We start from the raw sequence: 56,627 nt of genomic DNA, 5'->3' as shown, positions 1-56,627 counted from the left end.
GTCACGAAGGTGGTTGTCCGTGGCCGCATCCTCCGTGACGGCGTGCGCATCGACGGACGCGGCCTCGCCGACATCCGACCGCTCGACGCCGAGGTGCAGGTCATTCCGCGCGTCCACGGCTCGGCGATCTTCCAGCGCGGCGAGACCCAGATCCTGGGTGTCACCACGTTGAACATGCTCAAGATGGAGCAGCAGATCGATTCGCTGTCGCCCGTCACCAAGAAGCGCTACCTGCACCACTACAACTTCCCGCCCTACTCGACCGGTGAGACCGGTCGCGTCGGGTCGCCGAAGCGTCGCGAGATCGGGCACGGCTTCCTCGCCGAGCGCGCCCTCGTGCCGGTGCTGCCCAGCCGCGAGGAGTTCCCCTACGCGATCCGTCAGGTGTCCGAGGCGCTCAGCTCCAACGGCTCCACCTCGATGGGCTCCGTCTGCGCCTCGACCCTGTCGCTCCTCAACGCCGGTGTGCCGCTGCGCGCCCCGGTCGCGGGCATCGCGATGGGCCTCGTCTCCGACGTCGTCGACGGTCAGACCCGCTACGCGGCGCTGACCGACATCCTGGGCGCCGAGGACGCGCTCGGCGACATGGACTTCAAGGTGGCCGGCACGTCCGAGTTCGTCACGGCGATCCAGCTCGACACGAAGCTCGACGGCATCCCGTCGTCGGTCCTCGATGCCGCGCTCAAGCAGGCCAAGGACGCCCGCACCACGATCCTCGCGGTGCTCACGGCAGCCATCGACCAGCCCGACGAGATGGCCCCGACCGCGCCCCGCGTGATCTCGGTGCAGATCCCCGTCGACAAGATCGGCGAGCTGATCGGCCCCAAGGGCAAGACGATCAACGCGATCCAGGACGAGACCGGCGCCGACATCTCCATCGAGGAGGACGGCACCGTCTACATCGGCGCCGTCGACGGACCGTCGGCCGAGGCCGCTCGCGCCCAGGTCAACGCCATCGCGAACCCGACGAACCCCGAGGTCGGCGAGCAGTTCCTCGGAACCGTCGTCAAGCTCGCGACGTTCGGCGCGTTCGTCTCGCTCCTGCCCGGCAAGGACGGACTGCTGCACATCAGCGAGGTCCGCAAGCTCGCCGGTGGCAAGCGCGTCGAGAACGTCGAGGACGTCCTCGGTGTCGGCCAGAAGCTGCTGGTCTCGATCACGAAGATCGACGACCGCGGCAAGCTCTCGCTCGCGCCCGTCGTGGCCGAGGAGGCCGAGGCCGCAGTCGAGGCCCCCGTCCAGAGCTGATCACTCCCGCACGACCGTGACGCCCGTCCCCCTCCGGTGGGGCGGCGTCCGCCGTTTCCGGGCATGGGGTACGGTGGCCGGACAGCGCCGTCGTACCGCCCCGACCGGAGGATTCCGTGACCGACCCGACGCCCCCGGCCGCAGAGCCGGAGACGCCCCCTCTCTCGCGCACCCTGGGACGGACCGGCCTCCCCGTGCATCCGCTCGCCCTCGACGGCTCCGTTTTCGGCTGGGCCGCCGGCATCGGCGACACCACGGAGGTGCTCGACGCCTTCGGACGTCTGGGGGGCACCCTGATCTCAACGGCCGACCACTACGCGACCGGTCGCAGCGAGTACATGATCGGTCGCTGGCTGGAGTCGAGCGGCCTGCGCGATCGGATGCTCATCGCGACGAAGGTGGGCCGCCATCCGGACGCGCCGGGGCTCGCACCCGAGGACGTGCGCCTCGCCGTCGAGGGCAGCCTCGAGCGGCTCGGCACCCGGATCGACCTGCTCTCGTTCGACAGCGAGGACCCGGAGATCCCGATCGGCGAGAGCCTGGCCGCCGTCGCCCCGTTCCTCGCCGACGGCTCGGTCGGCGCGGTCGGCGCCTCCCACTTCAGCGGGCCGGCGTTGGCGGCAGCACAGGAGGCCGCCACCGCGTTCGCCCTGCCTGCGTTCTCGGCGGTCGTCGCCGAGTACAGCCTGATGGAGCGCAAGGACTACGAGGTCGACGTCGCTCCCGAGGTGGTGCGTCTCGGCCTCGGTACCCTCGCGCGCCTCCCGCTCGCGAGCGGGTTCCTGACCGGCGCGCTGCGGAACCGCTCGGACGAGCCCGAGTCGGCGATGTTCGAGGCCGGTCTCGACTACATCGGACGGCACGGGACCCGGGTGCTGGGCGCGGTCGACGAGATCGCGGCGGCACTCGGCGCCGAGACGGCGACGGTGGCGCTCGCGTGGGTACTGTCGCACCAGGAGGTCTCGGCCGCGATCGTCCGTGCCCGCAGCGCAGCAGAGCTGGAGTCGCTGTTCGAGGCCGCGTCACTGCCGCTCACCCGCAGCGACATCGCCCAGCTCGATCGCGTCTCCGCCTGACGACCGGCTCCTTCCGCCGGGTCGTCGGTGAGCCGGCAGCTCCACGGAGCCGGGGGAGGCGGGGGCTCAGCGGCGCAGGATGCGCGCCTCCCACGGCCCGAGCGTCGACCCGGTGGCGCCCACGACGTTGCCGAGCACCGTCTCGGCTCCCTCCCACTCGTCGAGCAGCGGCACCTCGAGGGGGTCGCCCGAGACGTTGCCGACCACGAGCAGATCGCCGGGCCCGCTGCGGGTGAAGGCGAAGAGGGTGGGATGCTCCGGCTCCAGCAGAGAGAAGCGCCCGAGCTGCACGGTCTCGTCCTCGTGCCGGAGCGCGATGAGCGCGCGGTAGTACTCGAACACCGAGCGCTCGGCTGCGCGGTCGGCGGCCGCGTTGACCTCGGCGGCGTTAGGATTCACCGCGATCCAGGGCTCGCCCGTCGTGAATCCTGCGTGCGGGCCGTCGTCCCACTGCACCGGGGTGCGGGCGTTGTCGCGGCTCTGCGCTCGCAGTCCTGCGAGCACCGTCTCGGGATCCTCTCCCCGCCCGTCGACGGCCTCGACCCAGTAGTTCAGCGACTCGACGTCACGGAAGTCGTCGATCCCGGCGAAGGGGACGTTCGTCATCCCGATTTCGTCACCCTGATAGATGTAGGGGGTGCCGCGCTGCAGGTGCAGAAGGGTGGCCCAGAGTGTCGCCGACTCGTAGCGGTGGACGCCGTCGTCGCCGAAGCGGGACACGAGGCGGGGCTGGTCGTGGTTACCGAGGTAGAGGCTGTTCCAGCCGCGCTCCGCGAGCCCGTCCTGCCACCGCGCGAGGTTGGCCTTCAGCGCGACGAGGTCTAGCGGAACCGGGTGGAACTTGTCGACGCCGTGGTCGATCGCGACGTGCTCGAACTGGAACACCATGTCGAGCTCGCGACGCTCGGGATCGGTGACGAGCACCGCTTCGTCGAGCGTGACGCCGGGCATCTGGCCGACGGTCAGGAAGGCTCCCTCGCGCCCGGCGAACACCGCCTCGTTCATCTCGCGGAGGAACTCGTGCAGCCGCGGACCGACACCGCCGACGATTCCCGTCCCGCCCGCTGGGCCGTCGATCGCGTCGACATCCTTCGAGACCAGGTTGATCACATCCATCCGGAAGCCGTCGACGCCACGGTCGAGCCACCAGTTCATCATCGCGTGCACCGCGTGGCGCACCTCCGGGTTCTCCCAGTTGAGGTCGGGCTGCTGCACCGCGAAGAGGTGGAGGAAGTATTCGTCGGTGCCCGGATCGAGCGTCCACGCGGGCCCAGAGAAGTACGAGCGCCAGCCGTTGGGCTCGGCGACGTCGAGACGCGCCTCGTCCGCCGCCTCCGGCACCCGCCCGGACGGGGCGAGAGGGCGCCCGCGACGCCACCAGTACCAGTCGCGCTTCGGGTCCTCCGGCGAGGAGCGCGACTGCACGAACCAGGCGTGCTCGTCGCTGGTGTGGTTCACGACGAGGTCCATCAGGATGCGGATCCCGCGCTCGTGAGCCTCGGTGAGCAGGAGGTCGAACTCGGCCAGGGTGCCGAAGCGCGGGTCGATCTCCTGGTAGTCCGAGATGTCGTAGCCGTTGTCGTGCTGCGGCGAGGGGTAGATCGGCGAGAGCCAGATCACGTCGACGCCGAGGTCGGCGAGGTGGTCGAGCTTTGCGCGGACGCCGCCGAGGTCGCCGATGCCGTCGCCGTTGGAGTCGGCGAACGAACGGGGGTAGATCTGGTACACGACGGCGCTGGTCCACCAGGGGGTCGACGAGCTCGAGGAGACGGGTTCCATGGGGGCGAATCTAGCCGGGAGGACCGACACCGGCGGGCTCGTCGTACGGGTCGCAGGCGCGTTTCGCACCGTGGCGTGCCACCCGTGTAACGATCTGGTGAACCGTCCCGTCTCCGACGCATCGGCGACTCCCGCGCTCGGATACTCTCTCCCGAGGCGGGCACCCGGACCGCCTCAGGGAGAGTGGTGACGTGCCCAGGGTCAGGACCGCTGCAGCCGTGAAGGCGTCGCGTCGCGGCGGCGTCCTGTCCGCCACCGGGCCGGTCGAGACGACCGTCGTCGTCCAGACGCACCGCCGCCCGCTCGGCGACTCCCCGCACGCTCTCTTCCCCCTCGTCCTCGATGCCTCCGCCGTCGGCCACGAGGGCGGTGCGGCCCTCCTGGAGCGCTTCGCCGCCTGGGGAGGCAACGGCGTCGTCGTCACCGACGCCGCTTCGTCCGCGGTCGGCGAGCAGGAGACGGGCGGCTGGCTCACCGGACGCCGCGACCGCGACCGCTTCCTCCTCGTGGGCCGGTTCGGCGCCCCCGCAGGCGCTGCCGCGACTCCGCGTGCGCTGGTCACCCGGGTCGAGGAGGCGCTGCGGCGCCTGCGCACCGACCGCCTCGACGTGCTCGCGGTCCGCCCCGACGGCGCGGGTCGCCTCGACGAACTGCTCAGTGCCGTCGAGGTGCTCCTCGCGCGCGGACTCGTCCGCTCGGCGGTCGCCTCCGGCTTCGTCGCCGAGGAGCTCTTCGAGGCGCGCGTGCTGGCCGCCCACGGCCTCCCGCGCTTCGCCGCGGTCGAGGTCCGTTACAACCTGCTCGAGAGTCACGAGGCGGAGGGCGACCTCGGACTCGTCGCCGCGGGCCAGGGACTCTCGCTGCTCTCGACGGTCCCGCTCGCGCACGGCTTCCTCCGTGGAGTGGAGCGGACTCGCCGCGAGCTCGGACGCCTCCCGGACGGTGACCTCGCCGCCGCCCACCTCGGCCGTCGCGGTCGCCGTATGCTGACCGCCCTCGACGCGATCGGAGCCGAGCTCTCGGCCGCGCCGGCCGCAGTCGCCCTCGCCTGGCTCCTCGCCAGGCCGCGTCTGGCCGCGGCGACGGTCGCGCCGCGCTCGACGGCCGAGGTCGATGCGCTGATGCGCGCGGTCTCGCTCGACCTCGACGACGGCCACCTCGCCGCCCTCGATCGCGCCCGACGCTGACGAGCGCGCCCGCTGACCGCGTTCCGACGGTGCGCCCGCCGAGCGCGCCAGTGCTGACGGTGCCTCCGGTCCTGTGGCCTAGGGTGGGCACGATGAATCACGGTGTCCCACTCCCACTCGAACAACCGGAGACGACCATTCCAGCCGCCGGCGGATCGCTGGTCCGCCGATCCGTCCTCCCGAGCGGGGTCCGCATCCTCAGCGAGGCGGTGCCTGGCGCGCGGAGCGCGACGATCGGTTTCTGGGTGGCCGCGGGCTCGCGCGATGAGAGGGCCGGCCGCTCGGCGTCCGGCTCCGAGCCCGCCGTGCCCTCCAACGTGGGGTCGACGCACTTCCTCGAGCACCTGCTGTTCAAGGGGACGCGCACGCGCTCGGCGCTCGACATCGCCGTGGCCTTCGACTCCGTGGGCGGCGAGCACAACGCTCTGACCGCCAAGGAATACACCTGCTACTACGCCAAGATCCAGGACCGCGACCTACCGATGGCGGTCGAGGTGATCGCCGACATGGTCACCTCGAGCCTGATCGACCAGGACGAGTTCGAGACGGAGCGCGGGGTCATCCTCGAGGAGCTCGCGATGGCCGACGACGATCCCGCCGATGTCGCGGGGGAGCGGCTGTTCGAGGCCGTCTTCGGCGACCACGCCCTCGGACGGCCGATCGGAGGCACGGCCGCCACCATCGGCGAGGCACCCGCGAGGCGGTCTGGGCCCACTACCGTGCCGCCTACCGCCCGCGCGACCTCGTCGTCACCGTTGCCGGAGCCGTCGACCACGACGCTCTCGTCGGTCTGCTCACGCGCGTCCTCGCCTCGGACGGCTGGGACCTCGGCACTCCGTCGGCCCCGGTCGAGCGTCGAGTCGGGGGTACCGCCGTGTACGCCCGCGGCAGCGCGCTCTCGGTGGTCCACCGTCCGACCGAGCAGGCCAACCTCCTCCTCGGCTTCCCCGGCCTGGCTGCCGGCGACGACCGCCGCATGACCATGGGAGTCCTCAACTCCATCCTCGGCGGCGGCATGTCATCGCGTCTCTTCCAGGAGGTGCGGGAGAAGCGCGGACTCGCCTACTCCGTCTACTCCTTCGCCCCGTCCTACTCCGATGCCGGACTGTTCGGCCTCTACGCCGCCTGCACTCCCGCGAAGGCTGGCACTGTCGCCGAGCTCCTGCTGGCCGAGTTCCACCGTCTGGCCGAGCAGGGCGTGAGCGCCGACGAGCTGACCCGAGCTCGCGGCCAGCTCTCGGGAGCCGCCGCCCTCGCGCTCGAGGACTCCGATACCCGCATGTCACGCCTGGGCCGCGCCGAGCTGACGTTCGGCGAGTTCGTCGACCTCGACGAGAGCCTGCGGCGACTCGCCCTCGTCGGCGCGGAGGACGTCCAGGCACTCGCGGCAGACTTGGCCGGGGGGCCTCTGTCGATCTCGGCCGTCGGTGCGATCGACCCGTCGACCTTCGCCGGGATCACCGGGGTCGCGAGCGTCTCCGCGATCTGACCGATCGTCGCTCGCCCGCTGATCACGCACCGTCGCGCCGCACCAGGGAGGACTCCCGTGTCCCATTACATCTACCTCGTCCGCCACGGCGAGCAGCAGGACGCCGAACACGGCCTGCCCGACGGGCCGCTGTCGGCGCGCGGCGAGCGTCAGGCTCGGCTCATCGCCGAGCGTCTGGGCGGCGTCCCGTTCACGGGCGCGTGGCACTCGCCGCTGCGTCGGGCGGAGGAGACGGCCGCTCGGTTCCAGGCGCTGCTCCCGAGTCTTCCGCTGCAGCCCTCCTCGCTGCTGTTCGACTGCATCCCGTCGGGCCCGACTCCGGACATGCCGAAAGCGTTCGAGCCGTTCTTCGGCAGTGTCACCTCGGCCGAGATCGAAGCGGGTCACGCGCAGATGCAGGACGCGGTCGCGGAGTTCCTTGCCCCCTCCCGTGATGACCGGCACGACCTCCTGATCACCCACAACTTCGTCATCGGCTGGTTCGTGCGCCATGTCTTCGACGCTCCGGACTGGCGCTGGCTGGGAGTGAACCAGGCCAATTGCGGCCTGACGATCATCCGCGTCCGCTCGCGCAAGCCACCGGTGCTCGTGGTGCACAACGATCTCTCGCACCTCCCCGTCGAGCTGCGCACCGGGCTGCCGGAGGCGCAGCCGTATTGAGCGGCGATGCGGGAGCACCGGGCTGAACATGAGTACTCGGCTCAGGACGGGCGGGCGCGCCGAGCGTGCGGCCTGCGTCGACCTGTGGTGCACCGCCCTCGACGCCCGTGACGGCCATCCTCCTGCAGCGGGAACCGCTCAGCGCGCGTGGACGATGCTGAGCGCAGATCCCCTCGCCTTCGTCGTCGCCGAGGACGACGGGCTGCTCCAGGGCTTCGCGCTCGTCCTCCCCCCGGGGAGCGGATTCGCGACCGACCCGCCGGAGGCGGCCCACCTCGCCCTCCTCGCTGTGCATCCGCGGGCGCAGGGCAGAGGACTGGCTCGACTCCTGCTGTCGGGAGCGGAGGAGGCGTCCGCCGCTCGTGCCTCCTCGGCCGTGCTCCACGTTCTCACGGCCAATCCGGGCGCCGTCTCCCTGTACACCTCGGCGGGCTGGCAGCCGGAGGGGCCGCCGGTGCCGCATCCGCTCTCGGGCGCCCCGATGCTCACTCTGGTGCGGAGCTGGGGTCGTGCCGCCACGCCCTGACGGGTGCCGCGTTGTTACGCTGAGGCGGTGACTACCTCCGTCGCCGTGGTCGGCGCGTCCGGCCGACTCGGCTCGTTCACCTGCTCCCTCATCGAGGCGTCGAGCGAGTTCACGCTCGTCGCCCGGCTCGGGTCGCGCGACGATCCCCGTGCGATGCTCGCCGCCGACGTCGTGGTCGACATGACCGTGCCGGCCGTCAGCCAGCAGATCGTCGATCTCGCCGTGGCGCACGGCAAGAAGGTCCTGGTCGGGACCTCGGGGTGGACCGGGGACCGTATTACGGCGCTGCGCCGCACCGTCGAGGAGCAGCCGCTCGCGGGCGTCGTGATCATCCCGAACTTCTCGCTCGGCTCCGTCCTCGCCACGGCTCTCTCGACCGTCGCTGCCCGCTTCTTCGATGCCGCCGAGATCATCGAGACCCACGGAGCACGCAAGGTCGACTCGCCGTCCGGCACCGCGGTGCGCACGGCGGAACTCCTGCTCCGAGCCCGTGCCGAGCTCGGACCGGTGCAGGCTCCGCACACCGATCAGCGAGCCCGGGGCCAGCAGGTCGCCAGCGTGCCGGTGCACAGCCTCCGACTGCCCGGGGTGGAGGCGCGCCAGGAGGTCGTGTTCGGCGGCACCGGCGAGACCGTCACCATTCGCCACGACACCACGTCGCAGGCTCGTACGAGCAGGGCGTGCTTCGGGCGCTCGATGTGGTCCGCACGGCCACCGGAGTGGTGGTCGGCCTCGACGCGCTGATCGATCTGCGCGCCGCCTTCGATGCAGCCCCGCTGGCCGAGCGCCCGCTCGAGGAGCCGCCGCTCGCCGATGAGGCGCCGTCGGGCCAGGCCGCGGCGGCGACGAGGGCGCCGTGAGGACCCGCGTCGGAGTCGTCCTGATGGCGGTCCTGCTCGCCCTCTACCTCGTCGTCTGCCTCCAGTACTCCGTCGTCGCCTTCGCCGCGGCGACGGTACCCGGCGTCGTCATGGGCGCAGGCCTGCTCATCCTGGGTGGAGTCGGCGTGTGGGGTCTCGTGCGCGAACTGCTCTTCGGAGTCCGGGCCGAGCGCCTGGCCCGCCGCCTCGAGGGCGAGGACGGCCTTCCGCAGGAGGTGCTCGACTCCCGGGCCAGCGGCCGTCCGCTGCGCGAGGAGGCGGACGCCCTGTTCCCGAGCTACGCCGATGCGGTGGACGCGCAGCCCAGGAGCTGGCGCGCCTGGTACCGGCTGGGTCTCGCCTACGATGCGAGCGGCGACCGCAAGCGGGCCCGCGGAGCGATCCGACGTGCGATCGCGCTGGAGCACGACGCTCCGGCCTGAGAGGCGAACGCGCGGTGCTCCGGCCGGTACCGGGTGCTCAGGCGAGCACCCAGTCGAGCGCCTCGGCGACGGTGCGGTGCCGGAACTCGAAGCCGTCGTCGAGCAGCCGCTGTGGGACGAGCCGCTGGTTCGAGAGCAGCAGCTCGTGGCCGGCGTCCCGCAGGGCCAGCTCGATGACCTTCTCCGGCACCGGGAGAGCGAACGGGCGGTGCAGCAGCTCGGCGAGGGTGCGCATGACGTCGTTCGCCGTCGCGGGCACGGGACCGGCCAGGTTCACCGGGCCCGAGAGGGACGACGTCAGCAGGTGGCGGATCGCGGCAGCCTCGTCGTAGAGGCTGATCCAGGGCCACGACTGCCGTCCGCCGCCGAGCGGGCCGCTGAGTCCGAGCCGGGTGAGGGGGAGGAGCGGCTTCAGCGCGCCTCCGTCGCCGAGCACCAGGCCGGTGCGCACGGTCGCGACGCGGGTCGACTCCGGTGCGAGGTGGGCCGCCTGCTCCCAGCGCTCGACGACATCGGCGAGGAACCCCTCCCCGCGCGGCGACTGCTCGGTCAGCTCTTCGCCGGGCCGGTCACCGTAGTAGCCGACGGCGGAGGCGTTGATCAGGGTTGCGGGAGGAGCGGATGACATCCGCATGGCATCCGTGATGGTCTGCGTCGCCTGGACGCGTGAATCCAGAATCTTCCGCTGGTAGGAGGCGGTCCAGGGCAGTCGGCTGATCGAGGCGCCCGAGAGGTTGACCACCGCGTCGACCCGCTCCAGCACGCTGAAGTCGAGCATGTGCGAGGTCGGCGCCCAATGGAATTCGTCCGGCCCGGTCGGCGCGTGACGCACCAACCTGAGGATCTCGTGCCCGTCGGCGCGCAGCTGGCGTGTGAGCTCGGAGCCGATCATCCCGCTCGCTCCCGAGATCAAGACCCTGAGCCGAGGTGCCGGAGCATCCGACTCCGGCGAGGGCTGCGGTGCCGACACGTGCTCCGACGCCGATCGCGCGGCCCGGCGGGGCGATCCGGCCGACGGTCCCGTCCCGTCCTGGTCGGAGTGCCGTGCGGTTGCGTCGCTCATGGTGCCTCCCGAGGCCGGTCGCGGGCCGCCCGCGAGGGATCCAGCCTAGAGCCTCATGCCCGGGAGCCGGCCGAGCGCCCGAGCAGGCCGGCCCGTGCGAGCACGAGGTAGAGCTCGCAGCCCAGGCACAGCCCGAAGGCGGCGTTGAGGAATGCGGCGAGGAACGCGACGGATGCGGCGACCGGCACGGCCGAGGAGACGCCCGCCACATGCAGCAGCACGCCGACCCCGGTCACGACCAGCCCGATCAGCTGCGCGAATCGCGGCGGCCGGGCGTCCTCCCACTCCTGGGGCGGAGCGAGGCGCGGCCGGATCAGTCGGCGGAAGAGCGCCGACCACGGTCCCGAGCCGACTCCACGCGCCGCCGACCAGGCGAAGAGCAGTGCGAGGATGACGAGGAGGAGGAAGCCGGGCTGCAGCGCACGTTCTGCCGGGCCCGCGCCGCTCGGGGCCGCGAGGCCGAGTGCGACCGTGGCGAGCAGGAGGACGGCGGTGAGGGAGGCGGCGAAGCGCGGGCCGCGAGGGTCGACGGTGCCGGACGGGGGAGGGATGGTCATTGCGTCTCCTGGAGTCGGTCGAGCTCGGCGGTCACGACGGCGCGGGCGGGCGGGCCGCCGATGCGGCTGCGCGGGATGCCCGCCGCATCGAGCACGAGCAGGGTCGGGGTCTGCCGGATGCGGAACCGCTCGGCGAGGTCGGCCCGATGCGTCAGGTCGACGTCGAGGTGCGCGACTCCGGGCCGCTCCCGCGCGACGTCGGCGAGCATCCGCCGCACCGCGGGGCAGCGGGAGCAGAACTCGGTCGAGAACTGCAGCACGGTGGCGCTCGAGCCCAGCAGCGCACCCGGGACGAGCTCGCCCGGATCGATCGGCGCCTCGCCGGTAGGCGAGCGAGTGGAGACGCGTCCGGCCGCATGGCGGTGCAGGAGGCCGAGCGCCGTGCCGAGAATGACGAGCGCCACGAGGGAGGCTGCGATCGGCACCGGTTCCATGGAGGAAGGCTAGGCGCGCAGACAGGCGCGCACCCGATCGTGACGTCGGGAGTCGCCGCGCAGGTGCCCTAGGGTCGAAGCCGTGACCGACCAGAGCACCCCCAGCACCGATCAGAACGCCCCCGTCTTCCGCTCCGACGTCGTCGTCGAGCTGGTCCGCTCGAGCGCCCACGACTCCGATGTCCTCTTCGCCGCCCGCGTCTCGACGCAGGGCGAGAAGACGCTCACCGAGGCCCTCGACGGCGAGGAGGGGGACGCCGAGAAGCAGAGCAAGCGCGACCGCGGCCTGATCAACTACCTGATGCGCGACCGGCACGGCTCGCCCTTCGAGCACAACTCGATGACCTTCTACGTGCAGGCCCCGATCTTCGTCTTCCGCGAGTTCATGCGACACCGCATCGCCTCCTACAACGAGGAGTCGGGCCGGTACCGCGAGCTGCGCCCCGTCTTCTACGTGCCCGGCCCTCAGCGCAATCTCGTGCAGGTCGGCAAGCCCGGCGCGTACTCGTTCGAGCCGGGCACTCCGGAGCAGACCGAGCTCGTCGTCGCCGAGACCCGCCGCGCGAGCACCCAGGCGTTCGAGGCCTACCAGAGGATGCTCAGCGAGGGCGTCGCACGTGAGGTCGCCCGCATCGTGCTGCCGCTGAACATCTACTCGTCGATGTACGTGACGCTCAACGCCCGCTCGCTGATGAACTTCCTCTCGTTGCGCACCAAGCGCGAGGACTCGACGTTCCCCTCTTTCCCGCAGCGCGAGATAGAGATGGCCGCTGAGCAGATGGAGCAGCGCTTCGAGGAGCTCATGCCCCTGACCTACGCCGCTTTCAACGCCAACGGCCGCGTCGCTCCGTAGGCCGACCGGCGGTGCCGGCCCGACCGGCTCCCTCGGGGCGGGGAATCCCCTCCGCGACGACGAGCGAGCGGCGGAGAGCGCTCACCCGCACCCATCGCCTGTCGATCGCACGCCGTCCGGCGGATCGCACCCGCTCCTGCAGATCGCACCTCTCCCACCCGCGGCGCGGACGCCGCCGCCGACCCTTCCCGGGGTCGACGCAGCGACCCGCTACCCTGGCAGCGTGTCAACTCCGGAGAATCCTTTCGGCCAGGTCCTGGTAGCGCTGGTCACCCCGTTCACCGCCGACGGCGAGGTCGACTGGCCCGGAGTCGAGAAGCACATCGACGACTGCATCGCCGCCGGAGCCGACGGCATCGTGGTGACCGGCACCACCGGCGAGACGAGCACTCTCACCGACCCCGAGAAGATCCGCCTCGTCGAGGTCGGTCGCTCCGTCGCTGCCGGCCGGGCGAAAATCATCACCGGAGGCGGATCGAACGAGACCGCGCACGCCATGCAGCTCGCCCGCCAGAGCGAGAAGGCGGGCGCCGACGGCAACATGATCGTGACGCCCTACTACAACAAGCCCACGCAGGCCGGCATTCTGACCCACTTCCGGATGATCGCCGACGCGACCGACCTGCCGGTCGTTCTCTACGACATCCCGGGGCGCACTGGCGTCCCGATCCGCTACGAGACGATCCTCCGTGCGGCGAAGCACCCGAACATCCTGGCGGTCAAGGATGCGAAGGGCGATCTCGCCGAGGTCAGCCGTGTGCTGAACCAGACCGACCTGATGTACTTCTGCGGAGACGACGCCAACGTGCTCCCCGAGCTCGCCATCGGGGCCACCGGTCTCATCGGCGTGACCGCGAACATCGCCGCCTCGCCCTACCGCACGATCGTCGACGCCGTGAACGCCGGAGACCTGCACGCGGCGACCCGCGCACACCAGCAGCTCGAGCCCCTCGTGCGGGCCGTGATGACGCATGTCCCGGGCACCGTCGCCGCGAAGTACATCCTCCACGGTCTCGGCCGGATCTCGTCCCCCCGCGTCAGACTCCCGCTCGTCGGGCCCGAGGAGTCCGAGGCCGCCCTCATCGAGGATGAGCTCGGCCTGGTCCGCGACATCCCGGGCGTCGACTTCCGCAACTTCCGCCCCGACCGCAACGCCGCGGCGGGCGGCGCGCTCCCGAAGGTCGCGGGCACCACCCGCTGACGCCGCTCGGTCGGCACGTCCGACGATCCCCGAGAAGGGGAGGGCGCATGCCCAGTGCCGAGATCGCCCCGCCTTGCGCCCGGCAGCCTCCGCATCATCCCCCTCGGCGGCGTGGGCGAGATCGGTCGCAACAGGACGATCTTCGAGATCGACGGCAAGATCCTGGTGGTCGACCGAGGCCTGAGCGGTAGGCCTCCCTCCACAGGCGCCCGTCTGGGCCAGGCTGTGCCGCCTCCGGCGCGGGTCACCGGTCTCGACCGGGGCGGCGGGTACGGTGGCAGCATGGCGACCAGTACCAAGACCACCTCGCGCGGGCGCAGCAGTAGCGCTCCACGCTCCGGCGCGCCGCGATCCAGCCGCGGCTCGGGCAAGGCGGCCGCCTCGACGAACACCGTCGCCTTCGAGGCGGCGCCCCGCACGAACCTCGCGGTCCGCGTCTGGATGAGCCTCGCCCATCTCGCCGGAGGCGCGGCGCGCGCTCTCGGCCCCGAGCGGCTCGCCAAGGAGGAGCGCCGCGACGGCGTTCCCTTCCTCCTCCTTCTGCTCGCGATCTCAGGGGCCGTGGTCGAGTGGTTCCTCGCGACGCATCCTGTCGCACTCGTGCTCGACGCCTGGACCTTCGGCGGGGTCTTCGGGCGTGTCGCCTATGTGCTGCCGGTGGTGCTGCTCCTCTTCTCCCTCTGGCTGTTCCGCCATCCGCGCTCGGTCGACGACAACGGCCGGATCGGCGTCGGCCTGACGGCCCTCTTGGTCGCCTCGGCGGGCCTCTGTCACGCGCATCTCGGTCAGCCGCAGCCCGGTCAGGGCATCGAGACGATGGCCGCGGCCGGAGGCGTCCTCGGCTGGCTGGTCGGCGCACCGCTCGCGGCGATCGCGACCGTCCCGGGCGCCACCGTGGTGCTCTCGCTCGTCATCCTGCTCTCGCTGTTCATCATCACGAAGACTCCGCCGAACCGCGTCGGCGCACGCTCGCGCGAGCTCTACGGCTACCTCTTCGGCGCCCCCGTGCTCGACGACGAGGAGAGGGCCCGCCTGAAGGCTGAGCGGGCGGCGGCGAAGGCCGCGGCCAAGGCGGAGGCGGAGCAGGAGGCGCAGGCGCAGCAGGACGGCGGCGATCTGCCCTGGTGGCGGCGGACCGAATCCGGTCGCGAGGACGAGCCGACAGCGCAGACCGAGCTCCCCATCGAGTCCTTCACCGAGGTGATCGAGGGCTCCAAGCGACCGGGCGGTCGAGCGAAGGGCTTCGACACCACCCTGGAGGAGCGTGACGCGCCGGCCGATCCGCCCACCCGGCCCACCGCGACCGAGGTGCTCGTCGATGCCGAGACCGCGCTCGCGCGCCGCGGTCCGAGCGTGGCGGCCGGCGGTCTCACCGGGGTGGTCGATGACGACGCGACCGACGTCATCCGCCTCGACGACCTGGACGTCGCGCCCGCCGTGCCGGTCCCACCCGTCATCGGGACGGGCCCCATAGCGCCTCTCGTCGAGGTCGACCCGACGGCCGACTTCGACTCGTCGTTCGAGGACGACGCGCCCTATCGTCTGCCCTCGGCAGCGGCCCTCTCGACCGGTACTCCATCGAAGGCGCGCTCCGCCGCCAACGACGAGATGGTCCGCGCCATCACGGAGGTTCTGCAGCAGTTCAACGTCGACGCCACGGTCACGGGCTTCTCGCGCGGCCCGACAGTGACCCGCTACGAGATCGAGCTCGGCCCGGGCGTGAAGGTCGAGCGCGTCACGGCGCTCAGCAAGAACCTCTCCTATGCCGTTGCCAGTAACGAGGTGCGCATCCTCTCGCCGATCCCGGGCAAGAGCGCCATCGGTGTCGAGATCCCCAACACCGACCGCGAGATCGTCTCGCTCGGCGACGTCCTGCGCTCGCCGGCCTCGACCACCTCGACCCATCCGATGACGATCGGTGTCGGGAAAGACGTCGAGGGCGGTTACGTCGTGGCGAACCTCGCCAAGATGCCCCACCTCCTGGTCGCCGGGTCCACCGGCTCCGGCAAGTCGAGCTTCGTCAACTCCATGATCACGAGCCTCCTGATGCGGGCCCGCCCGCAGGACGTGCGCATGGTGCTGATCGACCCCAAGCGCGTCGAACTGACCATCTACGGCGGCGTGCCGCACCTCATCACTCCGATCATCACGAACCCCAAGAAGGCCGCCGAAGCGCTGCAGTGGGTCGTGAAGGAGATGGACATGCGCTACGACGACCTCGCGTCGTTCGGTTTCCGTCACATCGACGACTTCAACGCGGCGGTGCGCGGCGACGAGATCACGCTGCCGGCCGGCAGCAACCGCGTGCTCAAGCCCTACCCCTACCTCCTCGTCGTCGTGGACGAGCTGGCCGATCTGATGATGGTCGCGCCACGCGACGTCGAGGACTCGATCGTCCGCATCACCCAGTTGGCACGAGCCTCCGGCATCCATCTGGTGCTCGCGACGCAACGCCCGAGTGTCGATGTCGTGACCGGTCTGATCAAGGCCAACGTGCCGAGCCGTCTGGCTTTCGCCGTGACGAGCGTCACCGACTCGAGGGTCATCCTCGACCAGCCCGGCGCCGACAAGCTGATCGGCCAGGGAGACGGTCTGTTCCTCCCGATGGGCACCAACAAGCCGATGCGGGTGCAGGGCGCCTGGGTCCGCGAGGACGAGATCGCCAAGGTCGTCGAGCACGTGACCCGGCAGGCGCAGCCGGAGTACCGCCAGGACATCACCGTCCAGGCGCAGCGCAAGGAGATCGATTCGGACATCGGCGACGACCTCGAGCTGCTCATGGCGGCGGCCGAACTCGTCGTCAGCACGCAGTTCGGGTCCACCTCCATGCTGCAGCGCAAGCTCCGTGTCGCTTCGCCAAAGCCGGTCGCCTGATGGACCTGCTCGAGTCGCGAGAGGTCGTCGGTCCCTCCGAGGGATCGAAGGCTCGCGACGTGCTGGTCACGGCCGAGCAGCTCCCGGGGGTGCTGGCACGGATGCGCGGCGAGGAGCCCGGCGAGGCGGCCTCGGCCCCGTCCGCCGTCGCGCCCGATCCCTACGCAGACCCCCTGGCAGAGCCTCGGGGCCCGTCGCCACCGACTACCACGACGACGAAGGCTCGGGCGAGGACGCCTGGGGCCTGACCGGACGCGAGTGACCGCCCCGGCTGCTCCCGACACGACCACGAACGGCGGAGCACGATGAGCACCCCCACGGCACCCTCCTCGGCCCGCTCGGGCAACTGGAACCTGCCCAACGCGATCACGGTGGTGCGCATCCTGCTCGCTCCGATCTTCTTCTGGCTTCTCCTGGCCGACAACGGAGAAGACGGCGGTCTGCGCATCGCAGCGGCGCTGCTGTTCATCGTGGCGATCGCGACAGACGGGATCGACGGCCACATCGCGCGCAGCCGCGGCCTCGTCACCGACCTCGGCAAGCTTCTCGATCCGATCGCCGACAAGGTCCTGACCGGCGCCGCACTCGTCGGACTCTCCCTCCTCGCCGAGCTGCCGTGGTGGGTCACTCTGCTGATCCTGGTGCGCGAGATCGGCATCACGGTGTTCCGGATGGCCGTGCTCTCCGACCGGGTGATCCCTGCCTCCCGAGGCGGCAAGCTCAAGACGATCGTGCAGTCGGTGGCGATCTCGCTCGCGCTTCTGCCGCTGTGGGTCGTCCTCGGCGAGTGGGTGCACTGGCTGAACGGCATCACGATGACGGCCGCTGTCGTGCTCACCATCGCGACGGGGATCGACTACCTGGCCGATGCTGCTCGGCAGAGCCGCGCTGCACGCGCGCGGCCGTGACGCCCCCGGAGCTGATCGCCGAGCTCCGTCGGCGCGGTGTCGGCCTCGCGGTCGCGGAATCCCTGACCGGTGGCGCGCTCAGTTCGGCCCTCGTGGAAGTGCCGGGCGCCTCCGCGGTCTTCCGAGGGGGAGTGGTGAGCTACGCGACCGAGCTCAAGCACCGCCTCCTCGGGGTCGACTCCGATCTTCTCGCTGCGGAGGGTCCGGTGCACCCGATCGTGGCCGTCCAGATGGCGCGGGGCGCCGCGTCCCGTCTCGCCGCCGAAGGACAACCGACGCTCGGCCTCGCCACGACGGGCGTTGCGGGTCCGGATCCGCAGGGGGACGCGGTCGTCGGCACCGTGTTCGTCGCCGCGGTCTTGGGGAACGAGGAGCTCGTGCGCGAACACAGGTTCGCCGGCGATCGAGCCGACGTCCGATCGGCGGCGGTCGTCGCAGTCCTCGCCCTGGCCCGCGAAGCGCTCGCTCCGACCGCGTGAGGCGGATCCTCAGGCGCGCGCGGCCTCTGCGCGGAATGCGCTGCGTTGCGGCCCGGTTACAACTGGTGTCGCTCACACGCAAAGTCCAGTCATCCGGTATTAGAGTCGACGCAAGACGAACCGGGTAGTGAACAGCTATCCGGTTCTCTCGTCCCAGCCCCCCGATCACCTCTCCCGTCCTCCCTGGCCGGGCGTGTGCTCACGGAGCAGGTGCGCGACAAGCGGTTGACGTGGAGAAGGAGGGTCCAGTGGTTCTAGTTCGTCAGGAGATCGGCGATGTCCTCAGGGACTTTCGCCTGCAGAAAGGTCGTACACTCCGTCAGGTGGCGAGCAAGGCGAGCGTTGCGCTCGGCTACCTGAGCGAGGTCGAACGTGGTCAGAAGGAGGCCTCCTCGGAGATCCTCGCATCTGTCGCCGACGCCCTCGACACCCCCATCTCGGTGATCATGCGCGAGGTCGGCGATCGTCTCGCCGTCATCGAGGGCATCGACACCATTCCCGACACCATCCCGGCCGACATGGTCGCCGGCTTCGACGCGGACCTCGTCACGCAGTAGCCGCCCGTTCCCTCCACTCACCGCACCCCGTTCCCCCCCGAAGGGCGCCCAGGCTTAGGCCGGGCGCCCTTCGTCGTCTTCGGAGCAGAGCACGGGCGAGCGGCTACCGTGGGGGCATGCGGCTGAGCGAGTTCCGGCAACTGGTCGATGACGAGTTCGGCGGAGCGTACGCCCGCGTCCTCGTGTCGGACCTCGTCCTCACCGAACTCGGCGGGCGCACCGCCGAGCGCGCACTCAGCGACGGCACGGAGCCGCGCGAGGTCTGGCTCGCCCTCTGCCGCGCGAGCGATGTTCCTCAGTCGCGCTGGCACGGGGTGGATCCCAGGAAGCGGCACCGCTGAGTTCGGTCCCGAAGTCGCGTTCGACACGCCGAGCGGCCGTGTTCGAATCCGTGTTCGAACGGGTCTAGGCTCCTCCACAGAAGCAGGATCGGCTCCGTCTCCACGGAGTCGCTCTCGCACGGCCCCGATGTCGGTGGTCGGTCGTACCGTCGGAGACACCTGAACGGATCTGCTTCACCGTCTTGTCGCAGCCGGCCGGCACTGTCACTCCGACAGCCACCGGCATGTCGCGACAGCCTGTAGGCGGCACCACCACGAACACGAGAGCGAGACGGCCATGCCCAGTTCCTCCGACCGCGAGAAGTCCCTCGAGACTGCACTCGCCCAGATCGACCGCCAGTTCGGCAAGGGCGCTGTCATGCGCCTCGGCAGCGATGAGCGCGCCCCCGTCGAGGTGATCCCGACCGGTTCCATCGCGCTCGACGTAGCACTCGGCATCGGTGGGCTGCCCCGCGGCCGCATCGTCGAGATCTACGGCCCCGAGTCCTCCGGTAAGACCACCCTCACCCTGCACGCCATCGCCAACGCCCAGCGCAACGGAGGCATCGCTGCCTTCATCGACGCGGAGCACGCGCTCGACCCCGAGTACGCCAAGAAGCTCGGCGTCGACATCGACTCGCTCCTCGTGTCGCAGCCCGACACGGGCGAGCAGGCTCTCGAAATCGCCGACATGCTGGTGCGCTCGGGTTCGATCGACCTGATCGTCATCGACTCGGTCGCGGCCCTCGTGCCGCGCGCCGAGATCGAGGGTGAGATGGGCGACTCGCACGTCGGCCTCCAGGCCCGGCTCATGTCCCAGGCGCTGCGCAAGCTCACCGGTGGGCTCAACACCACGAACACCACGATGATCTTCATCAACCAGCTGCGCGAGAAGATCGGCGTGTTCTTCGGCAGCCCCGAGACGACCGCGGGCGGTAAGGCGCTCAAGTTCTACGCCTCGGTCCGCCTCGACATCCGGCGCATCGAAACGCTGAAGGACGGCACTGAGGCGGTCGGCAACCGGACCCGCGTCAAGGTCGTCAAGAACAAGATGGCGCCGCCTTTCAAGCAGGCCGAGTTCGACATCCTCTACGGCGTGGGCATCTCGCGCGAGGGCAGCCTCATCGACTTCGGTGTCGAGCACGAGATCGTCCGCAAGTCCGGTGCCTGGTACACCTACGACGGCGACCAGCTCGGCCAGGGAAAGGAGAAGGCTCGTCAGTTCCTCATCGACAATCCCGATGTTGCGGCCGAGATCGAGAAGCGCCTCCTGGTGAAGCTCGGCGTGATCGCCGACTCGAACGCGGCCGTCGAGGCCGCTCCGGTCGCGATCGAGACCAAGCAGCCCGTACGCAAGGGCGCCTAGCCCGTGCCCGATGAGGCCACGGAAGGAGCCGGGAGTCGTCCGGTGGCCTTCCTGCCCTGGGTCGATCAGGACTCGGCGACCGCGCATCCCGTCGACCGGGAGAGTCCGGCCGTTTCGTCGCCGAGGTCGGGCGGTGAGGGCGAGGCACGGTCTCTGCCCGGCCTCGCCTCCTCGGAGCGGATCGCGGAGCTCTCGGCCCACGTCGCTCGGCGGGCACCTGCGTTCGACGCTGTCGGAGAAGAGGGCGCCCCGGATGATTCCTCCTGGGTCGACTCCGACGAGGTCGAGCGGGAGGAGATCGATCCCGAGCAGGTCGCTGACCGCATCGTGCGAGGGCTCTCCCGCAAGAGCCTTTCGGTCGCCGAGGTCCAGGCCCGCCTCTACACCGAGGGCGTCGCCGAGAAGGACGCGGTGGACATCGTCGAGCGCTTCACCCGATTCGGCTACCTCGACGACCTCCGGATGGCGGAGCAGCTCGTCGCGTCCCTGCGCGACCGCAAGAAGCTGGGCCGCTCCTCCATCCAGCAGGAGCTGCGCAGTCGCAAGCTCGATCCTGACGCGATCGCATCGGCGCTCGACGAGCTCGACGGCGACGACGAGTACCGTACGGCTCTCGAGTTGGCTCGCAAGCGTCTTCCCAGCCTGCGTTCACTCTCGGACGAGGTCGCCGAGCGCCGGCTGACGGGCTTCCTCGCCCGCCGCGGCTATGCGGGAGCGCTGGTTCAGCGCGTTGTGCGCGAGACCGTTCGCTCTTCCGGCTCGGGCGTCCGCTTCCGGTGAGCGTCCCCGGGCCGGAGGGCGCGGCACGGCGCGTAGAATCCCACTCCATGAGCACGCCCGGTACCGCCCCGTCCTCCGTCGCCGACTCCCGGCCTCGGACCTACGAGGTCCGCACTTTCGGGTGCCAGATGAACGTCCACGACTCCGAGCGCCTCAGCGGCTCCCTCGAAGCGGCCGGTTACGTTCCGGCGGATGGGGTGGAGGCCGATGTCGTCGTGATCAACACCTGTGCCGTGCGTGAGAACGCCGACAACAAGCTGTACGGCAACCTCGGGCACCTCGCATCGGTCAAGCGGCGGCACGAGGGGATGCAGATCGCCGTCGGAGGCTGCCTCGCGCAGAAGGACAAGAACGTCATCCTCGAACGAGCCCCCTGGGTCGACGTCGTCTTCGGCACGCACAACATGGGCGCTCTGCCCAGCCTCCTCGAGCGCGCGCGGCACAACGACGAAGCACAGCTCGAGATCCTCGAATCACTGGACGTCTTCCCGTCTACCCTGCCGACCAAGCGCGACTCCACCTACAGCGGCTGGGTGTCGATCTCGGTCGGCTGCAACAACACCTGCACCTTCTGCATCGTGCCCTCGCTGCGCGGCAAGGAGAAGGACCGCCGTCCGGGCGATGTCCTCGCGGAAATCCAGGCGCTCGTGGACGACGGCGCGATCGAGGTGACCCTCCTCGGTCAGAACGTCAACTCCTACGGTGTCGAGTTCGGTGACAGGCAGGCGTTCTCGAAGCTGCTGCGCGCGGCGGGCACCATCGACGGGCTCGAGCGCATCCGCTTCACCAGCCCGCATCCCGCCGCCTTCACCGATGACGTGATCGACGCGATGGCCGAGACCCCGGCCGTGATGCCGCAGCTGCACATGCCGCTGCAGTCCGGTTCCGACCGCATCCTGCGGGCGATGCGGCGCTCCTACCGCTCCGACCGCTTCCTCGGGATCCTCGACCGCGTTCGGGCGCGCATCCCGAATGCCGCCATCAGCACCGACATCATCGTCGGCTTCCCCGGCGAGACCGAGGAGGACTTCCAGGAGACGCTCCGCGTGGTCGCGGAGGCGCGCTTCGCCTCGGCCTTCACCTTTCAGTACTCCATCCGACCCGGCACCCCCGCAGCGGGCCTGCCCGACCAGATCCCCAAGGCCGTTGTGCAAGAGCGTTACGAGCGCCTCGTCGCCTTGCAGGACGCGATCAGCGAAGAAGAGAACCGCGCGGTCGTCGGCCGCCAGGTCCAGGTCCTCGTCGCTACGGGCGAGGGCCGCCGCGACACCGAGACCCGTCGGCTGAGCGGGCGGGCGGAGGACAGCCGCCTCGTCCACTTCGACGTGCCGACCGGCTCCGAGCGGCCCCGCCCCGGCGATGTCGTCTCGGTGCTCGTCACTCGCGCTGCGCCCTTCTACCTGCTGGCCGATTCGCCGGACGGTGCGCCGTTGACGATCCGTCGCACGCGCGCAGGCGACGCCTGGGATCGCGCGCAGACCGAGTCGTGCGGAGCGCCCGCAACTGTCGGTGCGCCCGGCGCCCCGGGTCTCGCTCGGTCTGCCGTCGCTCCGGGTCCGCGGCAGCAGCACCCTGACGACGCCGATCTACGACGCCGCCGATGGCGAGCGCTGATCCTGCGGCTCGCGTTCCCCAGCTGATCGCGATCGTCGGCGCCACCGGTACGGGTAAGTCCGAGCTCTCCCTCGACCTCGCGGAGTCGGTGTGCGCGGACGGCGGGTCGGCCGAGGTCGTCAATGCCGACGCCATGCAGCTCTACCGCGGCATGGACGTCGGCACCGCCAAGCTTCTGCTTGACGAGCGCCGGGGCGTGCCGCACCACCTGCTCGACGTGCTCGACGTCACGGAGGAGGCCTCGGTCGCTCGCTACCAGCGCGAGGCGCGGGCCGCGATCGAGGGGATCCTCGCGCGGGGTGGGACGCCGATCCTTGTCGGCGGTTCCGGACTCTACGTCTCGAGCGTCCTCTTCGAGTTCTCCTTCGCCGGAACCGACCCGCAGGTCCGCCGACGGCTGGAAGAGACGGCGGAACGGGAGGGCCTCGGCGTCCTTACGGAGCGGCTGCGGAGGATCGACGCCGCCGTCGCCCAGCGGATCGGCCCGCACAACGCGCGGCGGATCATCCGAGCCCTCGAGATCGCCGAGCTGAACGGCGGAAGCACGCACAGCGGCCTGATGTCCGACGACCCCCTCGCGTGGCGGTCGGCGGCGATCCTGCTCCTCGAAGCGCCGCGCGACGAGCTGGTGCGGCGCCTCGACCGCCGCGTCGAACGGATGTGGGCCGGTGGCATGCTCGAGGAGGTCGAGGGTCTCGTCGCTCGCGGCATCGAGCGGGGCGTCACCGCGGGCCGCGCGATCGGCTACGCCCAGGCCCTGGCACAGCGTGCGGGCGATCTGACCGAGCAGGAGGCGATAGCGGCCACCCAGGCGCTCACGCGCCGATACGCCCGCAGGCAGAACAGCTGGTTCCGGCGGTACGCGGGCGCGCACCGCCTCCCGTACGACGCCCCCGACCTCGCGGCGCGAGCGCGCGCCGCCGCCCAGGTCGCCGTTGCGGCTCCTCGCTAGGCTGTGCGCCATGACCATCGAGCTGCACTTCACCAAGGGCCAGGGCACCGGCAACGACTTCGTGCTCTACAGCGACCCCGACGGTGAGGTCGAGCTCTCGCCCGCGCAGGTCGCGATGATCTGCGACCGCCATTTCGGCGTCGGCGCCGACGGAGTGATCCGGGCCGTCCGCTCGCGAGCACTGCCCGAGGGGGCCGTCGCGCTCGCGGAGGAGAGCGAGGCGGAGTGGTTCATGGACTACCGGAACGCCGACGGATCGGTCGCCGAGATGTGCGGCAACGGCATCCGCGTGTACGCCGCCTTCCTCCTCGCCGGTGGTCTCGCCTCCCTCGAACCCGGCGACACTCTGCCCATCGGCACCCGTGCCGGGGTCCGCGATGTGACCCGCAGTGGCGCCGGCTTCCAGGTCGACCTGGGACGCTGGCAGCTCGCCGGTGGCGAGCCGCTCGTCCGGGCGAAGGAGCTGAAGGTCGCGCGTCCGGGTCTCGGGATCGACCTCGGCAACCCTCACGTCGTCGTGGCGCTGAGCAACGACGAGGAACTCGACTCGGCCGACCTCACCTACATCCCGCAGCTCGAGCCCGAGCCGGCCGACGGCGCCAACATCGAGTTCGTGGTGCCGGGTGAGCCCCTCGTGCACGACGGCATCGGCCGCATCCGCATGCGGGTGCACGAGCGCGGCAGCGGCGAGACGCTGAGCTGCGGCACCGGTGCGGCCGCGGCGGCCCTGGCCGTGCGCTACTGGGCAGGGGCCCGTGCGCCTCAGTCCTGGCGCGTCGAGGTGCCGGGCGGCGTGCTGGGCGTCAGCATGTTCGCCACCGAGGAGGGCGAGCACGTCGGCCTCTCCGGCCCGGCCGAGCTCGTCTTCACCGGCACCATCCGCATCGACTGACCGGCCGACGCCGCTTCAGTCGAGTCGGGTGGTCCGGAGGACCCGGAAGCCCTTCGCGGAGGAGGAGCGCTCGACGTCGAGTCGTCCTGTGAACGCCTGCTCGAGCCAGCTCTGGAGCGAGTCGGAGCCGAGGTTGCGCTGCACGACGAGCCAGGCGTCGGCCCCTTCCTCGAGGCGGGGAAGCCAGCGCTCGAGCAGCAGGTGCAGCTCCTCCTTACCGATCCTGATCGGCGGGTTCGACCAGATGGTGCGGAAGCTGATGTCCTCGGGAACATCCTCGGGCAGCACCGCGTTGATGGTAGAGATGCCGAGTTCGTCGCAATTGCGACGAACGAGCTCCAGCGCACGCTGGTTGACATCGACCGCCCACACCCGGGCGTCGGGGGAGCCGAGGGCGAGCGCGAGAGCGATCGGCCCCCAGCCGCAGCCGAGGTCCAGCAGGTCGCCGTCGGCGGGAGCATCCGGAACAGCGCTCAGCAGGACACGGGTGCCGAGATCGAGGTGGCCGGGACTGAAGACCCCTCCGGCCGTCGTGACCTCGAGGTCGCGACCGGCCAGGCGGACCGGGATCCTGCGGGGCTTGAGATCACCGTCAGGAGTACTCGAGAAGTAGTGCTCGGCGGCCATGAGAAGTGAACCTATCAACACCTGAGGAGTTAGTGTTATCCGGATGACGGAAGACCTGAACGAGACCGGCACGACCGAGGGCGTCGACGTCGTCTCGAGGGTCCTGGCGAACGCGCAGTCGCGGTCGGCAGGGTACTCGCGCTTCGTCGCGGGCGGAGCCCAGGCGTTGCAGAGCACCGGCCAGGAGGGCGAGAACAGCGACGGCGAGCAGTTCGATCGCGATGACCGGCAAGCTCTGCGTCGCGTCGCCGGCCTCTCCACCGAGCTCGAGGACGTCACCGAGGTCGAGTACCGTCAGCTGCGACTCGAGAACGTCGTCCTGATCGGCGTGTACTCGCAGAACTCCCTCGAGGATGCGGAGAACTCTCTGCACGAACTCGCCGCCCTCGCCGAGACCGCTGGGGCGACCGTCCTCGACGGGCTGCTGCAGCGGCGCCCGCACCCCGACCCGAGCACCTATCTGGGCAAGGGCAAGGCGCAGGAGCTCGCAGCCCTCGTCGCGGCGCTCGGCGCCGACACGGTGGTCGCCGACACCGAGCTCGCCCCCAGCCAGCGCAGAGCCCTCGAAGACGTCGTGAAGGTGAAGGTGATCGACCGTACAGCGGTGATCCTCGACATCTTCAGCCAGCACGCCAAGAGCCGCGAAGGCAAAGCGCAGGTCGAGCTCGCGCAGCTCGAGTACCTCCTCCCTCGACTCCGCGGATGGGGCGAGTCGATGTCCCGCCAGGCCGGCGGTCAGGTCGCGCCGGCGCAGGCATGGGCTCGCGCGGTCCCGGTGAGACCAAGATCGAGCTCGACCGCCGCCGGATCCACACGCGCATGGCGCGGCTGCGCAAGCAGATCACCGCGATGAAGCCGGCCCGGGAGGCGAAGCGCGCCAATCGCAAGCGCAACTCCGTCCCGTCGGTGGCGATCGCCGGGTACACCAACGCGGGCAAGTCGAGCCTGCTCAACCGGATGACGCACGCGGGCGTCCTGGTCGAGAACGCCCTGTTCGCGACCCTCGACGCGACCGTCCGCAAGGCGCAGACCAGTGACGGACGCCTGTACACGCTGGCCGACACGGTCGGCTTCGTCCGCGCGCTGCCGCATCAGCTGGTCGAGGCGTTCCGCTCGACGCTCGAGGAGGTGGCCGACTCCGATGTGATCGTCCACGTGGTGGACGCGTCGCACCCCGACCCCGCGGGGCAGATTGCCACGGTCCGCGACGTGATCGGCGAGGTCGGTGCGCGTACCATCCCCGAGATCATCGCCTTCAACAAGGCCGACCTGGTCGACGAGGGCACGCGCCTCGTGCTCCGGGGGCTCGCCCCGGACGCGGTCTTCGTGTCGGCGCGCAGCGGCGAGGGGATCGACGAGCTGGAGGCGAGGATCGCCGGGATCCTGCCCGAGCCGGACGTCGAGATCGATCTGCTCGTGCCCTACGACCGCGGTGACGTGATCTCGAATCTCCACCGCAGCGGCCGGATCCTCTCGACGCAGTACGTCGAGGGCGGCACGCGAGTGAGCGCCCTCGTGCACGCCGATCTCGCGGGCTCCCTCGCCCGATTCGCCGCGCCGCCCGCGGCAGTCGAGGCCTGATCCGCACTCGAAGCGCCCGTCTCGTCGAGGCGGGCGCTTCGTGCATCCCGGCGCGACACACGGCGTCACGCCGGTTCACAGATCGTCATGGACCTCGACGCCACCCCGCTGCCTTCCTACTCTGATCCGCGAGGCGCCATCCGGCGCACGGAGCGACAGCCGAGCCCGGCACCCGCCCGAACCCAGCCGACCCCTCGCGGGGACCGGGCCGAGGAACGGAGGGCACAGCCGTGTCAGTGCACCGATCAGGGACAGCTGCGGATCCCGCGTGTCCGAGCGTCCCCTTCTCGTTCGAGATCTATCCGCCGCGGACGTCCGGGGGTGCTGCCGCACTGACGAGGACCGTCGACCGGCTCGCCGCGGCCGGACCCTCGTTCGTGTCGGTGACCTACGGTGCAGGAGGCTCCTCGCGAGGCGCGTCACTGGACATCCTGCGGTACGTGCGCGAGCACACGGGCACCGAGGCGCTCGCGCACCTGACCTGCGCAGGCTCCACTCCTGCGCAGGCGAGCCGCCTGGTTCGCGAGTTCCTCGAGGCCGGGGTGACCCGTTTCCTCGCGTTGCGCGGCGACCCTCCCGCCGACGCTGCCGAGGGGGAGCCGTTCCTCGGTGAACTCGGCAGCGCCGCCGAGCTGGTGCAGCTCATCCACCGGGTCCAGGCCGAGCGGGAGCCCTATGGAGCGCTGCCGGTGCCCGGCCTGCCCCACGCCCAACGGGTGGAGGTGTCCGCTCGGCCGCACGCGCAGGTCGCGGTCGCGGCGTTCCCCAACGGGCACCCTCGCTCCCGCTCGCGTACCCAGGACATCGATGTGCTGCTCGCGAAGGAGGCGGCGGGCGCGTCCTTCGCTCTCACCCAGCTCTTCTTCCATGCTGAGGACTACCTTCGCTTCGTCGATCGCGCGCGTGCTGCTGGTCTGCGCATGCCGATCGTTCCGGGCGTGATGCCGGTGACGAGCCCCGCTCGACTGCGCCGCATGCTCGAGCTGAGCGGGGAGGACGTGCCGGCCGAGCTGGCGATCGCCCTCGATGTTGAGCCCGACGACGAGGCACGCTGCCGCATCGGAGTCGACCACGCCGCCCGACTCGTCCGCACACTCGTCGACGGCGGCGCGCCGGCCGTCCACCTCTACGCCTTCAACCGTCACGAGCCGGTGCTGGCCGTGCTGGCCGAGAGCGGGCTACTGCCCGGCTCCACGTCCCGCCCGACCGCCCTCCCTCCATCCACCCCGTCACTCCAGGAGCGAACCGCATGAGCACGACATCTGCCTTCCCGACCGGAACCGTCCTCGGCTACCCCCGCATCGGGCGCCGTCGCGAGCTGAAGAAGGCCGTCGAGGGCTTCTGGTCGGGCACGATCACCGCCGACCAGCTGGAGGTGGAGGCCGCCGCCCTGCGCAGCGAGACTCGCCGGCGTCTGCACTCCCTCGGACTCGGTCGTGACGACTCGTCGATCCCCGAGGCGCACTCGTTCTACGACCAGGTGCTCGACACGACGCTCGCGGTCGGCGCGATCCCTGAGCGTTTCGCGGATCTCGTGGTCGACGGCGCTGTCGACCTCGCCGGGTCCTTCATCCTCGCGAGAGGGGACGGCGAGCGCGCACCGCTCGAGATGACGAAGTGGTTCGACTCGAACTACCACTATCTCGTTCCCGAGATCGGACCGGAGACCGCGTTCTCGCTCGCCGACGACCGTCGGGTGCGCGAGGTCGAGGAGGCGCGTGCAGCGGGGTTCCGGACGCGTCCCGTGCTGGTCGGACCGGTCACCTACCTCCTGCTCGCGAAGCCGAGCGACAGGGCGCCCGCGGGCTTCGAGCCGCTGTCCCGCCTGGCCGATCTCCTCCCCGTCTACCGGGAGTTGATCGCCCGGCTCCGCTCCGCCGGCGCCGACTGGGTGCAGCTCGACGAGCCTGCGCTGGTCTCCGAGTCGCTCGGTGTCTCCCGCGAACGAGTGCTGGCCGCCGCCGAGGAGGCCTACGCACTGCTGTCGGAGGCGGAGGATCGCCCCGCGATCTTCGTCGCCGCGCCGTACGGCAGCCTCGGTGACGCCCTCCCGGTGCTCGTCTCGGCCGGTGTCGAGGCGGTGAGCCTCGACCTGGTCAAGGGCTCCGCCCCCGAGCACGTTCCCGGTCTTGACCGCACCGTGCTCGTCGCGGGGGTGATCGACGGTCACAACGTCTGGCGCGGTGACCTGTCAGCCGCTCTCGAGCGGGCGGAGGCGCTGCGGCCGATCGCCGCCCACCTCGCGGTCTCGAGCTCCACGTCCCTCTTCCATGTGCCCCACGACGTCGCCGACGAGCCGGACCTCGACCCGCGGCTCGCCTCCTGGCTCGCCTTCGCCGACCAGAAGGTCGAGCAGATCGCGGTGCTCGCCCGGGGGCTGCAGAAGGGACGCGGTGCCATCGGGAGCGAGCTCGCCGCCGCGGCCGCCGCCCTCGAGGACAGGCGGAACGCGCCTGGAGTGCGGGACGGCTCCGTCCGCAGCCGCGCAGCGACCCTGGTGCCCGAGAACCGTCACCGAGCTCCGGCCCCGGAGCGCCGAGCGGCGCAGAAGGAAGCGCTCGGCCTTCCCGTGCTGCCGACGACCACGATCGGCTCGTTCCCGCAGACCCGCGAGATCCGAACCGCGCGGGCGGCGGCGGGTCGGGGAGCCCTCTCGTCCGGCGAGTACGTCGAGCGGATGCGCGCCGAGATCGAACGGGTCGTGCGGCTCCAGGAGGAGATCGGCCTCGACGTGGTGGTGCACGGGGAGCCGGAGCGCAACGACATGGTGCAGTACTTCGCCGAGAACCTCGACGGATTCGCGGTCACCCGGAACGGATGGGTCCAGTCGTACGGCAGCCGGTGTACTCGGCCCTCACTGCTGTGGGGGGACGTCGCCCGCCCCGCGCCGATCACGGTCGAGTGGTCTCGGTACGCGCAGTCACTCACCGATCGGCCGGTGAAGGGCATGCTGACCGGGCCTGTCACGATCCTCGCATGGTCGTTCGTGCGCGACGACCAGCCGCTCGCCGAGACGGCGGATCAGGTCGCTCTCGCGCTGCGGGACGAGATCGCCGATCTCGAGCAGGCCGGGATCCGAATCGTGCAGGTCGACGAGCCTGCCCTGCGCGAGCTGCTGCCGCTCGAGACGGGGGCTCAGCCGCACTACCTGGAGTGGTCGGTCGGTGCGTTCCGTTTGGCGACCGGGGGAGCCGCTCCGGCGACCCAGATCCACACGCACCTCTGCTACTCCGAGTTCGGCGTGGTGATCGACGCGATCGACAGGCTCGACGCGGACGTCACGAGTATCGAGGCGGCGCGCTCGCGGATGGAGGTCGTCGGCGACATCGAGCGCTCGGGCTTCGCGCGGGGGATCGGCCCGGGGGTGTACGACATCCACTCGCCGAGGGTTCCCGGCAGTGAAGAGCTTTCCGAGCTCGTCGCCACCGCGCTGGCATCGATCGCGGCTCGCCAGCTCTGGATCAACCCGGACTGCGGTCTGAAGACGCGCGGCTACGCCGAGACGGTCGCGTCGCTACGGGCGATGGTCATCGCGGCGGCCGCTGCACGCTCTTCGCTCGTGCAGACCGCGGCGGTCTGAGGGGAGGGGCGATGAGAACGGGGTCGGTCGGCTACACGCCGATCGACCCCGTTCTCGTCCGGGCCGCTCAGACCGAGCGCAGGACCGCGACGATCTTGCCGAGCACCTCGGCCTCGTCGCCGAGGATCGGCTCGAAGTTGGAGTTGCGGGGAAGCAGCCAGGTGTGGCCGTCGCGCTGGCGGAGCACCTTGACGGTCGCCTCGCCGTCCAGCATGGCCGCAACGATCTCGCCGTTCTCGGCGGTGCGCTGCGAGCGGACGACGACCCAGTCGCCGTCGCAGATGGCCGCGTCGATCATCGACTCACCGACCACCTTGAGCATGAAGAGCTCGCCCTTGCCGACGAGTTGGCGGGGGAGCGGGAAGACCTCATCGATCTGCTGGTCGGCCATGATCGGCACACCGGCGGCGATCCGCCCGACGAGCGGCACCATCGCCGCGTCGCCGACTGTCGCCGTCGACTCGAAGGACCCGTCGTCCTCGGTCGAGCTCGGCACATCGATCAGGATCTCGAGAGCGCGCGGGCGGTTCGGGTCGCGGCGGAGGTAGCCGCTGAGCTCGAGCTGATTGAGCTGATGGGTCACACTCGAGAGTGAGGCGAGCCCGACTGCGTCGCCGATCTCGCGCATGCTCGGCGGGTAGCCGCGGCTCGACACCGAGCGCTGGATCGCCTCGAGGATCGCGAGCTGCTTGGCACTCAGATTCTTTCGGCGCCGGCCTGCCGCCGACTTCGTCTTGGCGGCCGAGGTCCCGGCCCTCTGCGCGTCGCTCACGATGCTCCCTCTCTCGGCGCGCACGCCGCGTGCGCGCCCGCCCGGTCACGAGCCGACGTCGAATGTCGGTGGTCGCTGCTGTACTGCAACCAGGCTCTCGAAACTGTATCCGTCGGGAGCCGCGGAGCGGAACATTCGTTCGAGTGTGTCGCGCCGCAGGTCTAGTACGGATGCCGCGTGCACGTCACTTGACGAACGCGTGACTCGAAGATATGTTCGGTACAGGCGTTCGGGGTGGCCCTCCCGGCCGAGGGCCACCCCGGATCCTGGTGAAAGGAGCGATCACATGACCGCACAGCTCATGACCACGCTGCACTCCAGCACGGCGCAGCCCGCGTTCGCGACGCCGTCGTTCGAAGAGGGTGCGCTCGTCGCCCGCACGCACCTGAGGTTGACGCGGCGCGGCCGTGCCGTCGTCGCGATTCTGGGGGCTCTGCCGATCGTGGCGGGTGCCTTCGTCTTCGGCCTCAACGGAGGCGGAGCGGTGGCGTCGGGCGACCCCGCCGGAGTCGAGTTCCAGTACGTCACCGTGCATGCGGGGCAGTCGCTCTGGTCGCTCGCGGAGGAGCTCGCTCCCCATGACGATCCCCGAGACGTGGTCGACGACATCCTCTCTCTCAACCAGCTCTCGAGCGCCGGCCTCGAGCCGGGTCAGCGCCTCGCGATCCCGGCACGTTACGAGACCGGGCGCTGAGCGGGTCGGCCCCTCGAGTTCGCGTCGTGCCCCCCGATAGCATCTCGGGGTGACCACACTCGATGACCTTCCCCTCCGCGACGATCTCCGGGGTAAGCACCCCTACGGTGCCCCGCAGGCCCTCGTGCCCGTGGCCCTCAACGTCAACGAGAACACGCATCCGATTCCCGACGGAGTGATCGCGGACATCGTGGAACGCGTCGCTGAGGCGCTCCGCACGGTCAACCGCTACCCGGATCGCGAGTTCCGCGAGCTGCGCGAGGCGCTTGCCGGGTACCTCGGCCACGGGGTCACCGCTGACGGCGTCTGGGCGGCGAACGGGTCGAACGAGGTTCTTCAGCACGTGCTGCAGGCCTTCGGCGGACCGGGCCGCTCGCTGCTCGGTTTCGCGCCGACCTACTCGATGTACTCGATCCTCGCGTCCGGCAGCGGCACAGAGTGGATCCCTGTCGAGCGTGAGGCCGACTTCGCGATCGGGGCGGCGTACGCGGCGGAGCAGGTCCGACGCGTCAGTCCGGACATCGTGTTCCTCTGCGCACCCAACAACCCCACCGGCACGCCGCTCGATCTCGCGACGATCGAGGCCGTCTACGAGGCTACCGAGGGAGTCGTCGTGGTCGACGAGGCGTACGCCGAGTTCGCCGGGCGCGAGGCGCCGACGGCCCTCAGCCTCCTGCCCGGTCGGCCGCGCCTCGTGGTCTCACGCACGATGAGCAAGGCCTTCGCCTTCGCGGGCGTCCGCCTCGGCTACCTCGCGGCGGACCCCGCCGTCGTCGACGCGTTGCGGCTGGTGCGGCTCCCCTACCACCTGTCCGCGCTGACGCAGGCCGCGGCGACCGCGGCGCTCGCGCACGCCGAGGAGATGCTCGCTATGGTCGGCGAGATCATCGAGCAGCGCGACCGCATGGTCTCCGGCCTTCGAGAGCTGGGGTACCGTCCGCACGCGACCGGCAGCAATTTCGTCCTCTTCGGCGGAGTGGAGGATCCGGCGGCCGTCTTCGAGGGGCTGCTCGCCCGCGGAGTCCTCATCCGGGACGTCGACATACCCGGGCACCTGCGCGTCAGCGCCGGCACGGAGGCCGAGACGACGGCGTTCCTGGAGGCGCTCGGCTCGCTGCCGGCGCCGGCGGCGGCCGCGGCCGTGGCGCTCTCCCGGGAGTGAGCGCTCTCCCGGGAGCGGTCCTCGCGCGCGAATAGACTGGGGGCATGACCCCCCCGAGCGCCGCACCCGGGCGCACAGCCTCTCTCAGCCGCGCCACCAGCGAGTCGCGTATCGAGCTCTCGCTCGACCTCGACGGCACCGGCGTCGCGGACCTCGAGACGGGCGTGCCGTTCTTCGACCACCTGCTGACCGCCTTCGCGAAGCACTCGCTCACCGACCTGCGGGTTCGCGCACAGGGCGACATCGAGATCGACATCCACCACACGGCCGAGGACATCGCCATCGTGCTCGGCACCGCCATCCGTCGGGCCCTCGGCGACAAGGCCGGGATCTCGCGTTTCGGCGACGCGCTGGTCCCGCTCGACGAGGCACTGGTCCAGGCTGTCGTCGACATTTCCGGGCGCCCGTACCTCGTGCACACCGGCGAGCCGGAGGGCTTCGCTCTGCACCTGATCGGCGGGCACTTCACCGGCTCGATGGTCCGTCACGTCTTCGAGGCCATCGCCTTCAACGCCGGTCTGACCGTGCACGTGACCGTGCTCGGCGGACGCGACCCGCACCACATCGCCGAGGCCGAGTTCAAGGCCTTCGCGCGCGCCTTCCGCCAGGCCAAGGCGCTGGACCCGCTCGTCTCCGGCGTTCCGTCGACCAAGGGCGCTCTGTGAGCCCGGCCCGCCCGTCGGTCGTCGTCTACGACTACGGCTCGGGCAATGTGCACTCGGCCGTCAAGGCGCTCGAGCTCGCGGGAGCGGACGTCGAGCTGACAGGCGACCGTCGGCGCGCGCTCGAGGCCGACGGCCTCCTTGTGCCGGGTGTCGGTGCCTTCGACGCGGTGATGTCCGCCCTCACCCGTGCGGGCGGAGGCGAGATCATCGAGACGCGGCTCGCCGGCGGGCGACCTGTGCTGGGGATCTGCGTGGGGATGCAGGTGCTCTTCGAGCGCGGCGTCGAGCGCGGTGTCGAGAGCCGGGGGCTGGGGGAGTGGCCGGGAACGGTCGATCTCCTGCCGGCGGAGGTCGTGCCGCACATGGGCTGGAACACCGTCTCCGCTCCCGAGGGCTCATTGCTGTTCGAGGGGATCGCCGACGAGCGCTTCTACTTCGTGCACTCCTACGGTGCGCGGGAGTGGTCGCTCGAGGTGATGCCGCCGTTCCCCCGGCCCGCGGTGACCTGGGCCGAGCACGGCGGGCCGTTCATCGCGGCCGTCGAGAACGGGCCGCTCTCGGCGACGCAGTTCCACCCCGAGAAGTCCGGCGCTGCCGGGCTGCGCCTACTCGCCAATTGGCTGGGCACCCTCCGCACGAACTAGGATCGGCCGGTGGTCGGCGCCTCCCGCGGCCGGCAGCGGATCCGAGACTGAGGATGACGATGAGCGAGTTCACGAAGGCCCCGGGCCTGGTCCTCCTGCCCGCTATCGATGTGGCCGGCGGCAAGGCCGTGCGACTCACCCAGGGCGAGGCGGGAACCGAGACCAACTACGGCGACCCGATCGACGCCGCCGGCGACTGGGCCGACCAGGGCGCCGAGTGGATCCACCTCGTCGACCTCGACGCCGCCTTCGGCCGGGGCGACAACCACGGCATCATGAAGAAGGTGATCCGCCAGGTCAAGGGCGTCAACGTCGAGCTCTCCGGCGGCATCCGCGACGACCGCAGCCTCGAGTCGGCACTGAGCGCCGGCGCCAAGCGGATCAATCTCGGTACGGCGGCTCTCGAGAACCCGGAGTGGGCGGCGAGCGTCATCGCTCAGTACGGGGATCAGATCGCGGTCGGCCTCGATGTGCGCGGAACCACCCTCGCGGCCCGCGGCTGGACGAAGGAGGGCGGCGACCTCTGGCACGTCCTCGATCGTTTGGAGGAGGCGGGTTGCACCCGCTACGTCGTCACCGACGTCACGAAGGACGGCACCCTCAAGGGTCCGAACCTCGAGCTGCTCGAGCAGGTCATGGCGCGCACGCACCGACCGGTCATCGCTTCGGGCGGGGTCTCGAACCTCGACGACATCGCTGCTCTGCGCGATCTCGTCCCGCAGGGCCTCGAGGGCGCCATCATCGGCAAGGCGCTGTACGCGGGCGCGTTCACGCTCGCGGAGGCGCTGGATGTCGCATCCGAGTGAGCCCCGGCCGCTCCCGGCGCACCTGACCGACTCCGCGGGGGCTCCGTGGGCCGGCCGGCATTTCGAACCGAGCGCGGCGCCGGCCGATGACGGCAGCGCTCCGGAGGCGCTGGTCGCGGCGCTCGACGAGTTCGCCGAGGGATCGCGGGGTCCGGAGGCCGTCATCGACGCGCTGCGCACGTCCAGGCTGCTCATCCCCCTGGTCGCCCGCGTCGGCGAGGAAGGCGAGGGGACAGCGGGTCTTCGGGCGGACAAGACGCAGGAGCTCGCGATCGTCACGGTGGCGGGCCCCGATGGCCGCACGGTCCTCCCCGTCTTCAGCGGAGTCGACAGCATGCGGCGGTGGGACCCCTTCGCCCGTCCGGTCCCGGTGGACGGCCGCCGCGCGGCTCTGGCCGCCGTCGCGGAGGGCACCGAGGTGATGGTCCTCGACCCGGGATCGGAGCGGGAGTTCGCGGTGCGGCGTCCGGCGCTGTGGTCGATCGCCGAGGGCGGCGACTGGCGTCCCTCGGCGGACGACCCGGACGTGATCGACGCGCTGCGCGCGGGCGCGGCGGGGGAGCCGATCGTCGCGTCGCTCGACGTCCGCGCGGGCGACCCGGCGCAGCGGCTCACCGGGCCGGAACTCGTCGTCGTGCTGCACCTACGACCGGGACTCGATCAGGAGGCGCTCGGCGCCCTGATCGCCCGCCTGGGCGAGCGGTGGGCGGCCGATGCGGTCGTGGCCGCACGAGTCGACTCCCTGACCCTGCAGCTCGCCTCCGCCTCCTGACCCGGAGTCAGGTGACCGGGCCGGTCCACTTCTCGCCGGGACCCTTGCCGATCGGGTCGGCGATGGGCGAGGCCTCGCGGAAGGCGAGCTGGAGAGTGCGCAGCCCGTCGCGGAGGCTCCGCGCGTGCATGTCGCTGATGTCGGGTGCACCGGCGGTGACGAGCCCGGCGAGTGCGTTGATGAGCTTGCGGGCCTCGTCGAGGTCGACCTGTGCTCCGGGCTCGTCGGCGAGTCCGCACTTCACGGCGGCGGCGCTCATGAGGTGCACGGCCGCCGTGGTGATGATCTCCACGGCCGGGACCTCCGCGATATCGCGGGCGGCGTCCTCGTCGGAGGCGTTCCCGCCGTCGCCGAAGCGTCGTGCGTAGTCGTCGTCGTGCTGAGCCATGGGTCCTTCGTTCGTCGTCCGTGCGTAGAGGGGTCGCGGGGCGCACACGACAGCATGCACTGCGGCCGGGTCCGCGCTGTCGCGTGGGCTGCAGGTCTGCTATGGTTGTCCGGGCTCCGAGGCATGTCCTCGGTTCGAAAGTGGAGATTCTCCCACCCGCGCTTGACCGCTTCACAAGGTTACCGGGTTAGAAGCACTCCGCCTCCGACGGTCGACCAGACCGGTGGCGGCAGGGCTGCGGCTCCCGAGGTCCGCCTCGGGAACCGCGTCACAGGGTGCGAGTGCCGTGTTGCATGCGCGACACGGACGGGACGATCACCTCTCTCGGGTGCACTGGAGAAGACTCCGGCAGCGCAGCTGCACTCACCGAGATCAGAGGAGAAACGCAATCAGCGATCCCCGTACCAACGACCGTATCCGCGTCCCCGAGGTCCGCCTCGTGGGTCCCGCCGGAGAACAGGTCGGCGTCGTCAAGATCGAGGTCGCTCTGCGACTCGCGCAGGACGCAGACCTGGACCTGGTCGAGGTCGCCCCCAACTCCAAGCCGCCCGTCGCCAAGATCATGGACTACGGCAAGTTCAAGTACGAGCAGGCGCAGAAGCTCAAGGAAGCCCGTCGTAACCAGGCGAACACGATCCTCAAGGAGGTTCGTTTCCGTCTGAAGATCGACAAGCACGACTACGAGACCAAGCGCAAGCGCGCCGAGGGCTTCCTCAAGGCCGGCGACAAGGTGAAGGCGATGATCCTCTTCCGCGGTCGCGAGCAGTCCCGCCCCGAGATGGGCGTCCGCCTCCTCCAGCGTTTCGCGGAGGACGTCGCCGAGTTCGGCCAGGTCGAGTCCACCCCGACCATCGACGGTCGCAACATGGTGATGGTCATCGGCCCGCTGAAGAACAAGTCCGAGGCGAAGGCCGAGGCCAATGCGGTCCGCGCCGCTCGCCGAGAGGCCAACACCCCCGAGGACACGGCCGAGGCCGAGTCCGTCTAGTACTTCGCCGCCCCGGCCTCGGGGCCGGTGAACGCCCCGTTCGTGGGGCACCGGTTTCGCCCCGCTGTGCGCGGTGTGACGTTCACAAGGAGAGAACATGCCCAAGATGAAGACCCACTCGGGTGCCAAGAAGCGCTTCAAGGTGACCGGCTCCGGCAAGGTCATGAAGCAGCAGGCCGGTATGCGTCACAACCTGGAGTCGAAGTCCAGCGTCCGCACCCGCCGCCTCAACCAGGACCAGGTCCTCGCTCCGCAGGACGCGAAGGTCGCCAAGAAGCTTCTCGGTCTGTAGCTCACTGCCCACGCAGTCCGCTACCTCACCGACCAGGATCGATAGGAAGAAACAGCAATGGCAAGAGTGAAGAGGGCGGTCAACGCCCACAAGAAACGTCGCGTCATCCTCGAGCGCGCCTCGGGATACCGTGGGCAGCGTTCGCGCCTCTACCGCAAGGCGAAGGAGCAGGTCACCCACTCCCTCGTCTACTCGTACCGCGACCGCCGAGCCAGGAAGGGCGAGTTCCGTCGTCTCTGGATCCAGCGCATCAACGCCGCGTCCCGCGCGAACGGCCTGACCTACAACCGCTTCATCCAGGGCCTCGCCCTGGCCGGAGTCCAGGTCGACCGCCGCATCCTCGCGGACCTCGCCGTGACCGAGCCCGCGACCTTCGCTTCGCTCGTGGCGACAGCGAAGAGCGCCCTGCCCGCTGACACCTCGGCCCCGAAGGCCGCGTAGTCGGCTGAGCCTCCCGGAGGGGGTCGCGACCGAGAGGTCGAGGCCCCCTCCGTCGTTCCCGGCCGCGTCCCTCCCGCGCGACGTGTCTGCCGGGTGCGGAAGGGCCCCGCCGATAGGCTCGCGGCATGCTCGACAATCCCCGTTCTCCCCGCGTCCGCTCCGTGGCGAAGCTCACCCGGCGCCCGGCTCGGCAGGAGACGGGGCTCTTCCTCCTGGAAGGCCCTCAGGCGGTGGCGGAGGCGCTGCAGTACCGGCCGGAGCTGCTGGTCGAGTCCTTCGCGACCCCGACGGCCCTCGAAAGGCACCCCGAGATCGTCGCGGCGGCCGAGGATGCGGCCGTCGAGATCGAGTACGTCACGGAGGACGTCCTCGATGCGATGGCCGACACGGTCACTCCGCAGGGATTCGTCGCGGTCTGCCGCCAGTTCCCGACCTCGCTCAAGGACGTCGTCGCCTCGGAGCCGCGCCTGGTCGCCGTTCTCGAAGAGGTGCGCGACCCCGGCAACCTCGGCACGATCATCCGCGCCGCCGATGCCGCCGGTGCCGACGCCGTCGTGCTGTCCGGCCGCTCCGTCGACCTCTACAACCCCAAGGTGGTGCGTTCGACCACGGGATCGCTCTTCCACCTCCCGGTCGCTGTCGGCGCTGATCTCGCCGACGTCCTCCAGCGCCTGGGGTCCGTGGGTCTGCGCTCCGTGGCGGCCGATGTGAAGGGCGAGGATCTGCTCGACGTGCGCGCGCGGGGCGACCTCGCCCAGCCGACGGTCTGGGTGTTCGGCAACGAGGCCCGAGGGCTGGAGGACGACTCGCTCGAGCTCGTCGACGGTGTCGTCGCGGTGCCGATCTACGGAGCGGCGGAATCGCTCAATCTGGCCACCGCGGCCTCGGTTTGCCTCTACGAGAGCGCCTTTGCGCTCCGTTCCTGAGAGGATCCGGCGCCAGGGCGTCGCGAAGCTGGAGAACGAGTGGGTTGTTACCCTTGGGTTAAGAATTCCCTCATGATTTGACCGGCCCATCCCCGTGTGCTTCTCTGACGGCATGGTTGCAGCCCCCCAGGACGAGCGCTCCGCCGCTCCCGCCGGTGAACCCCTCGTCGTCCTCGAGCGTGTGCAGAAGCACTACGGCGAGTTCCAGGCGCTGAAAGACATCGATCTCACGGTCCATCGCGGCGAGGTCGTCGTCGTGCTGGGCCCCTCCGGGTCCGGCAAGTCGACCCTGTGCCGGACCGTCAACAGGCTCGAGACCATCTCCGGCGGCACGATCTCGATCGACGGCCAGCGCCTTCCCGAGGAGGGAAAGGGCCTCGCCGCCCTCCGCGCCGATGTCGGCATGGTCTTCCAGTCATTCAATCTCTTCGCGCACAAGACGATCCTCGAGAACGTCACGCTCGGTCCGATCAAGGTGCGCAAGCTGCCCCGCAAGGAGGCCGAGGCTCAGGCCCGGGCGCTGCTCGACCGGGTGGGAGTCGGACACCAAGCATCCAAGACGCCCGCCCAGCTGTCCGGCGGCCAGCAGCAGCGGGTCGCCATCGCGCGCGCCCTCGCGATGAAGCCCAAGGTCATGCTCTTCGACGAGCCGACGTCGGCCCTCGACCCCGAGATGATCAACGAGGTGCTCGACGTGATGGTCGGGCTCGCCAAGGACGGGATGACGATGATCGTCGTCACCCACGAGATGGGCTTCGCCCGCAAGGCCGCCGACCGCGTCGTGTTCATGGCGGACGGCGAGATCCTCGAGGACACCGACCCCGAGTCCTTCTTCACGGCGCCCCGCACCGACCGGGCCAAGGACTTCCTCTCGAAGCTCATCACGCACTAGTCCCGGCGCGACCAGAAGCCATCCGACAGATCGGGCCCCGGACCTCCGGAGGTCGATCCGACATCGCCCGCCCCGGCGGGCCACACCCCAGGAAGGACGATCATGCGCACGAAGCTCATGTTCATGACCGCGGGACTCGCAGCAGCGACTCTCGCTCTCGCCGGCTGCGCCGGTGACTCCGGCTCGGCCGGCTCCGGCTCCGAGGGAGGCTCCTCCTACGAGGTCGCCTCGGACGTGACGGTCGAGGGCAGCCCGACGTTCGAGTCGATGAAGGCCGACGACTCCATCACCATCGGCGTCAAGGAGGACCAGCCCGGTCTCGGCTACCTCGACGCGGCGACCGGGGAGCGCTCCGGCTTCGACATCGAGATCGCCAAGTGGGTCGCGGCATCCCTCGGCTTCTCCGAGGACAAGATCAACTACACCTCGATCCCCTCCGCGAACCGCGAGGCCTCGATCGTCAACGGCGACATCGACTACTACGTCGGCACCTACTCGATCACCGACAAGCGCAAGGAGCAGGTCGGCTTCGCCGGACCCTACTTCGAGACCGGACAGCAGCTGCTGGTGGCAGCCGACAACGACTCGATCACGGGGCCGGACGACCTGAGCGCGGACACCACCGTGTGCTCGGCGACCGGATCGACCCCGATCCAGAACATCCGCACCAACTACCCCGAGGTGAAGACCGAGGAGTTCGACACGTACTCGCAGTGCGTCGACGCCCTCTCGGACGGCACCGTCGACGCCGTCACCACCGACGGCGCGATCCTGATCGGCTACGCCGCGCAGAAGCCCGACGAGCTCAAGGTCGTCGGCGAGCCCTTCAGCACCGAGCTGTACGGCATCGGCCTGGCCAAGGACGACGACGCGCTGCGCCACTTCATCAACACGATGCTGACCGAGGGTGGCGACACCTGGAGCACCATCTACGACGAGACGCTCGGACAGTCCGGCACGACCGTCACCCAGCCGTCGGTCGACGACTACTAGCAGGCGCCCCGGGCGGCGTCCGCGCCGTCCGGGGGTCTCCTCCTCCCTCGACCACCTGAACGATCCGACAGAAGGGCCCGCCGTATGGATGTCCTGTTGAACAACCTCGACGTCTACGTCCCGGCCTTCGGCAACACCCTGATCCTCTTCAGCGTCTCGCTGGTGTTCGCTCTGCTGATCGGCACGGTGGTCGGCGCGATGCGCGTCTCGCCCATCCCGATCGCCCGCGCGGTCGGCACGGTCTACGTGAACACCATCCGCAACACCCCGCTGACCCTGGTGATGTTCTTCTTCGCGTTCGGGTATCCCAAGCTCGATCTGCCGGACGTCGACTACACGAACCTCGCGATCTGCGCTCTGAGCCTCTACACCGCGACCTACGTCGCAGAGGTCCTGCGGTCCGGCATCAACACGGTGCCGATCGGGCAAGCGGAGGCCGCACGGGCGATCGGCCTCGACTTCGGCCTGACCATGACCCAGGTCGTGCTGCCCCAGGCCTTCCGCTCGGTGATCCCTCCGCTGATGAGCGTGCTGATCGCCCTGCTGAAGAACACGACCGTCGCGGCCGGCTTCTCCGTCGCCGAGGCGGGCACAATCGTCCGCGTGCTCAACGAGCGCGGCGAGAACAGCCTCATCGTCGTTCTCTGGGTCGCCCTGGTCTTCGTGGTCCTGGTCACCCTGCTCTCACTCGTCCAACGTCAGCTCGAGAAGAAGTGGAGGGTCGCCCGATGAGCTCCGTCCTCTTCGACAACCCCGGTCCGCGGGCCATCGCCCGCAATCGCATCATCGGCGCGGTGGTCGTTCTGGTGATCGCGGCGTTCCTCGCCTTCGTGATCTGGCGTTTCGCGGAGTCCGGCCAGTTCAGCGCCTCGAAGTGGCGTGCGTTCGGCTACCCGCTGGTATGGCAGAGCATCGGAGCTGCGCTCGGCCAGACACTCGCCGCCTTCGCGACCGCCGGAGTCGCCAGTCTCGTCCTCGGTCTCGTCCTGGCGATCGGCCGCCTCTCGGACCGCCGCTGGGTGAACATCCCGGTCACGCTCTTCATCGAGCTCTTCCGGGCGATCCCCGTCCTGATCCTGATGATGCTGATGTACTACGGCCTGCCGTTCGCGGGACTCAAGCTCAGCCCGTACCTCGCCGTCGTGATCGCGCTCACTCTCTACAACGGCTCCGTCTTCTCCGAGATCTTCCGCGCCGGCATCGAAGCGCTCCCGCGCGGCCAGAAGGAGGCGGGCTACGCGATCGGGCTGCGCAAAGCCGGTGTGATGCGGCTCATCCTGTTCCCGCAGGCCATCCGCTCGATGCTGCCCGTGATCATCGCCCAGCTCGTCGTCGCCCTCAAGGACACGGCGCTCGGCTCGATCATCACGTACAACGAACTGCTCTACTACGCGCGCTACCTCGGCAACCAGTCGAGCCTGGACAGCCCGATCATTCCGGCGGCCATCGTCATCGGCGCGATCTACATCGGTATCTGCCTCCTCCTCTCCGGCCTCGCGAAGTGGATCGAGGTCCGTACCAAGAGCGGCGGCCGCGGCGGCCGCACCATCGGCGGGCACCCGGCGGCACGCGCGACCACCGACACGCAGCTCCTCGCTGTGCAGGACTGAAGGGCACGGAGCGCGATCCGTGCTGTTGCTGCGGGGGTCGGTCTCTGGATCGGCTCCGAGGCCCGGACGGGGAAGCCTCTGGCGTGCGCCTCCCCGGGCTCGATGAGGGTGCGGGCTCGGTCGGTGTGCTCTCCCGGCCGAGAGGAGCGCGAGTAGTCGGCTGCCCGGCGGGGCGGAAGGGCTCGCCTACACTGGGGAACCGTGTCAGACAGCAACCCGATCACCGACGAGGCCGTCTCCGCAGCGGTCGCCGATGCCCTCGCCGCCATCGCTGCGGCGGACGACTCCGCCGCACTGAAGGCGGCCAGAGCCGCCCATCTCGCCGAGGGCTCTGCCCTCGCCCGGCTGAACGCGCAGATGCGCTCCGTCCCTCCCGAGCACAAGGCTGCCTCCGGCAAGATCATCGGCGGCGCCCGCAAGCAGGTGGGCGACGCCTACGCCGCTCGGGAGGCCGAGCTGGTCGCGGCCGAGGAGTCAGCGGCCCTCGAGGCCGAGCGGGTCGACGTGACCGCGGGGGCGAGCTTCGTGAGGCGCGGAGCGCGCCACCCGCTCTCGCTGCTCCAGGAATCGATCGCCGACGTCTTCGTCGGCATGGGGTGGGAGATCGCCGAAGGACCCGAGCTCGAGAACGAGTGGTTCAACTTCGACGCCCTCAACTTCGACGAGGACCACCCGGCCCGCGCGATGCAGGACACTTTCTTCGTCGACCCGGTCGGCTCCCACCTGGTGCTGCGCACGCACACATCGCCCGTGCAGATCCGCTCGATGCTCGAGCGACCGCTGCCGCTCTACGTCATTGCTCCGGGCCGCGTGTACCGCACGGATGAGCTCGACGCGACGCACACCCCCGTCTTCACGCAGTTCGAGGGCCTCGCGGTCGACCGTGGGCTCACGATGGCGCACCTGCGCGGCACGCTCGAGCACGTCGCACGGATCCTGTTCGGCGACGACGCCAGGATCCGCCTGCGTCCCAACTACTTCCCCTTCACCGAACCCAGTGCCGAGCTCGACGTCTGGCACCCCACCTTCGTCGGCGGCGCCCGCTGGATCGAGTGGGGCGGCTGCGGCATGGTCAACCCGAACGTGCTCCGCGCCGCCGGCATCGATCCGGATGAGTACTCCGGGTTCGCGTTCGGCATGGGGATCGAGAGGACCCTGATGTTCCGCAACGACGTGAAGGACATGCGGGACATGGTCGAGGGTGACGTCCGCTTCAGCGAGCAGTACGGGATGGTGATCTGATGCGCGTCCCGCTGAGCTGGCTCGGGGAGTACGTCGACCTCGAGCATGACGTCACGACCGAGGCCGTGCACGCGGCCCTGGTGTCGGTCGGGCTCGAGGAGGAGGACGTCCACCGCTTCGAGGTGACGGGCCCTGTAGTCGTGGGCGAGGTCCTCGACCTCGCGCCGGAGCCGCAGACGAACGGCAAGACGATCAACTGGTGCCACGTCCGCGTGGCTCCTGCCGGGCAGCGGGCCGCCGACGGCGGTGAGGACGTCCGCGGCATCGTGTGCGGCGCCCACAATTTCACGGTCGGGGACAAGGTCGTGGTCTCGCTCCCGGGCGCGGTCCTGCCAGGTCCGTTCCCGATCTCGGCGCGGAAGACGTACGGGCACGTCTCCGACGGGATGATCGCGTCGAGCCGCGAGCTGGGGCTCGGCGACGACCACGACGGCATCCTGCGCCTGGCGACCCTCGGAGTCGACGCGGAGCCGGGCGCCGACGCGATCGCGCTCCTCGGACTTGATGACGCGGCGGTCGAGGTCAACGTGACGCCCGACCGCGGCTACGCGTTCTCGATCCGCGGAATCGCCCGCGAGTACGCCCATGCCACCGGAGCGGCGTTCCGTGATCCCGCGCACGCCGTGCTCGCGTACACGCGGTCGGAGTCTGCTCCGGTCTTCCCGGTGACGGTCGCCGATGAGGCGCCGATCCGCGGGCGCGTCGGCTCGTCCGTCTTCGTCACGCGCGTCGTCCGCGGAGTCGACACCTCCCGACCCACTCCGCCCTGGATGCTCGCGCGGCTCCGCCTGGCCGGAGTCCGCTCGGTCTCGCTGGTGGTGGACATCACCAACTACGTGATGTTCGAGCTCGGCCAGCCGCTGCACGGCTACGACCTCGCAACGCTCAGGGGAGGCATCGTGGTGCGTCGCGCCGGCCGCGGTGAGACCCTCGAAACGCTCGACGGGCAGACCCGCCGACTGCACGCAGAAGACCTGGTCATCGCGGACGACGCCGGTGCGATCGGTCTCGCCGGTGTCATGGGAGGCGCGCGGACGGAGATCTCGGCCGGCACCTCCGACGTGGTGATCGAGGCCGCCAACTTCGACCCGGTGTCGGTCGCCCGCACGGCCAGGAGACACAAGCTGCCCAGCGAGGCCTCGCGCCGCTTCGAGCGCGGCGTCGACCCGCTGGTGGCTCCCGTCGCCGCCGCCCGCGCCGTGCAGCTCCTGGTCGACCTGGCGGGCGGTACGGCCGACGAGCTCGGGTCGGTGCTCGCCGACCCGCGCACGATCGAGCCGATCGAGCTGCCCGACGGCTACGTCTCCGGGCTGATCGGAGTCGAGTACGCGCCCGAGGAGATCCGAGGTGCGCTCGCCGAGATCGGCGCCTCCGTCGAGGCAGGCGGAGCGGGCCTGCTGGTCGCGCCGCCGAGCTGGCGCCCGGATCTCACCGATCGGGCGACCCTCGCCGAGGAGGTCGCCCGGATCACCGGGTACGACCGCATCCCCGCGATCCTGCCCGTCGCGCCTCCTGGACGCGGGCTGACCGCAGGGCAGCGCCTGCGCCGTACCGTCGCCCAGGCGCTCGCCGCCTCGGGGCTGACGGAAATCCTCTCCTACCCGTTCCTCTCGCGGCCGATCAACGACCGGCTCGGGTCGCGACGGGCGAGCCGCAGGAGCAGATCACCCTCGCCAACCCGCTGGATGCGACCGCCGCCCAGCTGCGGATCTCTCTCCTCCCCGGTCTGGCGCAGGCCGCTGCGCGCAATCGCTCCCGCGGACTCGTGGATCTCGCGGTCTACGAGCTCGGTTCCGTGTTCCTCCCGGAGAGAGGGCGGCCGTTCGGGTCCGACGCGCTTCCGGTCGGCGGTGCCCGCCCGCCCGCGGAGGTCGAGGCGGCGCTGAACGCCGGCATCCCGCCACAGCCGCTGCACCTCGCGGCGCTGCTCACAGGCTCGGCACTCCTGCGTCAGCCGGGAGTCGCCGGCCGCGACGCCGACTGGCGCGACGCGCTCGACGTCGTCCGCACGATCGCCGCTGCCACCGGCGCGGACCTCGTCCTGCGCCAGGGCTCGCATGCGGCTCTGCATCCGGGCCGCACCGCCGAGATCCTCTTCGACGGTGCCGTGATCGGACACGCGGGCGAGCTGCTGCCGGCGCTCGCCGACGAGCTCGACCTGCCACGACGTGTCGCCGTGGTCGAACTCAGCCTCGAGCCGGTGATCGCACGCACCGGAGCGGTCCTGGTCGCCCGCCCCGTCGGCTCCCTCCCGGCCGCCACACAGGATCTCTCCCTCGTCGTGCCGATCGAGACCGCCGCGGGCGACGTGCGTGCTGCCGTCCTCGAGGGGGCGGGCGCGCTGCTCGAGGCGATCCGTCTCGTCGACGACTATCGCGGCTCCGGACTGGCGGAGGGCACGAAGTCGCTCACCTTCGCACTGCGCTTCCGCGCCGCCGACCGGACCTTGACAGCGGCCGAGGCCACTGCGGCCAAGGAGAGCGGAGTGCGGCTCGCTGCGGAGCGCTTCGGCGCCCGGCTGCGGGAGTGAGCGACCAGCGGCACCGGGCGAGGCCGCCGATCCGCACCGGCTAGGCTCTCGGGCATGACTTTCTCCGTGGCGGTGGCCGGTGCGAGCGGGTACGCGGGCGGCGAGCTCCTGCGTCTGCTCGCGGATCACCCCGAGTTCGAGGTGCGCACGGTGACCGCGCACGCCAATGCCGGGCAGCCGCTCGTCGCCGTGCACCCGCACCTGCGGTCTCTGCGCGAGCTCGTCCTCGTCGACACCAGCACCGAGAACCTCGCCGGCCATGACGTGGTCTTCCTCGCGCTGCCGCACGGCAAGTCCGGCGAGATCACCGCGACCCTGCCCGACGACGTCCTGGTCGTCGACTGCGGCGCCGACCACCGGCTGACCGATCCGCAGGACTGGGACGACTACTACGGCGGAGCCTTCGCCGGCGCCTGGCCGTACGGCCTTCCCGAGCTGCTCCTGGGAGGTGGCGGACACAAGCAGCGCGATCGGCTGGCGGGGGTGCGTCGTATCGCCGTCCCGGGCTGCAACGTGACGGCCGTCACCCTCGGCCTCGCCCCCGGCCTGCACGCCGGTGTCATCGAACCCTCCGACCTCGTGTCCGTGCTCGCCGTGGGCCCCTCGGGCGCCGGGAAGAGCCTGCGCACCGACCTGCTCGCCAGCGAACTCCTCGGGTCCGCCCATGCCTACGGTCTGGGAGGAGCCCACCGCCACAATCCCGAGATCCGGCAGAACCTGCTCCTGGCGGGGGCGGGGCCGGTCTCGATCTCGTTCACGCCCGTGCTCGTCCCGATGGCGCGGGGCATCCTCGCCACCTCGACGGCCAGGCTGGCCCCCGGCGTCTCGGCGCAGGACGTCCGCGCCGCGTGGGAGACCGCCTACGGCGACGAGCTCTTCGTGCAGCTGCTGCCCGAGGGCTCCTTCCCCCGCACGGCCGACGTCGTCGGAGCGAACACCGCTCTGCTCGGCCTGAGCATCGACGAGCGCGCCCGTCGGGTCGTCGTCGTCTCGGCGATCGACAACCTGGTCAAGGGCACGGCCGGGGCAGCCCTCCAGTCGACCAACATCGCCCTCGGGCTCCCCGAGTCCCTGGGCCTCAGCATGAACGGAGTCGCTCCGTGAGCATCACTGCAGCAGCAGGATTCACCGCCGCCGGTGTCGTCGCCGGGCTCAAGTCGACCGGTGCGCGCGACGTCGCGCTCGTGCAGAACCTCGGCCCGCTGCAGTCCGCGGCGGCGGTCTTCACGAGCAACCGCTGCAAGGCCAACCCCGTGCTCTGGAGCGAACAGGTCATCGCGGACGGCGTCGTCTCGGCGATCGTGCTCAACTCCGGCGGTGCCAACTGCTACACCGGGGCGCAGGGCTTCCAGGTCACCCACCGCACCGCCGAGCTCGTGGGCGAGCACCTCGAGGTCTCGGCAGGTGATGTCCTCGTCTGCTCCACTGGCCTGATCGGCGATCAGCTCGACCTCGCGAAGCTCACCGCGGGCGTGAGGGACGCGTCGGTCGAGCTCGAGACGGGCGCGGAGGCGGGCGAGGCGGCGGCCCGCGCCATCATGACGACCGACACGGTCCCCAAACAGGCGACCGTGCGCTCCGAGCAGGGCTGGAGCGTCGGCGGCATGGCGAAGGGCGCCGGCATGCTCGCTCCGGGCCTGGCGACGATGCTCGTGGTCATCACGACGGACGCGGCCCTCGACTCCGTCGACCTCGACGCGGCGCTGCGCGAGGCGACCCGGATGAGCTTCGACCGGCTCGACTCCGACGGCTGCATGTCGACGAACGACACGGTCGCACTGCTCGCGAGCGGCGCGAGCGGAGTGACCCCCGACGCGGCCGGATTCACGGCTGCGCTGACCCAGGTCTGCCGAGACCTGACGCTGCAGCTCCAGGCCGACGCCGAGGGCGCCGCTCACGACGTCGCCATCCGCGTGCTGAACGCCGCCAGCGAGGACGAGGCCGTCGACGTCGCCCGGGCGGTCTCGCGCAGCAACCTCTTCAAGGCCGCGATCTTCGGCAACGATCCCAACTGGGGCCGGGTCCTCGCGCCGTGGGCACCACCGACGCGCAGTTCGACCCGTACGGCATCGACGTCGCCATGAACGGCGTCCAGGTCTGCCGTGCCGGAGAGTCGCACGAGAGCCGCGACCTCGTCGACCTCACCCCGCGGGGGGTGTCGGTCGACATCGACCTGCACGCCGGCGATGCGACGGCGACCATCTGGACCAACGACCTCACGCACGACTACGTGCACGAGAACTCGGCCTACTCGAGCTGAGGCGACGATGAGAGACGAGACCCCCACTGCGGAGGAGAGCCGTGCGCTGCGCGACGCGGCCCCCGGCAAGGCGGCGACCCTGATCGAGGCGCTTCCCTGGCTGCAGAGCTTCCACGGCCGAACCATGGTGATCAAGTTCGGCGGCAACGCCATGGTGTCGGAGGAACTGCAGCGAGCCTTCGCCCAGGATCTCGTCTACCTCCGCTATGCCGGCATCCGCCCGGTCGTCGTGCACGGCGGCGGCCCGCAGATCTCGCGGATGCTCGACCGGCTCGGCATCGCGAGCGAGTTCCGCGGCGGATACCGGGTGACGAGTCCCGAGGCGATGGAGGTGGTGCGCATGGTGCTCACCGGCAGCATCAGCCGCGACATCGTGCGGCGCATCAACGAGCACGGCCCTCTCGCCGCGGGGATCTCGGGTGAGGACGCGGGGCTGTTCGTCGGCCGCCGGCGCGGCGTCGTGATCGACGGGGAGGAGCACGACCTGGGCCTTGTGGGCGACGTGATCGCGGTCGATCCCGCAGCGGTGCTCGCGCAGCTCGAGGCCGGGCGGATCCCGGTCGTCTCCTCGATCGCCCCCGATTCCGACGACCCGACGCAGTCGCTCAACGTCAACGCCGATGCCGCCGCGGCCGCCCTCGCCGTCGCGCTGGGCGCCGAGAAGCTCGTCGTCCTCACGGATGTCGCCGGGCTCTACTCCGACTGGCCCGACCGCGAGTCCCTCGTGTCCCACATCCGCTCCGACGAGCTCGCGGCGCTACTGCCCTCCCTCGAATCGGGGATGATCCCCAAGATGACCGCGTGCCTCGACGCCGTGCTAGGGGGAGTGCCCAAGGCCGCCATCATCGACGGCCGGATCCCGCACTCGATCCTGCTTGAGGTGTTCACCTCGGAGGGGATCGGCACCGAGGTCGTCGCCTCCGGCGATCCGCGCGACCGGGAGCGAATGTCGGGCCGCTGATCTTCAGCGGCCCCGGCTCCGCGCGTCCACCCGTCCGGGTGGCGCTCCGACGGCCCTCGAGGCCGGACCGCTCCGATCGAAAGGCCCCCATGTCCACGCCCTCCGTCCCGACCGCGTCGCACACCGAGTCGGCGCGCGACCACTACTCCGCCACGATGATGCAGACGTTCGCGCCGCCGCTCGCGGTGCTCGAGCGCGGTCGGGGCTGCCGCGTCTGGGATGTCGACGGTCGCGAGTACCTCGACTTCCTCGGCGGCATCGCCGTCAATGCGCTCGGTCACGCGCATCCGGTCTTCGTCGAGGCCGTCTCGCGCCAGGCCGGCGCGCTCGCGCACGTCTCCAACTACTTCGCCACCGCGCCGCAGATCGAGCTGGCCGACACCCTCCGGAGGCTCACTGGCGCGGGTGCCACCGGCCGGGTCTTCTTCGCCAACTCCGGGACGGAGGCGAACGAGGCGGCCTTCAAGCTCGCCCGGCTGAACGCGGCGGGCGGTCGGCACCGCATCCTGGCTCTGCAGAACGCGTTCCATGGACGCACGATGGGCTCGCTCGCGCTGACGGGCAAGGCTGCGATGCGCGCCCCGTTCGAGCCGATGCCGGGCGGCGTCGAGCACATCGACGCGAGCGTCGAAGCGCTCGAGGGCGCGCTCGACGACTCTGTTGCTGCGCTGGTCGTCGAGCCGATTCAGGGGGAGGCGGGCGTGATCCCGCTGCCCGCCGGCTTCCTCGAGCGGGCCAGGGAGCTCACACACCAGCACGGAGCGCTGCTCATCGTCGACGAGATCCAGACCGGAATCGGTCGGACCGGCCGCTGGTTCGCCTATCAGGCGGCAGACATCCTCCCCGATGCCGTCACTCTGGCGAAGGGGCTCGGCGGAGGCTTCCCGATCGGCGCGCTCGTCACCGTTGGCGCCGCCTCCGATCTGCTGCAGAAGGGCCATCACGGCAGCACTTTCGGCGGCAATCCGCTCGCGACCGCGGTCGCCGCCGCCGTGATCGCCGAGATCGAGCGGGCCGACCTGCTCGCCAACGCGCGCGTGCGCGGGGCTCAGATCGTCGAAGCGGTGACCGCGCTCCGCTCCCCACTGATCGGAGGCGTCCGAGGCGCGGGCCTGCTCCTCGGCCTCGCCCTCACTCGCCCGGTGGCTGCCGACCTCGCCGGGGCCGCACTCGAGGCCGGGCTGATCGTGAACGCAGCGAACGAGTCCAGCATCCGTCTGGCGCCGCCGCTGATCGTCACCGCCGCCGACGTCGACGAGTTCGCCGACCGCCTCGGCCGTGCCCTGCACTCCCTCTGACCCTGCACCTCCCACCGAAAGCGACCAGTACCGTGACCCGCCACTTCCTCCGCGACGACGACCTCACCCCCGCCGAGCAGGCCCAGATCCTCGATCTCGCGCTCGAGCTCAAGCGCGACCGCTTCGCGCGGAAGCCGCTCGCCGGTCCGCAGACCGTCGCCGTGATCTTCGACAAGTCCTCCACCCGCACCCGCGTGTCCTTCGCGGTCGGCATCGCCGACCTGGGCGGGAGCCCGCTGATCATCTCGACCGCGAGCAGCCAGCTCGGGGGCAAGGAGACCGCATCCGACACAGCGCGGGTCCTCGAGCGCCAGGTCGCGGCCATCGTGTGGCGCACCTTCGCGCAGTCCGGTCTGGAGGAGATGGCGCGGGACACCCGGGTCCCTGTGGTGAATGCGCTCTCGGATGAGTTCCACCCCTGCCAGCTGCTCGCCGACCTGCTGACGATCCGCGAGCACCGCGGACGCCTCGCAGGCCTGACCCTCACCTTCTTCGGCGACGGGGCCAGCAATATGGCGCACTCCTACCTCCTCGCCGGTGCGACGGCGGGCATGCACGTGCGCATCGTCTCCCCGGAGTCGTACACACCGTCGTCGTCGGTCCTCGCGGACGCGAGCGCATCGCCGCGACGACAGGCGGCTCTGTGCTCACCACGACCGATCCTGCGGAGGGCGCGGCGGGCTCGGACATCGTCATCACCGACACCTGGGTCTCGATGGGCAAGGAGGACGAGAAGGCCGAGCGCGTCGCGACGTTCGGGGCCTACCGCGTCGACGTCGACACCATGGCCGCCGCCGTCCCGGACGCGCTGTTCCTGCACTGCCTCCCCGCCGATCGCGGCTACGAAGTGACGGCCGACGTCATCGACGGCCCGCAGAGCGTCATCTGGGACGAGGCGGAGAACCGGCTGCACGCGCAGAAGGCACTCCTGGTGTGGCTCCTCGAGCGCGCCGGCAGCGTCGGCACCGCTGCGTAGACTCGACTGCCGACACCGAGGAGAACCATGACGGAACGACCCTCCGCCCGCGCGGGCGAGGCCGGGGCCCTGTGGGGCGGGCGCTTCGCCGGCGGCCCGTCCCCCGAACTCGCCGCCCTCTCGAAATCGACGCACTTCGACTGGCAGCTCGCGCCCTATGATCTCGCCGGATCTCGGGCGCACGCCCGTGCGCTCGCGGCCGCAGGCTACCTCGACGAGGCCGAGCTGATGGGAATGCTCGACGCGCTCGATCGGCTGGGCACGGCCGTCGCCGACGGCAGCTTCACGGCAGAGGAGGCCGACGAGGACGTCCACGGTGCCCTCGAGCGGGGTCTGATGCTCGAGGCGGGCCCGGCGCTCGGCGGCAAGCTCCGCGCCGGGCGCTCGCGGAACGACCAGATCGCGACCTTTGTGCGGATGTATCTCCGCGATCACGCCGTGATCGTCTCGGAGCTGGTGGTGCAGCTCATCGACGCTCTCGCTGCCCAGGCCACCGCGCATCCGACCGCGATCATGCCCGGGCGCACGCACCTGCAGCACGCGCAGCCCGTCCTGCTCGCTCACCACCTGCTCGCCCACGGCTGGGCTCTGCTGCGCGACCTGGAGCGTCTGCGCGACTGGACCGCGCGCGCCGACGTCTCGCCCTACGGCTCCGGAGCACTCGCCGGTTCGACGCTCGGGCTCGACGCCGAGGCGGTCGCCCGTGACCTGGGCTTCGCGGAGAGCGTGCCGAACTCGATCGACGGCACCGCCAGTCGCGATCTCGTCGCAGAGTTCGCCTTCGTCGCCGCGATGGTCGGAGTCGACGTGTCGAGGATCGCCGAGGAGGTGATCCTCTGGAACACGCGGGAGTTCGCCTTCGTCACCCTCGACGACGGCTACTCGACCGGATCCTCGATCATGCCGCAGAAGAAGAACCCCGACATCGCTGAGCTCGCGCGGGGCAAGGCCGGCCGTCTACTGGGCAACCTGACCGGGCTACTGGCGACTCTCAAGGCGCTCCCGCTCGCGTACAACCGCGACCTTCAGGAGGACAAGGAGCCGGTCTTCGACTCGGTGACGACCCTCGAGGTTCTGCTCCCGGCCTTCAGCGGGATGATCGCGACACTCACCTTCCACACGGACCGGATGGCCGAGCTCGCGCCGCAGGGCTTCTCTCTTGCCACCGACGTCGCCGAGTGGCTCGTGAAGAAGCACGTCCCCTTCCGTGACGCGCACGAGATCACAGGTGAACTGGTGAAGCTCGCTGAGTCGCGCGGCCTCGGGCTCGACGGGCTTGACGACGACACGCTCGCATCGGTGTCCCCGTCGCTCACCCCGGATGTCCGCTCGGTCCTCAGCATCGAGGGTTCGGTCGCGAGCCGCGACGGCGTCGGAGGGACGGCCCCTGACCGCGTCGCGGAGCAGCTCGGCCGGCTCACCGAGCGGGTGCGTGTCGTCCGCGCTGCTCTCCGCGGAGAACGCGCATGACCCTCGGCGGGGCGCCGGGCGACGAGGGCCGTCCACCGCTGCGGCCCTGGCAGCAGCGGACCCTCGTGATCGTCGCGACGGTTGTGATCGTCGCGGTGATCATCGTCACGCTGGTGTCGGGGCAGAGCTTCTTCTAGGCGTGTCGATCCCGGATCTGTCCCGCTCGGCGCTCGAGGTCGCGCCGGAGCTGCTCGGCTGCGTCCTCCTGCACCGCACCGAGGAGGGCGTGGTCGGTGTTCGCCTGACCGAGGTGGAGGCGTACCTGGGCACGGGAGAGGATCCCGGCTCGCACGCGCACCGCGGCCCCACCCCGCGGACCGCACCGATGTTCGGTGCGCCCGGCTCGGTCTACGCCTACTTCACCTATGGGATGCACACCTGCGTCAACATCGTCTGCTCGCCCGCGGGCACCGCCTCCGCCGTGCTGGTGCGCGCGGGCGAGGTGGTGGTGGGGGAGGAGCTGGCACTGGCGCGCCGCGGATCGGTGCCGATCAGGGACCTCGCTCGCGGTCCGGCGCGACTGGCGAAGGCGCTCGGGGTGCGGCTCGCCGAGTCCGGGGATCCGCTCGGCGCGGCGTTCGAGTTGCGGGGGGCACCGTCGCCGGCCGCGGTCGTCGCGACCGTGCGGACGGGCGTCTCCGGTCCGGGCGGCGGCGAGGAGTACCCCTGGCGCTTCAGCATCCCGGGCGACCCGACCGTCTCGCCGTACCGGGCGGCTGCGCCGCGGCGTGGATCCGGGAGTGTTCGGCGCTGAGCTCAGCCGACGAGGTAGAGGCGGGCGAGCACTCCGAGTGCCGCTGACCACGCAAGGCTCGCCAGGGTGCCGATGATGAATCGCTCTCGCGCCTCCGGTGAGGCGAGTTCGCTGAACCGGCCGACGCCCTTGATCGCGACCACCACGGCGATGCCCTCCGGCAGCCCGCTCATCAGCGCGCCCGCGGTCGTGATCCGTTCCAGCACGCCGATGGTCGTGCCGCCGCGGAGCACCTCGATCGGCTGGCCGACGGCGGTGGGCGTGCCCGACGTCGAGGGGCGGGATGCTCCCGCCACCATGATCCCGCCGTGCCGGCCCGTGCGCGCATCGGCGGTCGCGAGGTCGAGGGTGAGCAGCACGACGGGCCCACCGCCGACCACGGCCAGCGCGAAGGCCAGGACCGCGACCAGTACCGTGTGCGCGGGAGGAGCCGAGACTCCGGCGATCGCCGTCAGCAGGAATGCCGCGCCGGTCGAGCCGAGCCCGATCCACGCCAGCTGCGGCCGGCGCAGCCGCACCGCGAGCACAGCTCCGATCAGACCGGCGAGCAGCACGAGCACGACGCCTGTCCACGAGGCTGACTGCAGCGCGGAGGCGAGGAGCAGCGCGGGGGAGCCGGGGGTCTCCGTCATCGGGAGGTCCTCTCGTCGGTGGGGTCGGGGGTCGGATCGAGCGTACGGTCCACCACCGTCAGCAGGCGCGCGATCGCGTCGCGTGCCGGTCCGTCGACGCGGCCGCTCGCGGCGCGCACCCGCAGGCTCACGGCCTGGGGGCTGACGGCGAGGCGCTCGGCGGCGTCCTTCTGCGAGAGTCCGCTCTCGAGCAGATCGATGATCTGCCAGCCGGCGTCGGTCCGGGAGTCGCGCAGCAGCAGGAGCGGATCGATCAGTGCCTGCACATCGGCGGTCGTCGCGTCGTGCCTCCGGGTGCGTCGGGGTCGAGGGAGAAGCGGGTCGGCCGGCCCTTGGCCGCCTCGACCGCACGGCGGGCCGCGAAGTACGCCTCGCCCCGTGCTGCCCGGGTGGTGGCGGGGAGCGGACGCTCGACCGAGCCGACGCCGAGTCCGATGCTCCAGTGTCCAGCGCGGTGCAGCTCGAGCACGAGCGGGACGACCGCCTCCGCCCGATCGAGGACGACCTGGAACTCGTCGCCGGCCGTGCGCTCCGGGGGGAGGACGAACGACGCGCCCGCCTCCGAAACCAGGTGCCCGATGGTGTGCTCCACGCGGTCGTCGTCGTGCCGACTGTCGCGCTGATCCGCGGTGATGACGAACATGGGACCTCCGCGATCAAGTATCAACACTTGATCTGCCTGAATCAAGCCCACAGGCTTGCCCTGATCGCTCAAGCATCCCGCCGTCGCGCTACCCTGGAGCCGTGACCGACCAGGACGTCCAAGGTTCCGCGACGACCCCGCTGCTCGACCGCTCCTTCGATTCCGTCTGGGACGAGCTCGTGTGGCGCGGCTCCGTCCACGTGTCGACCGATCGCGATGCGCTCAGAGAGGTGCTCAGCGGGGACCCGGTCACGTACTACTGCGGGTTCGACCCCACCGCCCCGAGTCTGCACCTCGGCAACCTGGTCCAGCTCATCGTGATGCGCCGGCTCCAGCTCGCGGGCCATCGACCGCTCGGACTGGTCGGAGGCTCCACCGGTCTGATCGGCGACCCGCGACCGACCGCGGAGCGGACGCTGAACTCCCGTGAGACCGTCACCGACTGGGTCGAGCGCCTCCAGGTGCAGGTCTCGCGTTTCCTGGCCGTCGAGGGTGGCAACGGCCTGCGCCTGGTCAACAACCTCGACTGGACGGCACCGCTCTCGGCGATCGACTTCCTCCGCGAAATCGGCAAGCACTTCCGTGTCGGCACGATGATCAAGAAGGACGCGGTGAGCGCACGGCTCAACTCGGACGCGGGGATCAGCTACACCGAGTTCAGCTACCAGATCCTGCAGGGACTCGACTACCTCGAGCTGTACCGGCAGTACGGATGCGTGCTGCAGACCGGAGGAAGCGACCAGTGGGGCAACCTCACCAGCGGGACCGATCTGATCCACCGCACCGAAGGGGTCTCGGTGCACGCGATCGGCACGCCGCTCGTGATGAACTCCGACGGCACCAAGTTCGGCAAGAGCGAGGGCAACGCCGTCTGGCTCGACCCGGAGTTGACCAGCCCGTACGCGTTCTACCAGTTCTGGGTCAACACCGACGATCGGGACGTCGTGGACCGGTTGAAGGTCTTCACCTTCTTGCCGCGCACCGAGATCGAGCGGCTCGAGCGGGCGAGCGTCGACGAGCCCTTCCGTAGGGAGGCGCAGCGCGCCCTGGCGTGGGAGGTGACCTCTCTCGTGCACGGCGCCGACACGACGCGCTCGGTGATCGACGCGGCGACCGCGCTCTTCGGCAAAGGGGCGCTCGAAGACGTCGACCCCGCGATCCTGCGCGGAGCGCTGGAGGCGGTCCCCACTGTCGAGGCTGAGCCGACCACTCCCGTCTTGCAGGCGTTCCTCGAGACCGGACTCGTGTCGAGCATGGGGGAGGCTCGACGCGCGCTCGCGCAGGGTGGGCTCTCGGTGAACAACTCGCCCGTACCCTCGGAGTCGACCCTGCTCGGCGAGCTCCCGCTGATCGAGGGCATCGCGGTCCTGCGCCGCGGCAAGAGGAGTTTCGCCGGGGCCTTCGTCCGCTGAGGCGACTCGGCAGGCAGGTCGCCCCGTGCCGGCGTCGAAACGCGACACGCCCGGGAGACGCCTGATTTGCCCGCCGCAGGAGCGCCGACGTAGTGTAACTCCTCGTCACCCCAAAGGAGCGGCAAGCGAGAGTACGGCGCAGAGCGCCAAGACCAGCTGGCCCACCTCAAGAGGGGACCATCTCCTCACCTCCTAACATCTGTTAGAGATTCGTCTCTTGAAGACCAGGGATCGTGAGCGTAGGATGTAGAGCCTCCACGGGATCTCGGTCCCGGCTTCGTTGTTCGGCTTGATGGCCGCGCAGGGGTGGAGCGAGACGATCCTCGATCGTACCGCGGACATCACGAAGAAGCCGGATTTGACACGGCCCGCGGGTGTGCTAAGTTAGTCGAGTTGCCACGGGGCGATCGGAACCTCGGTTCCGACTAGCCTAACCGGTATCGGCGAGTAAGACAAATCGAACGGTTCAGGCCTTCGAGGTGCAGTACTTGTAAGACT

At 70.5% G+C, this 56,627-nt stretch carries 50 protein-coding genes and 8 pseudogenes (1 of these 58 running past the window's edge); 48 read left to right on the top strand and 10 right to left on the bottom strand.

The genetic code is table 11. The features are described from left to right. Together ACH61_RS01235 and ACH61_RS01230 are read left to right on the top strand one after the other, a co-directional pair. On the top strand, window positions 1-1,248 hold the 3' portion of the coding sequence (locus ACH61_RS01235) for a polyribonucleotide nucleotidyltransferase (protein ID WP_068207563.1). The gene continues 1,017 nt to the left of window position 1, outside the view; only the last 1,248 of its 2,265 coding nucleotides appear in the window; the start codon falls outside the window, past its left edge; its stop codon occupies window positions 1,246-1,248. Between the two features lie 116 nt (window positions 1,249-1,364). After that, on the top strand, window positions 1,365-2,324 hold the full coding sequence (locus tag ACH61_RS01230; RefSeq protein WP_068207558.1) for an aldo/keto reductase: 960 nt from the start codon (window positions 1,365-1,367) through the stop codon (window positions 2,322-2,324). Window positions 2,325-2,390: 66 nt separating this feature from the next. Here the strand turns inward: ACH61_RS01230 and ACH61_RS01225 are convergent, their stop codons facing one another. Further along, entirely contained in the window at window positions 2,391-4,103 is a 1,713-nt protein-coding gene (locus tag ACH61_RS01225) for a glycoside hydrolase family 13 protein (protein WP_068207555.1), read from the bottom strand. 191 nt (window positions 4,104-4,294) lie between these two features. Between ACH61_RS01225 and ACH61_RS01220 the strand changes: the two genes are divergently transcribed. The 6 genes and pseudogenes from ACH61_RS01220 (at window position 4,295) to ACH61_RS01195 (ending at window position 9,268) form a co-directional block, all read left to right on the top strand. Beyond that, a complete protein-coding gene (locus ACH61_RS01220; protein ID WP_082844913.1) occupies window positions 4,295-5,290 on the top strand; it encodes an aldo/keto reductase in 996 nt (331 codons plus the stop codon). Between the two features lie 92 nt (window positions 5,291-5,382). Further along, window positions 5,383-6,779, top strand: a pseudogene (locus ACH61_RS01215) (M16 family metallopeptidase). 57 nt (window positions 6,780-6,836) lie between these two features. Beyond that, window positions 6,837-7,439 (top strand): histidine phosphatase family protein, encoded by a 603-nt coding sequence (locus ACH61_RS01210; protein ID WP_068207549.1) that lies wholly within the window; start codon window positions 6,837-6,839, stop codon window positions 7,437-7,439. A 28-nt stretch (window positions 7,440-7,467) separates the two neighbouring features. Then, window positions 7,468-7,965 (top strand): GNAT family N-acetyltransferase, encoded by a 498-nt coding sequence (locus ACH61_RS01205; RefSeq protein WP_082844912.1) that lies wholly within the window; start codon window positions 7,468-7,470, stop codon window positions 7,963-7,965. Window positions 7,966-7,992: 27 nt separating this feature from the next. Continuing rightward, window positions 7,993-8,825: pseudogene (gene dapB / locus ACH61_RS01200) on the top strand (4-hydroxy-tetrahydrodipicolinate reductase). Then, the gene (locus ACH61_RS01195) at window positions 8,822-9,268 is read left to right on the top strand and encodes a tetratricopeptide repeat protein (RefSeq protein WP_068207544.1); all 447 of its coding nucleotides are present in this window, start codon (window positions 8,822-8,824) and stop codon (window positions 9,266-9,268) included. The pseudogene dapB and the gene ACH61_RS01195 overlap by 4 nt, the downstream one beginning before the upstream one ends. Window positions 9,269-9,305: 37 nt before the next feature. Here ACH61_RS01195 and ACH61_RS01190 read toward each other — a convergent pair whose 3' ends face one another. The 3 genes from ACH61_RS01190 to ACH61_RS01180 form a co-directional block, all read right to left on the bottom strand. Then, on the bottom strand, window positions 9,306-10,181 hold the full coding sequence (locus ACH61_RS01190) for a TIGR01777 family oxidoreductase (RefSeq protein WP_269085046.1): 876 nt from the start codon (window positions 10,179-10,181) through the stop codon (window positions 9,306-9,308). Window positions 10,182-10,384: 203 nt separating this feature from the next. Then, window positions 10,385-10,888, bottom strand: a complete 504-nt coding sequence (locus tag ACH61_RS01185) for a DUF4395 domain-containing protein (RefSeq protein ID WP_068207538.1) — start codon at window positions 10,886-10,888, stop codon at window positions 10,385-10,387. After that, the gene (locus ACH61_RS01180) at window positions 10,885-11,322 is read right to left on the bottom strand and encodes a thioredoxin family protein (RefSeq protein ID WP_068207535.1); all 438 of its coding nucleotides are present in this window, start codon (window positions 11,320-11,322) and stop codon (window positions 10,885-10,887) included. The genes ACH61_RS01185 and ACH61_RS01180 overlap by 4 nt, the downstream gene beginning before the upstream one ends. An 82-nt stretch (window positions 11,323-11,404) precedes the next feature. On the opposite strand from ACH61_RS01180, the gene thyX reads away from it, so the two are divergent. From thyX to dapF, 12 genes and pseudogenes are all read left to right on the top strand, one after another. Further along, window positions 11,405-12,175: an FAD-dependent thymidylate synthase gene (thyX, locus tag ACH61_RS01175; RefSeq protein ID WP_068207532.1), complete on the top strand. Its 771-nt coding sequence runs from the start codon at window positions 11,405-11,407 to the stop codon at window positions 12,173-12,175. Window positions 12,176-12,398: 223 nt separating this feature from the next. Further along, window positions 12,399-13,376 (top strand): 4-hydroxy-tetrahydrodipicolinate synthase, encoded by a 978-nt coding sequence (gene dapA / locus ACH61_RS01170; protein ID WP_068207530.1) that lies wholly within the window; start codon window positions 12,399-12,401, stop codon window positions 13,374-13,376. 282 nt (window positions 13,377-13,658) lie between these two features. Further along, a pseudogene (locus ACH61_RS01165) lies at window positions 13,659-16,512 on the top strand (FtsK/SpoIIIE family DNA translocase). Window positions 16,513-16,555: 43 nt separating this feature from the next. Beyond that, window positions 16,556-17,158: a CDP-diacylglycerol--glycerol-3-phosphate 3-phosphatidyltransferase gene (gene pgsA, locus ACH61_RS01160; RefSeq protein WP_068207527.1), complete on the top strand. Its 603-nt coding sequence runs from the start codon at window positions 16,556-16,558 to the stop codon at window positions 17,156-17,158. Further along, window positions 17,155-17,637, top strand: a complete 483-nt coding sequence (locus ACH61_RS01155) for a CinA family protein (protein WP_132505630.1) — start codon at window positions 17,155-17,157, stop codon at window positions 17,635-17,637. The genes pgsA and ACH61_RS01155 overlap by 4 nt, the downstream gene beginning before the upstream one ends. Window positions 17,638-17,885: 248 nt before the next feature. After that, window positions 17,886-18,194: a helix-turn-helix domain-containing protein gene (locus tag ACH61_RS01150; RefSeq protein ID WP_068207524.1), complete on the top strand. Its 309-nt coding sequence runs from the start codon at window positions 17,886-17,888 to the stop codon at window positions 18,192-18,194. Between the two features lie 116 nt (window positions 18,195-18,310). Further along, complete coding sequence (locus ACH61_RS01145) at window positions 18,311-18,535, top strand: DUF3046 domain-containing protein (RefSeq protein WP_068207521.1); 225 nt, start codon at window positions 18,311-18,313, stop codon at window positions 18,533-18,535. A 277-nt stretch (window positions 18,536-18,812) separates the two neighbouring features. After that, complete coding sequence (recA, locus tag ACH61_RS01140) at window positions 18,813-19,880, top strand: recombinase RecA (RefSeq protein WP_068207518.1); 1,068 nt, start codon at window positions 18,813-18,815, stop codon at window positions 19,878-19,880. A 42-nt stretch (window positions 19,881-19,922) separates the two neighbouring features. After that, the gene (locus ACH61_RS01135; protein ID WP_158286134.1) at window positions 19,923-20,660 is read left to right on the top strand and encodes a regulatory protein RecX; all 738 of its coding nucleotides are present in this window, start codon (window positions 19,923-19,925) and stop codon (window positions 20,658-20,660) included. Between the two features lie 47 nt (window positions 20,661-20,707). Beyond that, window positions 20,708-22,274, top strand: a pseudogene (miaB, locus tag ACH61_RS01130) (tRNA (N6-isopentenyl adenosine(37)-C2)-methylthiotransferase MiaB). Then, the gene (miaA, locus tag ACH61_RS01125; protein ID WP_068207515.1) at window positions 22,261-23,226 is read left to right on the top strand and encodes a tRNA (adenosine(37)-N6)-dimethylallyltransferase MiaA; all 966 of its coding nucleotides are present in this window, start codon (window positions 22,261-22,263) and stop codon (window positions 23,224-23,226) included. Before miaB ends, miaA begins: the two are co-directional and overlap by 14 nt. A 10-nt stretch (window positions 23,227-23,236) precedes the next feature. Next, a complete protein-coding gene (gene dapF, locus ACH61_RS01120; protein ID WP_068207512.1) occupies window positions 23,237-24,118 on the top strand; it encodes a diaminopimelate epimerase in 882 nt (293 codons plus the stop codon). A 15-nt stretch (window positions 24,119-24,133) separates the two neighbouring features. On the opposite strand, the gene ACH61_RS01115 is transcribed toward dapF, so the two are convergent. Continuing rightward, complete coding sequence (locus ACH61_RS01115; protein ID WP_068207510.1) at window positions 24,134-24,745, bottom strand: class I SAM-dependent methyltransferase; 612 nt, start codon at window positions 24,743-24,745, stop codon at window positions 24,134-24,136. A 43-nt stretch (window positions 24,746-24,788) separates the two neighbouring features. Here ACH61_RS01115 and hflX point away from each other — a divergent pair. From hflX to metE, 3 genes and pseudogenes are all read left to right on the top strand, one after another. Further along, window positions 24,789-26,326: pseudogene (gene hflX, locus ACH61_RS01110) on the top strand (GTPase HflX). A 230-nt stretch (window positions 26,327-26,556) separates the two neighbouring features. Further along, window positions 26,557-27,579 carry a methylenetetrahydrofolate reductase gene (locus ACH61_RS01105; protein ID WP_236713480.1) on the top strand — a complete coding sequence of 341 codons (1,023 nt, stop codon included), beginning with the start codon at window positions 26,557-26,559 and terminating at the stop codon, window positions 27,577-27,579. Continuing rightward, entirely contained in the window at window positions 27,576-29,906 is a 2,331-nt protein-coding gene (gene metE / locus ACH61_RS01100; protein ID WP_068207506.1) for a 5-methyltetrahydropteroyltriglutamate--homocysteine S-methyltransferase, read from the top strand. Before ACH61_RS01105 ends, metE begins: the two co-directional genes overlap by 4 nt. Before the next feature lie 67 nt (window positions 29,907-29,973). Here the strand turns inward: metE and lexA are convergent, their stop codons facing one another. Next, the gene (lexA, locus tag ACH61_RS01095; protein WP_082844917.1) at window positions 29,974-30,678 is read right to left on the bottom strand and encodes a transcriptional repressor LexA; all 705 of its coding nucleotides are present in this window, start codon (window positions 30,676-30,678) and stop codon (window positions 29,974-29,976) included. Window positions 30,679-30,964: 286 nt separating this feature from the next. On the opposite strand from lexA, the gene ACH61_RS01090 reads away from it, so the two are divergent. Genes ACH61_RS01090 through ACH61_RS01065 form a run of 6 tightly spaced genes read left to right on the top strand, consistent with a single transcriptional unit; the run spans window position 30,965 to window position 35,421 of the window. Then, entirely contained in the window at window positions 30,965-31,372 is a 408-nt protein-coding gene (locus tag ACH61_RS01090) for a LysM peptidoglycan-binding domain-containing protein (RefSeq protein WP_236713479.1), read from the top strand. A gap of 49 nt (window positions 31,373-31,421) precedes the next feature. Next, window positions 31,422-32,534 (top strand): histidinol-phosphate transaminase, encoded by a 1,113-nt coding sequence (locus ACH61_RS01085; RefSeq protein ID WP_068207503.1) that lies wholly within the window; start codon window positions 31,422-31,424, stop codon window positions 32,532-32,534. A gap of 44 nt (window positions 32,535-32,578) precedes the next feature. Further along, window positions 32,579-33,199, top strand: coding sequence for an imidazoleglycerol-phosphate dehydratase HisB (gene hisB, locus ACH61_RS01080; RefSeq protein WP_068207500.1), 621 nt, complete (start codon window positions 32,579-32,581; stop codon window positions 33,197-33,199). Then, window positions 33,196-33,843 (top strand): imidazole glycerol phosphate synthase subunit HisH, encoded by a 648-nt coding sequence (gene hisH / locus ACH61_RS01075; RefSeq protein ID WP_068207497.1) that lies wholly within the window; start codon window positions 33,196-33,198, stop codon window positions 33,841-33,843. Before hisB ends, hisH begins: the two co-directional genes overlap by 4 nt. Window positions 33,844-33,902: 59 nt before the next feature. After that, entirely contained in the window at window positions 33,903-34,649 is a 747-nt protein-coding gene (priA, locus tag ACH61_RS01070) for a bifunctional 1-(5-phosphoribosyl)-5-((5-phosphoribosylamino)methylideneamino)imidazole-4-carboxamide isomerase/phosphoribosylanthranilate isomerase PriA (protein ID WP_068207599.1), read from the top strand. Then, window positions 34,633-35,421, top strand: coding sequence for an SseB family protein (locus ACH61_RS01065; protein ID WP_068207495.1), 789 nt, complete (start codon window positions 34,633-34,635; stop codon window positions 35,419-35,421). Before priA ends, ACH61_RS01065 begins: the two co-directional genes overlap by 17 nt. A gap of 7 nt (window positions 35,422-35,428) precedes the next feature. Here ACH61_RS01065 and ACH61_RS01060 read toward each other — a convergent pair whose 3' ends face one another. Continuing rightward, on the bottom strand, window positions 35,429-35,809 hold the full coding sequence (locus ACH61_RS01060) for a DUF1844 domain-containing protein (RefSeq protein WP_068207492.1): 381 nt from the start codon (window positions 35,807-35,809) through the stop codon (window positions 35,429-35,431). Window positions 35,810-36,248: 439 nt separating this feature from the next. Here ACH61_RS01060 and infC point away from each other — a divergent pair, with 439 nt between their 5' ends. From infC to ACH61_RS00975, 18 genes and pseudogenes are all read left to right on the top strand, one after another. Further along, complete coding sequence (gene infC, locus ACH61_RS01055) at window positions 36,249-36,797, top strand: translation initiation factor IF-3 (protein ID WP_374952931.1); 549 nt, start codon at window positions 36,249-36,251, stop codon at window positions 36,795-36,797. A gap of 97 nt (window positions 36,798-36,894) precedes the next feature. Further along, entirely contained in the window at window positions 36,895-37,089 is a 195-nt protein-coding gene (gene rpmI / locus ACH61_RS01050; RefSeq protein ID WP_055793295.1) for a 50S ribosomal protein L35, read from the top strand. 57 nt (window positions 37,090-37,146) lie between these two features. Continuing rightward, window positions 37,147-37,530, top strand: coding sequence for a 50S ribosomal protein L20 (gene rplT, locus ACH61_RS01045; RefSeq protein WP_068207490.1), 384 nt, complete (start codon window positions 37,147-37,149; stop codon window positions 37,528-37,530). Between the two features lie 125 nt (window positions 37,531-37,655). After that, window positions 37,656-38,456 (top strand): TrmH family RNA methyltransferase, encoded by an 801-nt coding sequence (locus tag ACH61_RS01040; RefSeq protein WP_068207486.1) that lies wholly within the window; start codon window positions 37,656-37,658, stop codon window positions 38,454-38,456. 112 nt (window positions 38,457-38,568) lie between these two features. Further along, window positions 38,569-39,348, top strand: a complete 780-nt coding sequence (locus ACH61_RS01035; RefSeq protein WP_068207593.1) for an amino acid ABC transporter ATP-binding protein — start codon at window positions 38,569-38,571, stop codon at window positions 39,346-39,348. Between the two features lie 102 nt (window positions 39,349-39,450). Beyond that, window positions 39,451-40,341 carry a glutamate ABC transporter substrate-binding protein gene (locus ACH61_RS01030; protein WP_132505639.1) on the top strand — a complete coding sequence of 297 codons (891 nt, stop codon included), beginning with the start codon at window positions 39,451-39,453 and terminating at the stop codon, window positions 40,339-40,341. An 84-nt stretch (window positions 40,342-40,425) separates the two neighbouring features. Next, window positions 40,426-41,073: an amino acid ABC transporter permease gene (locus ACH61_RS01025; RefSeq protein ID WP_068207481.1), complete on the top strand. Its 648-nt coding sequence runs from the start codon at window positions 40,426-40,428 to the stop codon at window positions 41,071-41,073. Next, on the top strand, window positions 41,070-41,951 hold the full coding sequence (locus ACH61_RS01020) for an amino acid ABC transporter permease (RefSeq protein WP_068207591.1): 882 nt from the start codon (window positions 41,070-41,072) through the stop codon (window positions 41,949-41,951). Before ACH61_RS01025 ends, ACH61_RS01020 begins: the two co-directional genes overlap by 4 nt. Before the next feature lie 201 nt (window positions 41,952-42,152). Beyond that, complete coding sequence (gene pheS / locus ACH61_RS01015; RefSeq protein WP_068207478.1) at window positions 42,153-43,193, top strand: phenylalanine--tRNA ligase subunit alpha; 1,041 nt, start codon at window positions 42,153-42,155, stop codon at window positions 43,191-43,193. Then, window positions 43,193-45,723: pseudogene (gene pheT / locus ACH61_RS01010) on the top strand (phenylalanine--tRNA ligase subunit beta). The gene pheS and the pseudogene pheT overlap by 1 nt, the downstream one beginning before the upstream one ends. Before the next feature lie 54 nt (window positions 45,724-45,777). Further along, window positions 45,778-46,827 carry an N-acetyl-gamma-glutamyl-phosphate reductase gene (argC, locus tag ACH61_RS01005; RefSeq protein ID WP_068207474.1) on the top strand — a complete coding sequence of 350 codons (1,050 nt, stop codon included), beginning with the start codon at window positions 45,778-45,780 and terminating at the stop codon, window positions 46,825-46,827. Further along, window positions 46,824-47,983: pseudogene (gene argJ, locus ACH61_RS01000) on the top strand (bifunctional glutamate N-acetyltransferase/amino-acid acetyltransferase ArgJ). Before argC ends, argJ begins: the two are co-directional and overlap by 4 nt. A 7-nt stretch (window positions 47,984-47,990) precedes the next feature. Further along, window positions 47,991-48,944 (top strand): acetylglutamate kinase, encoded by a 954-nt coding sequence (argB, locus tag ACH61_RS00995; RefSeq protein WP_068207471.1) that lies wholly within the window; start codon window positions 47,991-47,993, stop codon window positions 48,942-48,944. Window positions 48,945-49,033: 89 nt separating this feature from the next. Next, entirely contained in the window at window positions 49,034-50,242 is a 1,209-nt protein-coding gene (locus ACH61_RS00990; protein WP_082844908.1) for an acetylornithine transaminase, read from the top strand. A 32-nt stretch (window positions 50,243-50,274) separates the two neighbouring features. Next, window positions 50,275-51,218: pseudogene (argF, locus tag ACH61_RS00985) on the top strand (ornithine carbamoyltransferase). Window positions 51,219-51,245: 27 nt separating this feature from the next. Further along, window positions 51,246-52,688: an argininosuccinate lyase gene (gene argH, locus ACH61_RS00980; protein ID WP_068207469.1), complete on the top strand. Its 1,443-nt coding sequence runs from the start codon at window positions 51,246-51,248 to the stop codon at window positions 52,686-52,688. Further along, the gene (locus ACH61_RS17190) at window positions 52,685-52,825 is read left to right on the top strand and encodes a hypothetical protein (protein WP_158286135.1); all 141 of its coding nucleotides are present in this window, start codon (window positions 52,685-52,687) and stop codon (window positions 52,823-52,825) included. The genes argH and ACH61_RS17190 overlap by 4 nt, the downstream gene beginning before the upstream one ends. A 2-nt stretch (window positions 52,826-52,827) precedes the next feature. Next, on the top strand, window positions 52,828-53,442 hold the full coding sequence (locus tag ACH61_RS00975; RefSeq protein ID WP_068207466.1) for a DNA-3-methyladenine glycosylase: 615 nt from the start codon (window positions 52,828-52,830) through the stop codon (window positions 53,440-53,442). 2 nt (window positions 53,443-53,444) lie between these two features. On the opposite strand, the gene ACH61_RS18050 is transcribed toward ACH61_RS00975, so the two are convergent. Genes ACH61_RS18050 through ACH61_RS16635 form a run of 3 tightly spaced genes read right to left on the bottom strand, consistent with a single transcriptional unit; the run spans window position 53,445 to window position 54,717 of the window. Next, on the bottom strand, window positions 53,445-54,074 hold the full coding sequence (locus tag ACH61_RS18050) for a hypothetical protein (protein ID WP_068207463.1): 630 nt from the start codon (window positions 54,072-54,074) through the stop codon (window positions 53,445-53,447). After that, entirely contained in the window at window positions 54,071-54,340 is a 270-nt protein-coding gene (locus tag ACH61_RS16640; protein WP_153038769.1) for a hypothetical protein, read from the bottom strand. Before ACH61_RS16640 ends, ACH61_RS18050 begins: the two co-directional genes overlap by 4 nt. After that, a complete protein-coding gene (locus ACH61_RS16635; protein ID WP_153038768.1) occupies window positions 54,328-54,717 on the bottom strand; it encodes a hypothetical protein in 390 nt (129 codons plus the stop codon). The genes ACH61_RS16640 and ACH61_RS16635 overlap by 13 nt, the downstream gene beginning before the upstream one ends. A 101-nt stretch (window positions 54,718-54,818) precedes the next feature. Here ACH61_RS16635 and tyrS point away from each other — a divergent pair, with 101 nt between their 5' ends. Then, window positions 54,819-56,129 (top strand): tyrosine--tRNA ligase, encoded by a 1,311-nt coding sequence (gene tyrS / locus ACH61_RS00960; protein ID WP_068207461.1) that lies wholly within the window; start codon window positions 54,819-54,821, stop codon window positions 56,127-56,129. Window positions 56,130-56,627 lie beyond the last annotated feature (498 nt).

The sequence above is a fragment of the Rathayibacter tanaceti genome, assembly GCF_001634385.1.
Taxonomy (GTDB): domain Bacteria; phylum Actinomycetota; class Actinomycetes; order Actinomycetales; family Microbacteriaceae; genus Rathayibacter; species Rathayibacter tanaceti.
This window is presented reverse-complemented; position numbering and strand designations above follow the sequence as displayed.

What these genes read in the sequence shown, in the direction of transcription:
- ACH61_RS01225 (WP_068207555.1), bottom strand. Translation starts at nt 4,103, where the DNA reads ATGGAACCCGTCTCCTCGAGCTCGTCGACCCCCTGGTGGACCAGCGCC.
- ACH61_RS01205 (WP_082844912.1), top strand. Translation starts at nt 7,468, where the DNA reads ATGAGTACTCGGCTCAGGACGGGCGGGCGCGCCGAGCGTGCGGCCTGC.
- ACH61_RS01185 (WP_068207538.1), bottom strand. Translation starts at nt 10,888, where the DNA reads ATGACCATCCCTCCCCCGTCCGGCACCGTCGACCCTCGCGGCCCGCGC.
- ACH61_RS01180 (WP_068207535.1), bottom strand. Translation starts at nt 11,322, where the DNA reads ATGGAACCGGTGCCGATCGCAGCCTCCCTCGTGGCGCTCGTCATTCTC.
- pgsA (WP_068207527.1), top strand. Translation starts at nt 16,556, where the DNA reads ATGAGCACCCCCACGGCACCCTCCTCGGCCCGCTCGGGCAACTGGAAC.
- ACH61_RS01145 (WP_068207521.1), top strand. Translation starts at nt 18,311, where the DNA reads ATGCGGCTGAGCGAGTTCCGGCAACTGGTCGATGACGAGTTCGGCGGA.
- recA (WP_068207518.1), top strand. Translation starts at nt 18,813, where the DNA reads ATGCCCAGTTCCTCCGACCGCGAGAAGTCCCTCGAGACTGCACTCGCC.
- miaA (WP_068207515.1), top strand. Translation starts at nt 22,261, where the DNA reads ATGGCGAGCGCTGATCCTGCGGCTCGCGTTCCCCAGCTGATCGCGATC.
- dapF (WP_068207512.1), top strand. Translation starts at nt 23,237, where the DNA reads ATGACCATCGAGCTGCACTTCACCAAGGGCCAGGGCACCGGCAACGAC.
- ACH61_RS01115 (WP_068207510.1), bottom strand. Translation starts at nt 24,745, where the DNA reads ATGGCCGCCGAGCACTACTTCTCGAGTACTCCTGACGGTGATCTCAAG.
- metE (WP_068207506.1), top strand. Translation starts at nt 27,576, where the DNA reads ATGAGCACGACATCTGCCTTCCCGACCGGAACCGTCCTCGGCTACCCC.
- ACH61_RS01090 (WP_236713479.1), top strand. Translation starts at nt 30,965, where the DNA reads ATGACCGCACAGCTCATGACCACGCTGCACTCCAGCACGGCGCAGCCC.
- hisB (WP_068207500.1), top strand. Translation starts at nt 32,579, where the DNA reads ATGACCCCCCCGAGCGCCGCACCCGGGCGCACAGCCTCTCTCAGCCGC.
- priA (WP_068207599.1), top strand. Translation starts at nt 33,903, where the DNA reads ATGAGCGAGTTCACGAAGGCCCCGGGCCTGGTCCTCCTGCCCGCTATC.
- ACH61_RS01065 (WP_068207495.1), top strand. Translation starts at nt 34,633, where the DNA reads ATGTCGCATCCGAGTGAGCCCCGGCCGCTCCCGGCGCACCTGACCGAC.
- ACH61_RS01060 (WP_068207492.1), bottom strand. Translation starts at nt 35,809, where the DNA reads ATGGCTCAGCACGACGACGACTACGCACGACGCTTCGGCGACGGCGGG.
- rpmI (WP_055793295.1), top strand. Translation starts at nt 36,895, where the DNA reads ATGCCCAAGATGAAGACCCACTCGGGTGCCAAGAAGCGCTTCAAGGTG.
- rplT (WP_068207490.1), top strand. Translation starts at nt 37,147, where the DNA reads ATGGCAAGAGTGAAGAGGGCGGTCAACGCCCACAAGAAACGTCGCGTC.
- ACH61_RS01040 (WP_068207486.1), top strand. Translation starts at nt 37,656, where the DNA reads ATGCTCGACAATCCCCGTTCTCCCCGCGTCCGCTCCGTGGCGAAGCTC.
- ACH61_RS01035 (WP_068207593.1), top strand. Translation starts at nt 38,569, where the DNA reads ATGGTTGCAGCCCCCCAGGACGAGCGCTCCGCCGCTCCCGCCGGTGAA.
- ACH61_RS01030 (WP_132505639.1), top strand. Translation starts at nt 39,451, where the DNA reads ATGCGCACGAAGCTCATGTTCATGACCGCGGGACTCGCAGCAGCGACT.
- ACH61_RS01025 (WP_068207481.1), top strand. Translation starts at nt 40,426, where the DNA reads ATGGATGTCCTGTTGAACAACCTCGACGTCTACGTCCCGGCCTTCGGC.
- ACH61_RS01020 (WP_068207591.1), top strand. Translation starts at nt 41,070, where the DNA reads ATGAGCTCCGTCCTCTTCGACAACCCCGGTCCGCGGGCCATCGCCCGC.
- argC (WP_068207474.1), top strand. Translation starts at nt 45,778, where the DNA reads ATGACTTTCTCCGTGGCGGTGGCCGGTGCGAGCGGGTACGCGGGCGGC.
- argB (WP_068207471.1), top strand. Translation starts at nt 47,991, where the DNA reads ATGAGAGACGAGACCCCCACTGCGGAGGAGAGCCGTGCGCTGCGCGAC.
- ACH61_RS00990 (WP_082844908.1), top strand. Translation starts at nt 49,034, where the DNA reads ATGTCCACGCCCTCCGTCCCGACCGCGTCGCACACCGAGTCGGCGCGC.
- argH (WP_068207469.1), top strand. Translation starts at nt 51,246, where the DNA reads ATGACGGAACGACCCTCCGCCCGCGCGGGCGAGGCCGGGGCCCTGTGG.
- ACH61_RS17190 (WP_158286135.1), top strand. Translation starts at nt 52,685, where the DNA reads ATGACCCTCGGCGGGGCGCCGGGCGACGAGGGCCGTCCACCGCTGCGG.
- ACH61_RS18050 (WP_068207463.1), bottom strand. Translation starts at nt 54,074, where the DNA reads ATGACGGAGACCCCCGGCTCCCCCGCGCTGCTCCTCGCCTCCGCGCTG.
- ACH61_RS16635 (WP_153038768.1), bottom strand. Translation starts at nt 54,717, where the DNA reads ATGTTCGTCATCACCGCGGATCAGCGCGACAGTCGGCACGACGACGAC.